Below are 55,946 nucleotides of genomic sequence, written 5' to 3' on the forward strand. Positions count from 1 at the left end.
CAATACAAACCCATGAGCAGATTCATGAGACCACGAAGAATCGTGGGTTTCTGGTCATTTCAACAATAAGACCCGGCATACTCCAAATATGCTGCCTGCCGATCCAATCTTTCTTAAGGTTTAGCAAAAAAAATGTACTTGTTGATCTTTTTGCGCAAACCTACCTGGATACCCCAGTTTTGGTAGCGTTGATCGATGGCGTAATCATTGGCCGTAAACGAACCGGAATGGTGCAATACATAAGGCTCCAGCACCAGCCGCAAACGTGGTGTGATGGGATAACTCGCAGCGATACTGCCATATAAGGCTACGCCCAAACTATTGCGAAAAGCCGGATAAGCATCGGGCGTTTTACTTGAAAAATCCAGCACTCTATTCAGATCAGGCGACAAAAAGTTGCCCTTTTGATTGAAGGCCATATTCAAATACACTCCAGCATTGGCAGAAAGGGTAAACTTGCCCACATTGTTGCGCTCGTAACCTACCACAACTGGAATATCAATGGTTTGAAAACTATTCTGTTGTGCTTGCTGCTGGTAAGTAAATGTTTCCCGGTGGTTGCTGTAGCTCAAACCACTGCGCACTGCAATGCCATCGGTGGAAACCATCGAAAAACGCAGTGCGGCTCGATACCCATTTTGCACTGCTTCACTTTGCTCCCGAGCCTGACGGTACAATTCAAATTCTGGTTCTCGCGCCTCCAGAGTTCTGGCAGGCAAATCCATTCCTGCCATTAACTCGCCGTATACGCGCCAGCCACGAGTTCTGGGCAGGTACAATGGTTTAGAACCATCCAGGCCAAGTTCAGGCTGGTAGGCCACATTGGTGTTGCGTGAATCCAGGAGCTTGAAGTTTTCTACTTTTTCTGTTTCTTCAGTTGCGAATGAAGTTGTGTTTTTTGCCTCAATCTCCCCAGGAATTTGAGCAGCATTAGCTGTATTCAAATTTTGCGAAGCCGAAATAATAGAAGGATTTTCTCTCGGAACCGGGTTTTTCAAATCCTGGTTCAAAATAACCGCAACTGGGGGGGTATGCCCATTGCCTTTGGAGTCCTTATTGAGTTGTGCAGCAGCCCGGCTATCCAGATTGGGCATCAATACGGCCGTTTTATAATTGCCAAAACTTTGTTCCAACAGTTTTTCTTCCATCCGCTGTTCCTCGGAACCAGCAGGATGTTGGCCCTGTGCATCAGGAGCTTCCATTGCAGGATTTATGGCTGCAATCGGCTTATTCGAATTGTTCTGCTTCAGCGGTTTGGACTGTTCTGGCTGATTGTCCATGTGCTCGGCCCACATCCAAATGGCCCCGGTCAAACTGAGCAGCAGCACAGCTGCAGTCAAGTACCAGACCAATAAACGCCGGCGGGATTCTTTCGCTTGAGCTGTTTTTCGGGCGTCCAGTGCGGCCCACAAGTGCATGGGCGTTTCCATGCTGTGGTGGTACAACTTGTCCCGAAAAAGATCATCCAGTGGATTGTGCTCACTCATACCGTAACTTTTTGTACATGCTCTAATTCCATGACCATTGCCTGCAGCATCTTGCGGGCTTTCACCAATTGTGACCGGGAAGTACTCTCTTGAACCCCCAGGGTATCCGCTATTTCGGCGTGACTGTAGCCTTCAATGGCGTACAGGTTGAACACGATGCGGTAGCCCTCGGGTAGGCGGGCAATCAGCCCCAAGAGTTCTGCTTCACTGAGCTGGGAAAAAACACTGGGTTCAGCAGCGGAAAAATCCTCCCTTATTTCCAGGCCGTATTGCTCATGTGTAAAACTTTTGCGGTCAAAGGTTTTTAGTGCCGTATTCACCACCACGCGGCGAATCCAGCCCTCAAAGGAACCTTTGTTCTGAAATTGATGCAAATGATCGAAGATTTTGATGAAAGCGTCTTGTAAAACATCTTCCGCTTCCATCTGATGGCGGGCATAACGCATACATACCGACAACATCTTTCCAGCGTAACGCTTAAAAAGTTCCTGTTGGCATTCTCGTTTTTGCCGCAAACAACCTTCGATGATTTCTTTTTCAGTCACAAGTTTAACAGGTCTGATTGAATAGAGCCGACAGCGTACTGATTCGCTGCCTAAAGCCTGTCACGAAAATACAACAATAGTCCGTTTACGGTATGAGGATGTTGAAAAAAGCCTGCTTTCCAACGTTGAAAGGCTTCCTCAAGCGGCATGAGTTCAACGTCGACATCTTCGCCCGTATCCAAGTCGATGACATGATTGGGTTCGCAATCGGTGGCCAACCAGTGGTAGATGTAAGAATCTATGAAGACGGGATTGGAAGGGATGCTACCCAAAAAGGTCCAATTTTCACTGGCATAACCCGTCTCTTCGCGCAATTCACGCTGAGCCGAAAAATGGTGCTCTTCCCCGGGGTCGACAATCCCACCGGGCAGTTCCAGTGTTTCAAGACGGATGCCCACCCGGAATTGGCGAGCCAAAATCAATTCTTGATTGGGTGTAATCGCAACCACATTAGCAGCATCAGGCGAGTTAAGGATAATCATCCGTTCTGTAATGCCATTGCGAGGGTTGGTCAGATGGTCGAAGCGGGCCTGAAAGAGTTTGAGATCAGGGCCAGGTTCGGAATGTTGGATTTTCCAGGAGTTTGGGTTGGAAGGCATGGGTATGGTTGTAGGGGCGCCCCGTGCGGGCGCCCTTGATAAGGCGAATCGGCACACAAGGGACGCAAATATGGGCACCCGCATAGGGTGCCCCAACGAATCATTTTGCGTCATCAATAATGGCATCATCGATCAGATCATTGCCATCATTGTCCCCATCTTCGAATCCGTGGGTTTTATTCCCTTTGGTTGATTGGAAGTCTGGGTCTTTGCTGAGCCTTGGTTCAGTAGAAAACGCTCCACTATCACCATCGGCCCAACGTTTGGCTTTTTCAAAGAAGTCATCGTGTTTGCCAAGGTCATTCTTTTTGGCGTCGTCCATTACGTCCATAAAAGTGCGGTCTTTGTCCTTGGCTTTTTCCTCAATTTTGTCGCCCATTTCTTTGGCTTTTTGGATGAGGTCGTCCATGCTGTTTTGGTGTTTTTCCGAGGAGGCTTCTTTTTTGGCTTTTTCGTAGAGTTCATCGGTTCTGGTGATGACCTCGCCTTGCATTTCTTTCACCTTTTCCCACACTTCGCCGCCTTTTTCCATCACCTTCTCCCCTACTGTTCCGGCTACTTCTTTCATGGTTTCAAAAACAGAACTACCTACGTCCAGTAGTTTTTCACCCGCCTTGGCGGCTACTTCTTCTACTTTTTTGCCTGCTTCCATGGTAGTATCCAATACTTTGGCACCTATTTTTTCAGCGGTAGTTTTTTCCCGGGGCGTTGCAGGATCTGCGCTGTCCAGGGTATCGAAGTTGAGTGGCCGATCCTCCACAATTGGGTTGGTCACTGGCGGTGGTGGTGTCGTCGTTTGTTTTTGGGTTTCTTCAAAAAGGTCGTTGATGTTTTCTACCGGCGGAGTTGTTGGTGGAGGTGTGGAAGCAACCGGAGGTGTTTCCGGCTCTTTTTTGGTTCCCATCACATCCTGAGCTTTGTCAATCACTTTGGCACCAAGATCTTCTACTTTATCCAGCGCATCATTGAAGAAATCTTCTGCTTTATGGACAAATTCTCCCGAACGCTCTTTTATTTCTTGTCCAGCTTCTTTAGCGGTTTCCACAGCTTTATTGGCTGCTGATTTGCCTAAAGATTGAGCGCCAAACAACACTTTTTTGATTTCATTAAAAAATCCCATAGCAATTTGGATTTTTGAGTTGGTTAATTTTTTGGGAAAGACAGGCTAAATATAGTGGAAAAACAAGGGTATTCCAAAAATTGCATCGACAATTACAGGGTAGTGATCGACCGAAAGCAATGCGCTCAAAAAACGGGTTTATCCTTTATGTTCAAAAAAGTCTCTATCTCCTGCTCCAAATACAACGCATGCCCCGGCTGTGAAAAGCCACCAACCAAACGTTGGCGTTCGGCACTGGTGGTCAGGGCGGTGACTGCGTAAGTATAATCGGGCCGACCATTGGTTTTACTGGGAACGTACTCTTCTACAAACAACTGCTCAATATCCCGCACAGCCATGAAGCGGTTGGGGTTAAAAGGGATGGGAATGGGTCCATTTTTGATGTCGACTCCCTGACTGGTAACAACAATACTGGTTTTATTGAGCATCAAGCCCAGGGTGTACATCAAAAAAGATACACCTACCAAAATGTGTAGGCTAGCAAACAACAAAATGCGCCATTCACCGGTAGCAACACCCATTACAATAAATGGAGTGAGGATGGCATTCCACACAATGGTAAACAATAAAAAAAAGCCCCAGCGCCGCGTATTCCGCCAAGGAATAATGAAACGCAACTCACCAAAATCACGTTCGGTAATTACCCCCTTAGGCATTTCTATTCTCCGGCCATCGTTGGGTCTTGCAAAAGTGCTGCTTTGTTGTCGATTGGCTTCCCTCATCAATTCATGCACTGTTTCTAATATGCTCAAATTGGAGGCATCTGCATTCGCTGGCGCGAAAGAAAAAACAGCATTGCAATTGCGGCATTTGGCCACCATGTTTTGCAAATTGACATCCTCGGCAAGAATGAGTTGCCCGCAGGCGATACAGCTCAATTGGTTGGACATAGGTTTTAGTGTTGGTCAATTGATTCAGACTTTATACAGGTGTCTCTACGAAAAAATATGTTCTAAGTTAATCCTTTTTTCTTGTTGTCGCATTTGAATTGGCTTTTCAAGCCTAAATTTGCTACCAAACCATCCTCAACAATTACTTATGCAATATCGACAACTGGGAAAAACCGAACTCCAGGTAAGTACCATCTGCCTGGGCACCATGACCTTTGGAGAACAAAACACCGAAGCCGAAGGCCACGCACAAATGGATTACGCGTTGGAACAGGGGATCAATTTTTTTGACACTGCTGAAATGTATTCCGTTCCTTCCCGCAAGGAAACCCAAGGCAGTACCGAACGCATCATTGGTACTTGGTTCAAAAAAACGGGCAATCGGGATAAAATCATCCTTGCCTCAAAAGTAACTGGCCCATTCGGCCTGTATCAGTTGGACCGTGGCCCATTTGATTTTTCAAAAGAACAAATCAATGCAGCCTTGGAGGGCAGTTTGCAGCGCCTGCAAACGGATTACATCGACTTGTACCAACTGCATTGGCCGGAGCGCAAAATGAACATGTTTGGCAAACGGGGTTTTGCCTACGACCCCAACGATCCCTGGGTCGACAATTTCAAAGAAGTTTTACATGCGCTGGATGAACTGGTCAAAGCCGGAAAAATTCGCCACGTTGGCCTCTCCAACGAAGTACCCTGGGGCCTGATGCGCTTTTTGCAGGAATCAGAACGACATAATCTGACACGGGTGGTGAGTATTCAAAACCCCTACAATTTGCTAAACCGCCTGTTTGAAGTGGGCTTGGCCGAAATGGCGATTCGGGAAAAGGTGGGCTTATTGGCTTATTCGCCGCTAGGATTTGGGCGTTTGTCGGGTAAGTTCAATCGGCCGGGCGAGGATTTAAGCAAAGCCCGGATCAATCTCTTCAAGCAATATACCCGTTACAATAGCCCACAGTGTTTGGAGGCAGTGGAAAAGTACTTGCAAATTGCTGAGAAGTATGGGCTCAATCCGACGCATCTGGCCTTGAGTTTTGTAAACAGTCGCCCTTTTTTGACTAGCAATATCATTGGGGCAACGACGATGGAGCAGTTGAAAGAGAATATCGATAGTATTGAGGTGAATTTGTCGGAGGAAGTGTTGAGGGAGATTGATGCGGTGCATGCGGCGATACCGGATCCAGCACCTTGATGATTTCGGATTTGGGATTTCGGCTGTGTGCGCTGCCTCTCCGAAATCCCAAATCCCCATCCGAAATGCTCACTTGAGTCGCGCAACCCAACCATCCATAGTGGTGGTCAGAATCTCACCACTGCCCAAAGGGACAACGTTATTGACCAGGGCATTGGACAATTTGTGCGCCCAAATCAGTTGTCGTTTTTCCCGGTCCACTACATAAACTACGCCCTTATCGCTGGCGATGTAAATTTTGCCCTCGTTTTCCACCGTAGGTGAAGGGCCGATTTCGTAACCAAATTTCAGGTTGAGGCTCCAGGCTTTTTCTCCTTTTAGGTCAAAAACCACCAGCGAGTCCTGCATGGTTTTGCTGTATAGTTCCAGGCGGTCGCTAGAGATGCCGATCGATTCGCGGCCTTTGGCGTAATTGCTCCGCCATACTTCCTTGCCAGTAACTGCATCGAGGGCCGTAAAATATCGATCCGGTGCAGCGATGAACACTTTACCATCTGCCACCACCGGCGTACAAGCGGCAGGTGAGTACAAGCGAGAACTTTGCCCATTGCTCCAACGCCAGAGGAATTTGCCCGTTTTTTTATCCAAAGCATAGAAGAAGGTGCCCCAATCACCGAAGTATACCCGTTCTGCATCTACGCAGGGGGTGCTTTCCACAAAATCAACCACCCCATTAAAAGTCCAGCGGGTACTCCCGTCCTTCAGGTTCAGCGCCCGAAACTTGCCTTCGGAGCTTCCCAAATACACCAGTTCACCATCAATTAAAGGGGAGGCGACGATTGATTTCCCGGTTTTGGTTTTCCAAAGCAACTTACCCGTTTTAAGATTCAAGCAATAAACGGAGCTATCTGTAGAAGCCACTACCACCCGATCAGTAGCCAAGGCAGGCGTAGAGAATATTTTTCCACGGGTAGTGTAGTGCCACAGTTTTTTTCCCGTTTTTACATCTAGTGCCACAATTTGCCCAGCACTATTGGGGTAAATGGCGAGTTCGGTATTGGCTACAATCCCTGCGCCCACATCGCTTTTGTCCTGAAACTTCCAAACAGTTTTGACCTGAGGGTATTTTTCATTGATGGAAAAATCGGGTTGAGGCTGGTCGGTATTTTCGTAGCGGTGTTTGTAAAGGAAAACTTTGTGCCACACGGGCAAGGTTTCTCCGTCGGCTTCTACTATCTGAATGCCTTCAGAGGCCTGAGCACGCAGAGGGCGGCGTTCGGCATAATACAGGGTATCAAACTGAATATTGACCAGATTGTACCCACCCACTGGATCCTTGGCGCGCAAATTGGAGCGCCCCATCACATTGGGAATACCGGCTGCGTCCAGGAATTTGTTGCGGTGCCCATGCCCACAAAGGGCAACCTGGGTGTTGCATTTTTTCAATTTTTCCAGCACTTGATACCAATTTGCCAAACCTGAATCCAAGGGATAATGATTGACAAACACGGTGGGCTGAGTCGCTGGGGTAGCATTAAGGATGGAATCCAGCCAAACCAGGTCTTCTCGGGGCACCAAACCTGGAGCCATCCGCATATTGGGTCCACTGCTGCATCCAATGAAGCGGAATCCGGCATGGTCAAAAACAAAACGATCGGCACCAAAAATGGCTCGAAAACTGTTGCAACCACTTTCCGACCACTTGGTATCATGGTTCCCGGGTACGATGTACAAGGGTTTGTTGAGTTGACTCAGGATGTTTTTGGCCTGTTTCAACTCAGCATCTGACCCAAATTCGGTGACATCACCCGAATGGATAACAAACGCAATATCAGCCTGGGCATTGATGTCGCGGACTGTACGCTCCAGATCTTCGGCTGCACTTGCACCACTGCCGATATGGGTATCGCTGATGTGAGCAAATTTGAAGGGCTGAGCCCCCAGGCAAAGGGGCAAAAAAACGGCAAAAATTGCACTGAATTTTAATACTCGTTTCATGGAATGTTGTTTTTATCCAAGTATTTTTACAAAAAGCTTATTTGACGCTTTGTTTATTCAAACACCGCCATTATGCAAAAGCTATTACCGTTGATTGTAGTATGGGCAAGTTTTGTCGGGCTTCAGGGGCAGTCTTGTGGGTTAAAAGTAGTCAATACACTGGATGGTTATCGCCAAAAAGTAGTAGAAAACGCCGATAATGAACTGGTCGAAATCATCAAAGTAATCCCCTCTGTCAAACTTGACATCAAATACGCCACCAAAGACAACCTGGTGCACCAGCGAGTGTACAAGCAGGCCCGGGCTTTTGCGCGGAAGCCAGTAGTTGAGGCCTTGCAAAAAATTCAGGCCGAGCTCAATACCCAGGGCTTGGGGATCAAGGTTTTTGACGGATACCGTCCTTATGCCGTTACTTGCCTGTTCTACGCCGCTATTCGGGACACCACCTTTGTGGCTGCGCCCTGGCGTGGTTCCAGACACAATCGGGGTTGTGCCCTGGATTTAACCCTGATCAATCTCAAAACAGGAAAAGAACTCCCCATGCCCTCCGGCTATGATGAAACCACCGAACGGGCATTTCACGATTATCAAGGGGGTACGGAGGAAGAACGCAAAAACCGGGCAATATTGCGCGAAGTAATGACCAAACATGGTTTTGCCATTTACAAATACGAGTGGTGGCATTACGATTTTATTGGTTTCGAACGATTTGACATTACGGATATTCCTTTTGAAGAACTCAGCAAATAACCCCCAACCCACGAATTTATTCGTGGGCAGGGAATGCCAATCTTAACCCACGAATTTATTCGTGGGCGGGGAATGACCAATCTTAATCCATGAATTTATTCGTGGGCAAACCCTCAACCATGCAGCCTCAACTCCTAAAACGGCTCCTTATTTTGGCTAGTGTCTCCATGTTGGTTTTGCTGGCCTGGTTTGCGCTTTCTTTTTATTTCAAACTTTACCGTCAGGTCAACCTCAACATTTGTGCAGGCCGACAAAATGGGGAAGGATATCATTTTGCGGAAGCTATAAAAAAGGTAGTCAACAAACACTACGCCTACAAAATCAAAAACCTGGAGATCATCGAGACTCCAGGATCGGAAGCCAACTCGGATTCCATCACCCGTGGAAGTGCCGATTTTGCCTTACTCCAGGCCGATGTAGAACATTTCCCCGATAATGGCGGTATCGTTGCCATTTTGTACGCAGATTTGTTCCAATTGGTAGTACGCAGCAACTCTGGTATTCAGCACATGCGTGATCTTAAAGGGAAAAAAGTGGCCTTGCCTGAAAAAGGGAGCGGGCAATACAGTTCATTTTGGGCCTTGGCGCACTATTATGGGATTGAAGAAAAAGACATCCAGGCCTACCATTTGCCTGGCAATGAAATTAGTCAACGAATGTTGGATGATTCTTTGGATGCCACTTTTTCTGTACGGGCATTGGGCAACCATTTTGTCCAGGGTTTATTGAGGACAGGTAAAGCCAAACTGGTTCCCATTGAAGACATCGATGCTTTTCGGATTGATCGGCCCTCCTTGGCGGCAGGAGTTATTCCACGCGGCGCTTATGGAGGGAGTCCTTATATTCCTGGCGAAGCTACCCAAACGATTGCCGTACCCAGGCTATTGGTAGCCCGCGATAAAATCGACAAAGAGGCGGTTCGCTTGGTCACTCAAGTGTTGTTTGAACGCCGCAATGACTTGATCAAAGCACTTGGCCATGAGTACCAACACCTGAGTGGGTCCATTACCCAACCCGATGGTCGACAGGGTACTTTTATCCCCCTGCATCCTGGAGCACAGGCTTTTTACGATCGGGAAAAACCCAATTTTTTTACGGAAAACATCGAATTATTTGGCATTTTGATTTCGATCCTCTTGCCACTTATTTCTGGTGCTTTGGGTTGGTACACCAATCGAATCGAAAAGCAGAAAAATACCGCAGATCAATATGCAAAAGAGGTAATGGCGATTGTGAATGATTTGCAGGAAACCAAAGACCTTGCGGGGCTGGATTTGAAACGGGAAGCGATGCTCAATGTGCTCAATCGCGTCATGGAAGACTTGGACAACGATGTTTTAAACCTGGAAGGCTTCCATTTGTTTTCATTCACCTGGGAAATGGGCTATCAGGCCTTGAAGGAGCGGAGCCGGGCACTAAAGCGGAGTTAAGCCTCGACTAAAAATTACATTGGGTTAATAACGACAACACCTGCAAGGTTTTGAAAGTCGCTTACATTTCTGGTTACAATGGCACAGTTGTGAACGATTGCTGTTGCCGCGATAATCGCATCTGGTAACTTAATTCTGCGCTGTTGCTTGATTTCAACTACTTTTTGTACAATAGATTCTTCTATGGAGAACCGGAACAAAATACCTAGCAGGGCTTCAGTCTCTCGCTTTTCATTTTCATCAGAAAAAGGATAACCGAGCGTCTCCATAAATGAAATATCAGAAATAAAAAGTTGATCCTCGGGCTGAATAAAGCCTCCAGGGTCTAACTGTTTTTTTTGCAACATAAATAATGATATTGGAGTCAAATAAGAGTCTACGACCACTCATTCCGTTGTTGATTTTGCCATTCTACCGGATCAATAATATCTTGAAAAAGAGGAGAAGTCTGTTTTTTGAGCGTTTCTTGCAATAAGAAAAGTTGACTATTAGAGCCAGCTGGTTTCTCCTCTCGCACTAAGTTAGGAGAAGGAACTTCCTCTTCAATTTTTACATAATCCAAAGTTTTTAAAAATTGAAGAATTAGCAAGTATCGACTTTCTTCTATGTTTAGGATGAGTTTTTGCATAAGAAACAATTAAAATGATTGTAAAACTTACAGTAGTGATTTAACAAAAAATCACTACTGTAAGTTTCAAACTACTTTACCAACTCAAACTTATACTGCAATCGCTCAATGATCGGGCTATCCTTCCCCGGCATGGTATTCTCCAGGATGATGTCCACATCGATCGTTTCACTTTCCGTTTTATCGGTGCTGTCGAAAGTCACTTTGATTTTGCCAGATTCACCAGGTTTCACTGCATCAGTGGAATAATCGGTGGTGGTGCAATCACAAGCGGTGATGATGGCGATCTTCAGTTCAGCATCCCCTTTGTTGGTGAATTCAAAGGTAAATTCCCGCTTCTCGCCCTTTTTTACTTTCCCAAAATCCACCTCGCGGATTTTGAACTGCATGATGGGCACTCCCTTGAGCTCTTTCGCATAGTACAGCGTAGAAAAGCGGTGAATCGTATCCTTTACTGGAGTTGGAGCAGGAACGGTGTCAATCATTTTATTGCGGTTGGGCGCAGGTTTGGTTGTGGTTGGCTTTTTGCGCAATTCCGCTTTTTTGATCACAATTTTGGTTGGGCCTTTGATGATTTTGAACTCGGTGCGGCGGTTCAACTGGTGGGCGGCTTCTTGTTGTTCCTTGGTTTCCAGGTTATCAATAAAGGCTTGAGTCAGGGTATCTTTCACGGTCATGAACAGGTACTCTGACGCCATTTTTTCATTCACAGGTTTGGGTTGTGATTCGCCGTAACCTTTGGCCTGTATCCGGGTAGAGGAGATTCCTTTTGCCAACAACCACTTACGTGCGGACTCGGCCCGGCGTTGAGACAGATCCTGGTTGTAGGTATCCCGGCCACGGTAATCCGTGTGCGAGCTCAACTCGATGACCATATCGGGGTATTTTTTCATCAGTTCCAAAACCAGATTGAGGTCGGGTTCGGACTCGGGTGTGATTTTATCGTCGTCGTAGCCATACACGATGTTGTCCAAAAGGATGGGTTGCTCGGTGGTTACAGTATCGTACTCCGGTTCTTCTTTTACCTTGGTTTCGGGCCGGGCTTTCAGGAAGAATCTTTTTTCCAGAACCTTACTTTCCTTCAAACCAATCGTGGAAACCTGCGCACTATCCGGGAAATACCCTGGCACAGTCACTTTAATCTTGTAGGCCTTGTCCAAAGTCAAAGGGAAATCAAAGCGGTTGCCTTCTGTGTTCAATTTTTGATCTACCGGAGTAATTTCGGTGGTTGCAACTATTCCGAGCTTGGTAGTCCCTCCTTTGAGTGGCTTTTTGGCAATGTCGAACACCCCGACCACCAAATCTGCCTTGATGCGTGGTACTTCAAATTCGTAAATATCGTCACAGCAGGTTTTGGCGCGTACCGAGCGGTTGGTGCCGGGGCGATTGGATGTAAAAAAACCTTTGTACCCTTCCCGATCCAATGAGAAGTATTGATCATCGGTGGAAGAGTTGTAACCATTGCCCAGGTTGCGGGGCTCGCTCCACACCTGGCCATTCCATACAGTGAAGAAAATATCCTGTCCACCATAGCCAGGATGACCATTGGAGCTGAAATACAAGGTTCCATCAAAGTAAAATGGTGTAATTTCATCGCCAGGAGTATTGATTTTGGGGCCCAAATTGATTGGATCGCCGTATACACCTTCTCCTTTGTAGGTGGCATAATAGAGGTCCAAACCACCTTGTCCACCATCCATGTTGGAGGTAAAAAAGATGACTTCTTTGCCAAACAACTCGCCAACAACCGGGTGAAGGGACAAATATTCACCATTGATTCCAGTACATTCCTGAGCAGCTCCCCAGGAATCGCCACCACCCTGGCTGTAGAATATTTTACTTTCAGAAACTTCGTTGCCTTGCATTAACGCACGGGTGAAGTACATGCGGCTACCATCAGGAGAGAAGGATACAAAAGAGGTTTGGTAGCCTTCGCGGTTGATTTTTTGATCCAGCACTTCTGGTTTGCCCCAGCCTTTATCCGTTCTGGTTGTTTTGTAAATTTTAGCTCCTTTTTCTTCTGCAGAATCAGAGGCGATCACCACTTCATCCGTCTCAAAGCTGACGTAGTACAAGCTACCATCCCGGTACAAGGAAGGAGAATATTCCGAAAAGGCATTGCTCACGTTTTTGTCCAAAGCCTTGGGCGTCACCTTGGCTTTGGTTTTGGACATGGCCATTTCACAGCCGGTGACTTCATATTGGGCCAGTTCCTTGAGTTTTTCGTCTTTGGTAGCGCCAATGAATTTCTGGAACTCCTCCAAGGCCTCTTCACAATCCCCATTCATTTTAAGCGAACGACCAAATTTGTAACGCAACTCCACAAAGTTGTTTTGTTTGTCCTTGCGCAACAAAGCCCGGTAATAACGAGCTGCTTTGGTATAATCCCGCAGTTGGTAGTTCATATCCGCCAATTGTGGCAACAAGGATTCGTCCTCTACTTCCTCGTAGGCCTTCTCCAGCAGGGTGACTGCCTGATAGTAATTCTTGTCCGTCATAGCGGCCTCCGCAGCTTCCAGGTTTGCTTCCCGGGAAGACTTGCGCAAGGGCTGAGCCTGCAAACTAAGCCCAGCAAAAAGAAGCAACAACAAAATTGAAAAATAACTTTTCATATCAACTAAGGATATTTGGCGTACAATTAGAGTCTAAAGTCTTGGGCACAAAATTGAAGGTGGCACATCGGGCTTTTTGTACAACTTGATGATGTAGTTGGCCGCCAGTTCAAAACCACCTTTGATGCCCCGGTCACTGGACAACTCGCCCAAACGCATGTCCCAGGAAGCACCAATGCGTAAGTCCTTGTGGTCAACCCCCAACAGCAAAATGGCTGCATCTCCCACGCGGTAACCCAAACCAGCATTGAAACGAATGTCTGGATTCCACTTGTAACCTGCCATTACTTCTGGTACAATCTCGGTAGAATTGGCTACCGCTTGAAACAGCAGTGAAGGCGAAATGCTGATTTTATCGGTCAGGTTTTTGGTGTATAAGCCATGAAAAATTGTGCGGCTTGGTTTCTTTACTTTGTTGGCGCGCTTACCTGTTGAGGTAGTATCCCGATTGCCTAAACTAAAGCCGTATTCAGGGCCATTGATGTGGGCTGCCGAAACTCCAAGTTCCAACAAATCACCTTCTTTATTGGTTGTTTTGAACATCAAACCAATAGAGAAAGAGCGCGATGCTTGTGACTCATAATAGGGGTTATCAGGGTCTGGTGAACCTTGTCCGAAGCGTTGGCGATCGGAACTCAATTGTCCGGTACCACCACCACTTGGCCCAAGGATATCTTCTTCAAAAAGCAGACTATCCGCCTGAACCGAGTATTTAGTGCTTCCAGTTGAAAAGCCCAGGGTAAGGTGTTGGTTTCCTTTTTTGCTCAATGCAAAATGGTAGGATGCGTTGATCGCACCTTGCATGGAGGAACCCAAACGGGAAGTACCCGCCCGATCACCATAAAATGAAAAGCCTGCACCGACCCAGTCATTGCGCTTTTTGCGAAAACCTTTGACTACTGGCGCATCTATAAAAAAGGAACGGGTTGAAAAATCTTTAGGAAGGAACAACCACTGATCCCGGTAAATACCACCGATCCTGGCAGTGCCAAAAAAAGCTCCGGCCTGGGCAGGGTTTAAAGTTAGGGGCGACATGTTGTACTGGGAAAAGTGAATGTCTTGGGCTCCCAGATGGACCGTAGTGCAAAGCAAAAAAAAGCAGCTCAGCCGGTAGAAAATTCTCATACGCTGGTTTTTAAACGGTAAGTTAGCGGTTATCTGTTGACCGCACAAACAAATTAACGCAGATTCATTGGAATTATGGATTGTGCAAAGCCCTTTTAGCGTTTTTTTTTATTTATTGTCACCCATCAGCTAATCTCGGCGGGAGTGTTGGGCTCGATTGCTAGAAAAATTTTTTCAAGGTCAATTTGTTCCATACATTTAAAATGCCCCTTAGGACAAGCATCAAAACCAATTTTGGAGCAAGGACGGCAGCTCAGTTGTTTTGCCTCTATGGTGGTATTTTTCTCCATTCCATCTGGATAGAAGGGAGTCATTCCAAACTCTGGAATGGTATTGCCCCACACTGAAATTATCGGCTTGCGCAAAGCCGCAGCAATGTGCATTAGTCCAGTATCATGAGTGATGACTTGTTGGGCCTGACGAACCAGCGATGCCGATTGGTGCAAACTATACTTCCCGCAAGTATTGACTACATGAGGCCCGCTTGCCTGGATAATTTGTTCAGCCGCCGGGCGGTCGTCTGGCCCTCCCAACAAGAGGACTGGCTGCTGAATACCCTGACAAATTTCAATTAGCTTTTTGACTGGCAAACGTTTGGTGGCGTGTGCCGCACCAATGACCAGGGCGATGTAATGGCCATGCAGCAAATCATTGCGTAGCTCAGGCGAAAGGTTTTGCTCGGCAGCTAAATTGCGCAATTGCACTTCCTGTGCTTCTGGGATGAAATAATCCAGGCCTTGGCCATCGTACTGAACACCTAATTTTTTGACGGTATCCAGGTAGCGGTTTACAATGTGGGTGCGGGGCAATACATCCCATTTAAAACGCACCATCAACCATTTTTGAAAGTTGATTTTGTCAAAAGAGCGGTTGGCGGTTCGTAGCAAGAGCTTGGCCTGAAAACTGCGCAGGTTGTGGTGCAAGTCAATCACCCAATCGTATTGTTCACTTTTTAGGTCCTCTCCGATTTCGCTGATTTTCGACTTAATGGCATAAACCTTGTCGACATATGGATTGGCGTCCAGGATGTTTCTGAATGGTTTTTTGGTCAAAAAATGTACCTCTGCCTGCAATTGTTGTTTCAGGCAACGCACCACAGGTGTTGTCAGCACGATATCCCCAATCGATGAAAAACGGATGATCAAAATTTTTACAGGCACAGTTTACAGTTTTATGGGTGATCAATCAAACTGATCCTACAAATTGATGCAGTGGAATAGATTGAGGCGAAACTACTGAACTGCTGAAAATTAAACAGTAAATAAAGATTAAATGATCTGTATCAATTCGTAAACTGGCAATAAACTTTCACCCTGGAAGTGTTTGCCTTCTTCGAGTCGTTCCCGATGAGCGGCCATCAATTCTTCATCTTTTTGCATAAAGCCCCACAGTGTTTTCACCACTTTGCAAAATCGATCAAAATCGTGCGTTGCAGGAATATCCGGGGTTCCCAAAGCAATGAGTAAGCGTTTGAAGCGGTCAAAATGGTACAGGCTGTATTGATTAGGATAGCGAAAAGCCAGGTAGAGAGACACGATTTGATAGCCATCCTGATGAAAATGTTTGCTTTCCCGGCTACGTGGGTGTTTTTCCAAAAATTCGGTCAACAATTCATCACAATAAAAAACAAAGCGCCCTACCCTGCCGTCAACTTTTTTATTTTCATCAAAAAGATCCAGAAACATCTGTTTGACAAAGTCGGGCTGCATGCGCCAGAATTCCAGCATCATCCGTTTGGGTTCGTAGTGCTCGCGGTTCCACAATCGCCGGGTTTGGGTATTGTTGAGGCTGCGGTTGTACATCGACGCCAGATCGCTAGACTCCAGATTCCAGTTTTCTTGAAAGATTTTTTGCGACTCGTATATGTAGAGATGTTCCTCTTTGGCATCCGAGGCCAGGTGGGTTTTGAATTGATCTAGTGCTTCTTGAATTTTTTTCAGTTGCATGGGAAAAAATTGAACCCACAAATTTGGAAAAATTTTGAAAAAGAAGCAGAAAAGATTTAAAATGAATTGATGCGTGGTGCCTCAATTCATGGAATAGGTGCGTAAAAAACGCCAAAGTCGATCGTAACGATCGAGTACCAGATCAGTTACCCCTGATTTCTTAAGCTGTTGGCAATAAGCATTTGCTAATCTTTCAAAGTCAGGACGCAGGCTCAGGCGGGCAATGGCAATGGCGCGCATGCAGCGGTGTAAGTGATTGTGTAGGTAAAGAGTGGGTGTTTCCGGATCGGTATTATAAAGGTTGTCGACGTTTTCGAGGCGGGTATAACGCTCCAGGAAACTGATCCCTCTTGATAAAATCCCTTTTTGAATGGCATTTACTGCTGGCAGAATATCTTCTTCACAGCAAATGGAAAACCGCTCGAATGGTTGTTCAAACAGTTTGCCTAGTGGTGTAAACAGCGTAAAATTATTGGACTGCAACTCGGGCAAACCTTGGGTAAATGGCTGAGCCAAATCCTCCACAGCATCGTGCCGAACGCCCAGATAAACTTCCAATATTTGAACATTATCTCCTGGAATCCAATTCAATACAACGCATTGAAAGCCCGTGGGTGTAACCCGTCGGAATTGGTTGAGCTGGGGCATAAAGAAAAAATCCCGCTCAGCCAGTCGCTTTTTCAAGGCTTCCTGAATCTGATTTTTTAGCAAATTGGACTGTTGTACATGGAGGCTACTCATGGAGTAAGTTTAAATCCAAAACGAAGGTAAGTCAAATTTTCGAAAGCTATGTTAATTGAATGTAAAGTTTGTGCTGAATGGCTCAAAAATTGCTACAACAAGCATGTTTTCACGCATTTGCAGGCAAAAAAAAGCCAGGAGCATGCCCCTGGCCACCTAAAAAACCCGACTGTTATAAAATGCAAAAACTAAAAACAGGAAAAAAGACGACTGTAGTTCGAATAGAAGATTCTTTATTGAAATAAGCCTGTATCCTAGGATTTGTACTCACTTTATCAAAACTTTAACTGGACAAAATCGTTGCAATTGTCAATTTTGCGCGTCTAAATGGCGTTATTAACATCCACAAGAGCATGTAATCAATCAAAAAATGAAAAAAATAATCTTGTTGAGCCTTTTGGCCATAAATGTAAGTCTGTTGAGTGCCCAAACCAAAACCAAAGCGGTCACTCCTCCTAAAGAAACTTCGGACCCAGCAACCAAAGTGGTACTGGATAAAATGCGGGCCAAATACGAGGGCTACAAAACCCTTGAAGCTGATTTTTCACTCATTCTGGAAATGCCCGAACAACCTAAAGAAATTCAAAAAGGAAAATTGCTGCAAAAAGGAAGCAAGTACCGGGTGAGTTTCAACCAACAAACGGTCATTTCAGACGGTAAAGCGGTTTGGATCATCTTGCCCAAAAACAAAGAGGTGCAAATCAACAACATGCCTGATCCCAATGACGATGAGAGTATCTTGTCTCCACAGGCCTTGTTTCGCATTTACCTGCGTAAAGATTTCCTCTATTCCATTACCAACGAATATGCCCAAGGCAAACGGGTGATCCAGGAAATTGAATTCAAACCCACCGACAAATATTCCGAATACTCCAAACTTCGCCTGAGCCTGGATAAAAAGACTCAGGAGTTCATCGAATTGAAGGCTTTTGGCAAGGATGGCTCGCGCTATACCTTGGTGATGAACAATGTCATCCCCAACAAACCTTTGGTAGATAGCAATTTTGGGTTCAACAAAGCCAACTACCCGGGATACCACATCGAGGATCTCCGGAACTAGAAAGATGTGAATCAATTTTGTCCAGTGTTTAAAAAAACGTAAAGTCTGGTGCATTCCTTAAAAACTCTTTACCTGTTAAAGCGTTTTTAAAGTACCTTTCGGACGCAATTTTTAACCCATCAAAAAATCAAGCAAACATGGCTTTTGAACTTCCAGCGTTGCCTTATGCGTTTGACGCACTCGAACCCAATATTGATGCACGCACCATGGAAATCCACCACGGTAAGCACCACGCTGCCTATACCAATAACCTGAATGCTGCACTGGCAGGTACTGAACACGAAGGCAAATCGATTGAGTCCATTCTGGCCAATATCTCCCAGTTTTCTCCTGCTGTACGCAACAATGGAGGCGGATATTTCAACCACAATCTGTTTTGGACCATTATGTCTCCTAATGGCAGCCCTACTCCAGCAGAAGGCACCGAAATTCATGCGGCCATTACTGCGGATTTGGGTGGCTTTGACAATTTCAAAAAAGACTTCTCTGCCGCTGGCGCTACCCGTTTCGGCTCTGGCTGGGCCTGGTTGAGTGTGGGTGCTGATGGTAAATTGTTTGTCAGCTCTAGCCCTAATCAGGACAACCCGCTGATGGACGTAGCTGAGAAACAAGGTACCCCCATCCTCGGCCTCGATGTTTGGGAACATGCCTACTATCTGAACTATCAGAACCGTCGTCCTGATTACATCGAGTCTTTCTTTAACGTGATCAATTGGGAGGAAGTGAATCGTCGCTACCTCGCTGCCAAATAAAAAAAATTTAGAGGTTGAGGAGTTTAGAAGTTGAGACTACCGCGTGCGTCATTGACAAGGACTTTGTCTAAGTCTCTCGCAGTAGCCTAGACGTCTCAACTCCTCAACTTTCTTCAGCCTCCTCCAACTTTTTTCCCTCCCTCATATACTAATTTTTTTTTTCGTCTCGTTTCTTCCCTTATACGCTCATATCAACAGCGTGTCCATTCAGGTGTACTTACACTTGCAACGTTGCATTTTGACTTAATTACCGCGAGCACTGACGTTTCCCTACATTGTATTTTCCAGCTTAAACCGTTCATTTTTTACCCAAAACCGTTTCCCATGATCATCGCAGCTTTTTGCCTGATTTTAGTGCTTATTTTTGGTTCGAAATTAGTGGAAAGAACCTAAAACACACCATTTAAAGATACAAAAGGCCGCGTTCTCTGGTGAAGAGCGCGGTCTTTCTATTTGTACCTTAATTTTTTGCATCAATCAATTCCCAAATCCTTACGCAGAGGGAGATCTTTCAGGTTGTTTTTTTGCCAATAGGCCTCCATCAAGGTATGGGTTCTTTTGGCGATGGTTTGGCGCATTTGTTTGTCCAACAAAGCCGGATGGCTGTCTGTCCAGCCTTCAATCAGGTAGGGTTCTTTATCCTGAAAAACGATTTCCAATTTGCGTTCCAGTTCCGGGTAATTGAGTTGGTAAACTTTTAAATTGTTTCCCTTAAATTCATTGCCTGCATATTTTTCCAGCTTTGCTTCGACGGTATATGCTTTAAAAGGCTTGTGCATCAAGCGGATGTACATGGCACTTGGATAAACCTGCACCGTGCCCAGGGGCAAGGCATCCGGCCCCATCCGCAGGCGGGTCCATACTTCGTCTTCCAGCAAGGCTTGCGGTAAACTCAGGTTTTGATCCCCTTCATTTTCAAAGTAAGAGCGCAATTCTACCTTATAGTTTTCTTTCTCTTGATTGATTTGCATGAAGGTTTGCCCACACCAATCCTGGCTGCTGCTGCTCACTTTGAGTGAATGAGGGAAACGTTTCAATTCCTCAGGAGTGAACACTGAAGTCATCACCGAATAGTCGTAAATCCCCGTAGTAAACCGTTGAATGTTGTTGAGTTTCAGTACCGTGGTGGAGTTCTTTTTTTGCCCTTGGTCATTTTTGACTTGTTTATCGGTCAAAAAGGGCTCGGTCACAAAGACCAGAACAGCCTCTCCCGGATGCAGATCGCGGTAACGGTTTTGGGATAAGGTGTAATGGTTGATTTCAGCCTTACCCTCGAACCAGTAAGGCCCCAAACCAATTTTTCCTTCTTTTTTGACCGTACTGGCTTTGGCTGACAAGTCCTGCCGCCCCAATTGGGGCATACAGGTAAAAAACAAGGCCATAAGCACTAACATCCATTTCATCCCTTTCATAATGGTTATTTTGTATAGAAACAGCGGAATTCAGGTTTTGCTTAAAAATATGGAGCTGAACTGCTATTTTACACTACGAATTGGCCAGGGCAACAAAAAATAAGTGTTCATTTTGCCAAAGGATTAGATAAGTAAACGGTTCATTTTAAGTTTCTTATCTAATTCTTTGGCTCAGGAAAAATGAACACTTATTTTTGCCCACTACCATAGCCAAATGGTTTCACCCAAAATATACTCCAATGAAATTGATGTTTTCTCTCTGCATCCTCCTCAGTCTGGGGGCATTTTCCTGGTTTAACCCCAATTCCATGAGTAATCAAAGCCTGGAAGGTGCCTGGGATACCGGGCAAGGGGTAGTAATTTGTACCCCCACATATCTGGCTTGCACCGATTTTTCGGTGCCCAACAAAAAATTCAAGGGAAGTTGGGGCGGCACTTACACCTGGGTCAAAGACAGCCTCAAAATCCACCTGGAATTTTCGACCTACGACAAGGCTTCGGTAGGTAAAGACAAGGTGTTTCTGGCCAAATTGAAAAAGGAGCTGACGCTCAAAGATCCTACCTCAAAAACCGAACAAAGCTGGAAAGCCATCCCCGAAGATGGCCCCGCTGCCCTCGCTGGCCTCTGGCGCATCACTGGCCGTATGAACAACGGTCAATTGAACGCTATGCCCCTCGCAGCACGCAAAACCATCAAAATTTTCAGCAAAACCCGCTTCCAATGGGCCGCCATCAATACCCAAACGGGCGACTTCTCCGGCACTGGCGGAGGTACCTATACGCTGAAAGATGGCAAATACACCGAAAACATCGAGTTCTTCTCTCGCGATAGCTCACGGGTAGGTGCGTCCCTAGGTTTTGACGCCTTGGTGGAGGGCAACAAGTGGACGCATACGGGTAAAAGTTCGACGGGGAATCCGGTGCATGAGATTTGGGAAAAACAGTAAAAAATGACGAATGATTCGAATGACGATTGACGAATTTTCGCTATGCGCTGGCCATTATTCGTCATTCGAATCATTCGTCAATCCCTTTTGCCTTACTTACCCACGGATTCTCAGCAATGCTAAAACGCCAGGGCCAAAAAGCGCATTCTTCAGCGAAAGCAATGCCGACCCGGGTACCTGTTTTGATTTGAAAGCTGGAGGATCCCAGGGGTTCTTCGATCCAGACTGGAGAAGACTCATCCGTAAAAGCGAGGCCAGTATGGTGGGTACGCAAACCTAGTGCCTGACTGGAACTGCCCGGACCTGCGCCCAAGGTGGTTTTGACTTGACTCATTTTGCGGCGCTCCAGCATGATTTCAATGCCGTAAATGGGCTCAATGGCCCGCACCAGAACAGCATGAGCCATGCCTGCTGGTGCGGTCACTACATTGAACAAGTGATGAATGCCATAGCACAAATAGACGTAAGCGTGTCCGCCGGGTTCAAACATGATTTGAGTACGCGGTGTCAAGCGTTGGCCGTAAGCGTGACAGGCTTTATCATCGGAGTCCCGATAAGCTTCGGTTTCTACAATGCGGCCTACGGTGAGTTGCCCATCGAAGCAAGTCACAAGATGTTTCCCCAGGAGGTCTTTACTGATTTGCACAACGTCCTCCCGCAGGTAAAAGGATTCAGGTAATCTTACTCCTGGCGAATAAGTTTGCACTGCAATTAAGGCAATTGAGTTAACCGGAATTTTTTCCAACGCACCTTAATCCCGCCACCATCGTGGATTTGCAGGGCGATGAAGCCTTCACCCTTGCCAATTTTTTCATCTTTGAGGTAGATCATCTGCTGGCCATTCAGCCAGGTGGTAACCTCATCACCGATGACCTGGATTTTCATCTGGTTCCATTCGCCAGTTTTGAGGGCTTTTTCGGCTTCGGCAGTAGGTTGGATAAGCCAGCCGCGGCCATAAGATTCATACACGCCGCCGCTGTGGCTATTCAGTGGTGCCACTTCGACCTGCCAACCGCTAATCTTCACGCCTTCGATGCTGGAGCGGAAAAAGACCCCGCTGTTGCCATTGGCTTCTTGTTTGAATTGCAAGGTGAGTACGAAGTTTTTATACTTGCCCGCTGTGGACAGGTAGCCATAGGCTTTATCGGGGCCACTTTCGCAGATCAGTTCACCTTTTTCAACGTACCATTTTTCAGTGCCGTGGATGTTCCAGCCGCTGAGGTCTTTGCCGTTGAAAAGGGATACTTTTTTTTGTGCGGTAGCCAATAGTGGCAAGCAAGCGATGCAAACGAGTAGGTAAGTAAATTTCATGAATAAAAGAGGTTGTGAGGTAATGAATTGGATAGGGCAAGCCTATTCACGGGTGAATATAAGCGGGAATGGGGGAAAAAGCAATTTTAGATTTGCCCTTTCGATTCTGCTTTAAGTTAACTTAAGCACCTTTCCTCCAATTCCTCAAACCACCCCCGATAAAACCGATCACTATACTTGACCAAATTCCCCGGCAATGCCGCCAACCCCGCCTCAATCGCAGCTTTAGCCTCATCCAGATTCCCTTCGGAAGAAAACAAAGCTGCTTTCGCCAGGTGCGTATGGGCATCTTTCCCAGTCTGCCCCAATTTCCCCATTTTTTCCCAAATGCTCCGCGCCTGAACCGGGTCATTTGCCAAAAAGGCATAGGCAAATACCAGGTCTTTTTGCAGCTCCACTCGAAAGGTCAAAGGTTGTTCCTCCAGCAGAGGTTCCATTTCTTTAGCTGCTGATAATGCCAGATCTTTTTCGCCTCGATCCAAGTGGTAATAATAGTTCAATGAATGCGCAAAAGCTTTCATCAAATCCGAATCATCCGATTGGATCAATTCAATTTGGGTGGGATCGACAGTGGCATAGGGTTGATTGGAATGACTGTGCGCCAATACCTCCAATACCGCCTGTTCAATAGCGGCAGTTTTACCCCCACCAATCAAACGAAAGAAGCGCGCCCGATCAGTGAAAAAAGCCCCGGTCCGGCCAGGAATGGTGGTGGCCAGAAACAGAAATAATGAGGTGAGAGCGAAGATGAGCGAAAAAACGAGCAGGACCCTTAAGGCAGCATTAGACCCAGTCACACTCAAATTCATGGTCGCCCAGAATGCAGGTACGCCTACGAATAGTGCACCTCCGATACTTGTGAGCGGGCCAGCAGCTACTACCGCCGCCAATTTTTTGGCCAAATCCGGTGATTTTTGAGTGGGTAAAGTAGCGGCTACTCCACCAAAAAGATTGGCATCGCGATTCAAATACCATTCAATCTTGTCATCCAATGAATTACGGCGAACACCCAAAAAACCAGCTACGTACAAGTGGAAAGTAAATCCCTGATACAAGCCTGTCAAGAGGTGACCTAGCTCATGCGCAGCCAAGGCCGCCCAAATGGCTAAAAAGGCCAGGATGAGTTTTAGCGGGTTTTCCCACCAAATGCCCCCGCTGCCCTTTAAATTCTGGAAGATAAAGTCCGGCGTCCATATGATAATTCCATAGGTGAGAAAGAAACCCACCGCAGCGCCTACCGCGGCACCAATAAGCAGTTGTACCGTTTTATTCTGTTTCTTTTTAGTCATACACTAGCAAATGCCAGTTTTTGGGAAAAAGTTCATATCCTGTTGGTCAATTTATTGCCAAGCCCTGAAAGTGCGGCATTTCTTAAGAATGGACAGCGCCCATTTTCTGAATGACTTATTTAAGAAGAATTGCCTCCCCTTTGTAAGATTGAAAAACCTGATCCGCAGTTTCCAGTTCAGCAATCCACACATACGACCCTGGAGGCACCAATTTGCCACCATAGGTGCCATCCCAACCAATTGCTTCATCGTTGAGCGTACCATTGCTGGTTTCATACACCAGATTACCCCAGCGGTCAAAAATGCGGAACTGGATAATTTTCAGGTTCTTTTTACCCAATAAATAAAAGCGGTCATTTTTGCTATCACCGTTGGGTGAAAAAGCGGTTGGAGCATAAACCTGATCTTTTTTGACCACAAAAACATTAAATACGGCCTGTGAGCGACAACCGTTGGTGCTAAGCACCTGAACCTGATAAACCGTACTGCGCGTAGGGTTTACCAAGATACTGTTGCAGCCATTACAAGGAGCAAGATCCGTACCCACCCATTGAAGCGATGCCAAACCAGTAGAGTCCCCTAACACCGCAGTCAAATGCAGGGAATCGCCTGGAGCGACCTCATTCGTAGGCGCAGTGATGCTCACCTCGATGGGGATAGAAGCCAAAATGGTCAAACTTGTGTCCCCTTCACAGCCTGCAGCATCCTGCACCCTGATACGGTAAGTGCCGGGCGTAAGGTTATTGAAATTGCGTTGGCTGGCAAAGGTGTTATCCTGTAGGGAAAAAGTATAGGGTGCTACTCCCCCACTCACCAATTCGATGCCAATGCTCCCCCGGCCATCGGTCGCACAAGGTGGTTGTTTCAAATTGATGCGATCAAATTTAGGGCCGTCGGTGTTGCCTCCCAACTGAAATGAATCACTAAAGGTGCAACCATTATTGGCGTTGCTAAGTACCACACTGTACGGCCCGGGACTATTGGCTTGTACTAACGCAGCTGTATTGGTGGCGCTTATTCCTGGTCCAGACCAGACATAATTCACATTCGGCAACACATCTACAGCTAGGGTCGCTATTGGATTGGCACATGAAAAGGGCGTTTGCACCTGAATCAAGCTGAAAGGCCGAATGGTATCTGATTCTACGGTAGTCGTCAATCGGAGGCTACATCCGTTGACCGTATCCAGCACCAAAAAAGTGTATCGCCCCCCGCTGAATACCGTCGTACTGGCGCTGCGCGAAATGGTATCCAATAAAGAAGGTGAAATCCAGAAGGTTTCCACCCGACTAGAGTTGATTGTAGCCCGTAAGGGAGTGCTGCGGTTGATACAGGTAATTTTGCCCGTAGCATCCAGTGTTGCCGAAGGCCGCAGGGTATCGGCAGTGATGCTGGTATCTTTGCTGGACTGACAGGCATTGCGGGTATTGCGTACAATGAGTTGGTAAGAGCCCGCTGCATTGATGCGCAGGAATGAATCCTGGCTTACAGTTCCACCGCTGCCATTGCGCCAGGTATAACTCAGGTTTTTACTCATGCTGCTCGCATTCAAGAGTACCGACTGGGAGCGGCAATCCAATTGCCCTTGTCCGCTTAATCGAATACTGGGGGCTAATGTGTCGACCCCGACGGTAAGGTCGGCGGTGTTTTGGCAGCCATTGCTGGGTTGTACCACCAGCAAGCGGTAGGATCCCCCAACATTGGTGGGAGCCAAAGGGTGAGGCAATGTATCGTTCTGGGGAGTAATCCAATAATATTCCAAGGTGTTGTTGACCGGAGAAAATTGCAGTTGCACTTGTCGACGCAAACAATTGAGACTATCTCCTTGTAGCGTAGGAGCTACAGGTTGGGTTTGGTCAAAACCGATCACAATATCCAGGGGAACGGAAGCACACAGAGAATCAGTGGTGGCAACCACCTGGTAACGCCCGGGTATAAAAGCAGTATCTCTGGCCAGGGTTGAAGTATAACCATTGGGGCCTGTCCAGGCAAAAGTAGCCGAGGAGTCGGACGATTGTGCAGCCAAAAATACAAAGGGATCTCTACAGGTAATGGTATCGGGTGTAGCCTGAACGCTGGGGATGGCAATGATCTGAATGGTATTGCCAATCAGGGCCGGGGGAAATTCTCTGATGTTATTACCAAGCTGGTTGTATTGTGCTACTACGGGCGCAGTTTGGTCTCGAGGGTTGGTCACAAAACCCAAAGTGGCGGGGTTACCCGGCTGTAGGGCGACCACACGAAGTATAAAAATTCTGGTTGAATCTGATAAGGTAGAAGAAGTGCCATCCGCTTTAAACCAGGCGAAATTCACCCGAGTACCGGATGGCGGAGCTTCAAAATCGAATTCACTTCCGGGAAATATACTATTGGTGACGCTTAGAAACCGAAACTGCCCTCGTGCCCAACTGATCGCAAATTGAAAACCCGCCACCCTTCGGAAATGAACGGCGCGAACGGGTATGTCAATCGTATCTCCCACACAGACTTTGCGGGAAGTCAGGATAAAGGTTGTAGAATCAGCCGCTCCTTGAGCGTAGCCCGCACTGTTGTTGAGGAATGTTGCCAGTACCAGCAGTGCCAAAATGTATAATTTTCCCATACTTCCTTGAGGATTTCAAGGATCGACCAAAATCTCAAAGCTAAACTTTACCAAAGCGACATTTTATAGCACAAAGAACACAAAGAGAGGCACAAAGAACACAAAGCTAGACGTTGACAATCGCTTTACTTTTGTCCTTTGTGAAACCTTTGTGTTCTTTGTGCTAAAAAAATGTCGCTTTAGCTTTTTAAAGCTTCGAGATTCTGACCGAACCCCGAAATGCACTATGATTATTTTGTCAAAATCACCTTATCCGTCAATACGCCGTAAGCGGTCAGGATTCGATAATGGTAAACGCCATTTTGGCCCAAGGTGTTGCCATTGATTGTCCATTCCTGAACACCTGCTGACAAATTGCGGGCTTCGCGGTAAACTTCACGGCCAGCAGCATCGATAATCGACAAGGTGGTACGGGAATCCGTTGGCAGTTTGAACCGAATCAAAGCCTGATCACTGAATGGGTTGGGTTGTACGCCCAATGCCTTGATGGCATTGCGTTTGCCTAAATCCACTTTCAGCGCAGCATCGGTGAAACGAGCCTTCAATTGTTTTACCTGACCAGCCTGATTGATGGCCATGCCTGCCAATCCTTGTTGGTTGAGCCAGATTGCTTCTGCTACTTCACCTGCCCGGCGGGTGTTGAAGGTCAGTCTGAACAATACTGGGTTTTCGGAACTGCGCAAAGTTGCTCCGGTTTGGTACCACAGCGTTGGGATTCGGCCCTCTGCCACCGCATTCAAATTGAAGGAGTTGCGGTCAACACCAGGTACGTCACCTGCTTCCACGCCGACAAATTCAAGGGTTTCGCGGTCGAAGCCCAGGTCAAACTGGTAGCCAGCAAATTTGCTCAGGTCGTTGGCCCGTACATCAAGCACTAGCTTTTCGCCGGAGTCAAATGCGCGGTTGGCCATGGTGATTTCCATCGGGCCTTCGGCACGCAGCTGGGCATCTTTGCTCAAGTTAACGTCACCCACCTTGATGCCAATGAAGTCATTGTTCAGCGTGTCCATTTTCAAACCTGTGAAACCGATGGTGTCCGGGAATTTCACGGTCAATGGATTGGCCACACTGTCGGGGAACTTGAAGCTCACGGGCACAAATCGCCAGGAAGTGTTATTGGGAAACGAATCAATTGCCCCCAAAATCAAACGGCGGATGTCCAGAATGTCTGCTACAGTAACAGTACCCGACTTGTTTACGTCGGCTGCAATCCACTTGTAAGGGCTGTCCAGGGTATCCTTGGCCAAAATATGCCGCTGGATCAATACCACATCGAGGATGTTCACCCCACCAGAATAATTGGAATCCAAAGAAGGGCGAATGGTATGATTTTTATTATAGGACAAAGAGTCGAAGGCATATTCTCCGCTGACCCCGGTAATCACTGAAGCAACACTGTCAGGACTGATGTCAACCGTCACAAATTTGACCGGAGTTTTGTCCTCGCGGTAAATTTTTCCGGCAATTTTAACTGGCCCTGTGGTATCAACTGGTGGAACCTTTGTGGTGTCCGGACAAACTACTCCATCGATCGTGGTTGGAATAATTTCGGTCAGTGAAGATTTAGTGGCAATGATCTTCGATGGTGCGTTTTTGAACTGAACCGGGATACACTCCTTACTGGCTGAATCTCGGCTAATTTGTAAAGTAAAGATGGTGGTACTATCCTTGAGCGTTACCCCGTTGGACTGCGCATCAAACCAGTTGACCGTTCGAACAGTCGAAGAGAAAGCAAAATTCTCCACTCCTTTGAGCGCTGCAGTGTCCGCAACGAATCCAACAAATGTAGCGGCACTATCAGGTATGGCCAGTGTGAACTGGAATCCTTGAACAGCATCAAAGTTGAGTACTTTCACGGGTACACTCATCGTACTGTCCGTAAGTTTGACTCCACTTGTATCAATATAGAAAGTGAGTGAATCAACCTTGGTCGGAGGAGGCAGGATCGTATCGGTACCCAAAATGACTTTGAATACGCAGGAGTCAATTATCTTTTTGGAAGTTGTATCCGTGAGGATGTACCTGACTCGGGTAGTACCCACCGCGAGGGTATCACCAGGCTTATGGTTGCTGCTTAGCACCGCTACTGTGCTGTCACATCCACTGCTAAAGGTGGGTGCTTTCCAGCTTACTGGTGCCTTGGTTTTGCCAGCAGGAGCAACTGCAATGACGTCTTTAGGGCACTCAGTGAAGCCAGCAGTCTGGGTACTGTCGATAAGCACCACAATGGCAGTTCGTTCCTTGCTGGCGCATTTTTTACCCGAGGAATCAATGGCTTCAACGTACAAAGTATCGGCTTTGGTAGGTTTAAAGCTCAAGGTGTCCTTGGCCAGGGGTGTTCCTCCGGTAGGCACATCATACCAGTTGACAGTAAAGGCAGAGTCTGCTTTTACTTTGATTACTGGCAAGGTGCTTACTGAACATGCTTTGATAAGGTCAGTTTCAATTTGTGGTTTAGGGGAAGCTGATCCAATCACAACGGTAAGGATTCCTTCACAACCACCTGTAGTGTCTTTCACGGATACAGTGTATTTACCTGGACCAAGCCATACCGAATCGGTAGTTGCTCCAGTACTCCAGGTATAGCCAGCACCCCCTGAGATCCTCACTAAGGTTGAGTCACCGTCACAAATACTGGTATCAGCACCCGTAATGGTGAGGCCCACCATTGGCTTCACTGCCAAGGCAAGTTGTACCAAACTATCACAACCTCCTTCGGTAAGCAAATTGACGACGTAAGTACCAGCCTGGCGGAATACATTTTCACCCACTGTGTAGCTTTGCCCTTCACAAATGGTGGTGAAGATCAACGTATCGCGTGGGGCAGTGGAAGTAGCTCTTACTCTGTTTATGATGATGGTACTATCACATCCACCAGCAGTAATCAGTTTGGTTGTATCCATACCAATCGGACCAAGGCAAACGGCAATGGTACGGGTAATTACGGTATCTCTACAAGTAGAAGGTGGAGGTGGTGCGATGGTATCAGTAGTTACCTCAACCGATCCTGCCTCACCTTTAAATGCTCGTTTGGAACGTTTGGGGCCCAGCACTTCTGTATTTACACTATCGGTAAAACTGATTGCAGATTTACCTTCTTTCAAGGGTTTAAAACAGAGTTGATACAATTTGGTGCTATCTGGGATATTTAAGCCAGCAGCACTTTCGGATTTGGAATAGACCAACGAAATCAAGCCTCCCGGTTTCACACTAAAATCATCACGCGTGAGTTTTTTCAAGGCACTGTTGGTATCGACCTTGATCTCCTTAAACTGCAAAATGGTAGTGTCAAATTTTACCGTGTATTGTAGCGCTGCAATGGTGTCAAAGTTGACCGCTACTACGTTCACACATACCAGTGTGTCCTTTAAGCGGGCTTTGACATTTGCGATACAAACAGGAAAAGCCGTACTGTCGTACAAGGGCATAAAAAAGCTCAAGTAGGTTGGTGGCTTTACAATTTGGTTTTTGGGGCCATCCAGGGCAGATAACTGCCAGCAAAGCAAGCTGGATAGCAGGAAAAATAGAACTTTTCGCATATTTCAATGGTTTTTTGCAAGGTTATGGGGGCTATGCCAATGACAATGGGACATAGCATGATTGTTTTTGTTCTTGCTTATGTTTCGTGGAATTTTTTTGGCTGGAAAAAACAGGTAAAATGTCAGGTAGGCTGGATTGAATGAAATGTTAACGTTGCCATTTGAATGAAAAGTATCTGCCTAGGGGCGAAAAAAAATAAGTGCTTCATTTTGCCAAAGGAGTAAATAAGTAAACGGTTCATTTTAAGTTTCTTATTTAATCCTTTGGCTCAGGAAAAATGAACACTTATTTTTGCCCACTACTTGTAACAATTTTCACAAAATCATCGAAACTTCTCTTTCCGCCAATCATTAGGTCTTTGGCCAGTAACCCGTTTGAAAGTGCGGTTAAAATGTGGAATGTTGTTAAAACCCGTTGAATATGCGATTTCTGCAACAGATATCGACTGCTCTTCTTTCAGGAATCGGCAAGCGGCATTGATGCGGATTTCATTGAGGAAAACGGTGAAGGTTTTACGGGTATGTTTTTTGAAATACCGGCAGAAGGCTGGTGGTGTAAGGTGAACCTGTGCAGCTACTTTTTCCAGATTCAGTTCATCGGCATAATGTTTGAGCAAATATTGAAATACCGTGCTCATTCTTTGACCTTCACTCTCTGAAATGGCAAATGGGGTTTGTTGGCTTAAATAGAAAGTGTCTTGCCCAGATGTCAAACACTCCAATAAATCCAGGAAAAAAGCTACTCTTTTAAGCGAATGTGCAGTTTGAATTTTTAGCATCAATTCGATGATTCGGGCTTTGGTAGCTGATCCTATCTTGATCCCCCGATCAAAATCTTTTAACCATGCACCCATCCCGCTCAACTCAGGAATCGATCCTAAGGTTTGCCTCATCTGGTGCGGGTCAAAAAATAAGGTAAGCGCGTGAATGGACAAACTCGAATCAGCAGAAAAATAAGCCGGATCACTATTGAACAAATGGGGTTGATTGGCACCGATCAAAAAAACATCATCCGTCTGAAAACGATGCACCTGCTCCCCAACCAAAAGGTTGCCATTCCCCTCAATCACCCAGGTGAGCTGTATTTCTGGATGCTGGTGCAAATGGGGGTAAAAATGAGGTTCCCGGTCTTCCTGAATGATGATCGATTGTTCTCCACTCACGGGAATGGTAAAAGGGATAACTTTCAAGTTAAACGTTTTTTACCAGCAAAATAACACAAGCAGAACATTAATGGTTAAAAAAAGTTAGTTTTTAGCCAATCCAAATCAATTCGAATAATCTTCAAGCCATTACCTTTACCAAAAATTACGACATGAACGCATTTGAATGGAAGGGCGTATTTCCGGCGCTAACCACCAAATTCAATAGTCAGGATGAATTGGATTTGCCGCTCTTTGCCAAAAACCTGCAAGCACAGGTGGATGGTGGGGTAAACGGAATTATTTTGGGTGGCTCCCTGGGTGAAGCCAGCACCATCACCGAGGATGAAAAAGAAACCTTGGTCAAATTTTCTCAGGAAAAACTGGAAGGGAAAACACCAGTAGTGCTCAACATCGCCGAAGGCTCTACCCGGCAGGCAGTACGTCAGGCCCAGTTGGCCGAAAAATGGGGTGCTGATGGCCTCATGTTGCTCCCTCCAATGCGCTACAAAGCCGATGATCGCGAAACCACTGCGTTTTTCCGCACTGTGGCCCAGTCTACCGAGCTCCCCATCATGCTGTACAACAATCCGGTTGATTACAAAATTGAAATCACCCTGGACATGTTTGCTGCTTTGATTGAAGAAAAAAACATTACCGCCGTCAAAGAGTCGACTCGTGATGTTTCTAATGTGACGCGTTTGGTCAATCGTTTTGGCGATCGCCTCAAAATCCTGTGCGGAGTAGATACTTTGGCGCTTGAAGAATTGGTGTTGGGTGCCGATGGTTGGGTAGCTGGCTTGGTTTGTGCCTTCCCAGCCGAAACTTGTACCATTTATCGCTTGGTGAAAGCAGGAAAGTTAGCTGAGGCCTTGACCATTTACCGCTGGTTCTTACCTTTGTTGGAATTGGACCTTCACCCCAAACTGGTACAGTACATCAAATTGGCTGAACAAGAAGTGGGGATTGGCTCCGAATACGTACGCGCCCCCCGTTTGACCCTCGAAGGTGCGGAAAGAGACCGCATTTTGAAGGTGATTCGGGATGGAATCGCAGCAAGACCATAGGTAGAGACGCAAGATCTTGCGTCTCGGATGCGTAAAATCTTGGATATTAGAGACGCAAGATCTTGCGTCTCTACCTCAACCATACCACTATGAACAAACAAACCATGCAACAAGCCGCCACGGCTTTCCCTGTTTACCGCAAAAAAAGCAAGGCTGAGCGTGCTGAATTCCTGGAGCGCATTGCCAGCGAAATTGAAGCGCTGGGCGACACCCTGATCCAAACTGCCATGGCCGAATCCAACCTGCCAGAAGCACGTTTGTTGGGCGAACGCGGCCGTACCGCCAATCAGCTGCGGCTGTTTGCCAACCTGGTGCGTGAAGGCTCCTGGGTAGAAGCTGTGATCGACACTGCTCAACCCGAAAGGATTCCACCCCGCCCCGATTTGCGCAAAATGCTCAACCCACTAGGCCCAGTAGTCGTTTTTGGTGCCAGCAATTTCCCTTTGGCCTTCTCTACCGCTGGTGGTGATACCGCATCGGCTTTGGCCGCTGGTTGTACCGTGGTAATCAAAGGGCATCCTGGACACCCCAAAACTTCGGCTTTGGTCTTTGGTGCCATACAGGCAGCTATTGCGGCTTGTGGAATGCCTGAGCATACCGTACAACATGTGGATAGCACCGATTTTGCCACAGGCAAAGCCCTGGTGCAAGACCCACACACCCAAGCGGTTGGTTTCACAGGTTCTCTAGCTGGCGGCACTGCCCTTGTTGAATACGCCCGGGAACGCAAACAACCCATTCCGGTTTTTGCTGAAATGAGTAGCATCAACCCTGTGATTTTGTTGCCAGAAATTCTTTCCACCCAACCCGAAACATTGGCCAAACAACTGGCCGCCTCTTTCACCCTGGGGATGGGACAGTTTTGTACCAAACCTGGTCTGATCCTGGCTCAAGACTGTGAAGCCCTCGACGTTTTTCTCCGCGCCATAGGTCATGAAGTGCCTGCACTGCCTACTATGCCGATGTTGCACGGTGGTATTCATGCAGCCTATGAGAAAAACCTGAATGCTGCGCTGGAACAGCCCGGCCTGGGTGTTTTGGGCAAAACAGAAAAAGAAGTTTCTGGCATTGAGCCAAGGGCAGCAGTCGCCCTGGTGGATGGCGAGACTTTTTTGGCCAACCCCAAACTGCACGAAGAAGTATTTGGCCCTTATGCCCTGGTGGTGAAGTGCCAGTCAAAACAACAAATTGCCCAAATCCTGGAGCATTTAGAAGGCCAACTCACCCTGACCTTCATGGCCACCGAGGAGGATGCATTGGCGAACTCCGATCTGGTTGAGCTCGGCCAAGCCAAGGCAGGCCGGGTGATTTTTAATGGTGTACCTACAGGAGTTGAGGTAGTGGCTTCCATGCAACACGGCGGCCCTTATCCCGCTACCACCGATAGCCGCTTCACCTCGGTAGGTTCCGACGCCATCAAGCGTTGGGCTCGCCCGATTTGTTATCAAAATTATCCAGCTGCCTTATTGCCCATGGAATTGCAAGACAACAATCCGTTGGGGATTTGGAGATGGGTGGACGGAGTGTTTGCTAAATGACGAATAACTCGAATGACGAATGACGAATTTGGCGCCACCCCCGAAACTTGTGGGCAGCCCTTTATTCGTCATTCGTCATTCGAATTATTCGTAATTCATAACCAATGAAGACTTTTTTCTGCATTGACGCCCACACCTGCGGCAACCCGGTTCGCCTGGTAGCTGGCGGTGGCCCCCAACTGGAGGGCAAAGACATGAGTGAAAAACGCCAGCACTTTCTTGCCGAATACGACTGGATTCGCAAGGGGCTGATGTTTGAGCCGAGGGGGCACGACATGATGAGTGGCAGCATCCTGTACCCACCACACGATCCCAAAAACGACGTGGCGGTGCTCTTCATCGAAACCAGTGGGTGCTTGCCCATGTGTGGTCACGGCACCATTGGCACCATTACGGCTGCGTTGGAACATGGCTTGATCAATCCCAAAACGCCGGGAAAAATCCGCATGGAGGCTCCGGCTGGCTTGGTAGAAATCACTTATGTGCAGGAGGGCAAAAAAGTCAAAAGTGTACGGTTGACTAACGTAAAGTCTTTCCTGGCTGCTGAAAATCTTCCGGTGGAGTGCCCAGGTTTGGGGTCTATCACCGTAGATGTGGCCTACGGAGGCAACTACTACGCCATTGTGGACGTGCAGGAAAACTTCCCTGGACTGGAGCATTACCCTGCCGAACAGTTGGTGGCCTGGGCCCGGGAGTTGCGCAAACGCATCAACGCGCAATACAGCTTTGTACACCCCGAAGACCCTACCATCAACGGTTGTAGTCACATCCAATGGACGGGTAAAACGATTCACCCCAATGCTACTGCCCGCAATGCGGTTTTTTATGGCGACAAAGCGATCGACCGCTCGCCCTGCGGCACGGGTACTTCGGCGCGGATGGCGCAGTGGTACACCCAAGGCAAATTGCAGAAAGGGAATGAATTTGTCCACGAAAGCATCATCGGTTCCCAGTTCATCGGGCGCATCGAAGAAGAAACCAGTCTGGCGGGCAAATCCGCTATTCGCCCCAGCATCGAAGGTTGGGCACGAATTTATGGCTACAATACCATTAGCATCGATCCAGAAGATGATCCGTATGCGCATGGGTTTCAAGTAATTTAATGGTTGAGAAGTTGAGAAGTTGAGGCTACCGCGAGCGACTTAGACGTGCCATTGGCACACGCACACTATCACACACAAACACACACCCATTCTTGCGGTAGCCTCAACTTCTCAACTCCTCAACTCTTTCAAGCTATCCATGAAAACAGCAATAGTCATCGGCGGCGGCATCATCGGCCTTAGTTCCGCTTATTACCTGAGCCGTGCAGGCTGGCAAGTGACCGTAATCGACAAGGGGAACCGCCGCAACAATTGCTCAACGGGCAACGCTGGCTACATCTGTCCCAGCCACTTCGTGCCCCTGGCTACGCCGGGGATTGTATCGCAGGGTTTGAAATGGATGCTCAATTCGCGCAGCCCTTTTTATGTGCAACCGCGTCTGAGTTGGCCGCTGATTCAATGGGGCATCCAGTTCATGCGCAGCGCGACGGCTCAACACGTGCAGGCTTCGGCGCGGCCCTTAAGGGACATTGCTATGTTCAGCATGGCCTGTTATGAGGAATTGAAAAAAGAACCTGGATTCGACTTTTTTTATGCCCACGACGGCATGTTGGAAGCGGTACAAACGGCTGAAAATGCCCACCACGCCCAGGAAACCGCCAAGATCGCCCGCGACTTGGGGCTGGATGCCGAATGGCTGGACAAAGATGGAGTAAAAGCCATCGAACCAGATGTGGAGATGAACATCCGGGGCGCCACCTGGTTCCGCTGCGACGCGCATTGTAATCCCGAACAATTGGTGCAAAATCTGGAGCAATACTTGTTGAAAAATGGAGCCGTGCTACACGTGGATACGGAGGTGACCGGCTTTAGCAAACAGAATGGCGCAATCACTCAAGTACAAACCGATAAAGGAACCCACAACGCCGATTTGGTGGTGCTGGCCACTGGCTCCTGGAGCCGGGAAATGGCGGCTAAACTGGATTTGAGCTTGCCACTGGTCGCTGGCCGGGGCTATTCCTTTTTGGCCAATTCCTCCGATTTCCCGCTGCGTCGCCCGGTGATCCTTACCGAAGGGCGGGTGGCGGTGAGCCCATTTGAAGAACAGATTCGTTTTGGCGGCACTATGGAAATTACGCCCATCAATACCCCGCCGCGGTACAAACGGGTGGAAGGCATTGTACAATCCGCTCGGGAATTTTTCCCACAGTTGAAGTTGGAACAACCCAAAGCGGAGGACATCTGGTACGGCTACCGGCCTTGTTCGGCTGATGGGCTGCCTTACATTGGGCGACTCCAAAAAACGCCGAATGTGATCGTGGCGACCGGGCATTCGATGTTGGGCCTGAGCTTGGGGGCAGGTACGGGTAAGTTGGTGGCGGAATTGGCGGAAGAGGAAAAGGTGAGTGTGGATTTGGGGATGTTTGGGCCGGAGCGGTTTGGGTAGAATCAAAGGCGTGATTGATAGTTTGAAAATTCGTGATAGATTATGACTTCGCCTTCGGCGAAGCTCAAACAACATTTTTCAGACACAAATTTTCACAAATTGAGGCATGAACTTCGTTCGTGTTGGAAGCACAAATAATATTCATTCTAACCAAACCATACAACATACCCATTGCGAATGCAAATTTCCGACAACAAACAAAAATTACTTGACGACATTACAGCCGAATTAAAACTCATTGATGGGGTTAAGGCAATTGTTCTTGGTGGTTCGTACGCGGTCGGAGCTGCAACAGAGAGTTCTGACCTCGATATTGGAATCTACTATTGTGAGCAAAATCCTTTTGACATTGAAAAAGTGAAGATTGTTGCCAACAAATATGCACACAACGAGAAACCAACTGTCACTGCCTTTTACGAATGGGGGCCCTGGGTAAATGGCGGCGCATGGATAAACACTGAATATGGCGAAGTGGATTTTCTCTACAAAAACATTGACCAAATTGCAAAAACCATTGACAATGCAAAAAACGGTGTTTGGGAAAATCACTATGAACAACAGCCACCTTATGGTTTTTCGTCAGTCATTTTTCTTTCGGAAACGCATTACAGCCTTCCGCTATTTGATCCTGATGATGTTGTTATGCACCTGAAAGAAAACGTAAAGCAATATCCACAGAAATTAAAACAATCTATTATTCAACAATCGTTATGGTCAGCGGAATTTACGATTTGGCAAGCCGAAAAGCTTGCCTTAAAAGCTGATATTTATAGCACTGTTGGTTGTTTGGCAAGAGCTATGAACAATATTGTTTCAGCACTTTTTGCTTTAAATGAAATTTACCCAATGGGCGACAAAAGGGCGATAGATATTATAGAAACCGCAAAAAATAAGCCCACTAACCTCACAAATAAAATCAATTCAATTTTAAGTTGCGACAAAAACTCATTGAAAGATAACGTTGAACATTTAAAGTTTTTATTCAACGAGGTAGTTGAACTTGCAAGTGGGCAATACAAACCATACTATAAATTACAATAATGAATGACCACCCAAAGATTCTCAACTCAACATCGTATTGGCAATAGATGGAATTACTCTTTTAAAATCAACATTTGTAATTTCATCGAGCAGTAGTGAAAGTTTTGGGTTGACTTATTTCAAATGCCCCTCCATCGCAAATAGGGAAACCATGCCTTGCAAGCACCTCCTCCTACACCAGAACAAATCCTATCCACAGGCCGCCAACTTCCTTCGGGGATGCCTTGCATGGAACAGATATTTTTACTTATATTGCTATCGAAACAGCGTCAAGATTTGGTCATTGGCTGTTATTGCAATGAACATTACCAGTAATTGAACGCCAAAAAACAACCACAAATGAGCCAAGAAGAACTATCTCGATTAAGCGACGAAGAGCTACTAGAAGCAGCAAAAGCAAACAAGCCATCGCCTATGATCGATGCATTTTTTATTGGATTTTTAGCCGGAATAATAGTTTTCAGTATCATTGCAAGCGCTTGGGGTTTTTTCACATTGATTCCTTTGTTTTTGATTTATCTTTTTTTGAAAAAACCGAAGCAATATGAAACACTGAAGAAAGAATTGAAAGAACGAAATTTACAATAAATGCATGGCTGAGGTTTGAGGGGCAACATTTACCAGAATTGAAAAAACAGTACTTAAAGCTTTAAATTACTACCTATGTACAAAGCAATTTGGAATGATCAAATCATCGCACAAAGTGATAAAACAGTAGTGGTCGAAGGGAACCATTACTTTCCAATGGAATCCGTTAGACAAGAATATTTAAAAGCGAGTAGTCATCAATCACATTGCCATTGGAAGGGTCTTGCCAATTATTACTCGTTGGAAGTCGATGGCAAAATAAATGAAAATGCAGTTTGGTATTACGCCGAACCATCAGAAGCGGCAAAAGAAATTAAAAATCGGGTTGCTTTTTGGAAAGGTGTGCAAATCATTACTGAGGTAGAATGATAAGCAATCAATCACAAGATTAAAATAAGTTGAATCCAGTTTTAGCTAAAATCTATGCAAAAACATAGGTTTTAGTAAAAACTCAAAATTGAGTTTTAGCTAAAATCTTACCAAATGATCAAGTTTTAGAAAAAATTGGATCAGCAATGCCGTTAAACGCACTACTTATAACTTTCTTGAGGCATATCTGCCTTGGGGTGGCTATACGCGAATCCTGAAAATATCACAACTTGTTTTACTCCACCCAATACGCATCCAGCAGTTCAAAACCAGCATCAGGGTTTAAAGCTTCATTTAACCAGAGTAAAAAATAGAACAGTTTTCCATTGCGGTCTTTTAACGCTGTCCATTTGCCATTTTTGAAGGTAAGTGCGGTGATTTTATAACATTGATCATTTGAGCAATCTAACCCTGCCTTCATTTCTCCTCTGTAGGCTAATTTTTTAAAATCTTCCCTCGAAAAACCGTTCCCAACCACCAAAAAATCCAGGCATTTATCCTGGTTGAAATCACCATATCTGAGACCAGTTACATCTTCAACATTCGTAAATACCTGCAAACTGGTGTCTTGCCCATTGATTGCAAAAACGGGATAATAAAGCACCCGGCACATCCTACCTGTACAATTATTCATGGGTACACCCATCCGGTAGATAAACTTGCTGTGATTAAAAGTAAACTCAGTTTTTTGCGGGCACACCATATGAAGCTGACAATGCCCCGCCCATTTATGACTACCCAATTGTAAAACACTATTGCAACTATCCGCTGTATTTTCAAAAGGGCTCCTTTTTTCCCAATCATAATAATGGTAGTATTGCCTGATGTCGCCTAGCGTTTGAACAATGCGAAAATTATTGTTACTCAACGCAAAGGTATCCGCACTGCAGCTTGGCTCAGTTTGCGCATAGGTGATGCCGGGAGTTTGAACTAGGCTATCGAGGAACTTTTCAAGTGATTTGTGCCTGGTAAAGATTAGTGGAGCTAAAGGTAAATCAGCAATCGGTTTCGGTTTTTTGGGATTCCCACAAGCAGTAAGGAAAATGAGCATGAACAGGAAAAAATTCTTTGCCATGGCATTAGTTGAGATTCGGTAACTGTATCATAAACTCCGCTTCCTTTTTTATGTCTTCAATATCTTCACAATGGGAATGATAGCCGTACTTAGCACACACGCTCAATTGCTCTTTTACCAGCTCACCTTCAAATTGAGTGGAATCATAATCCAGCTCATGGCAAAAAGTGCCCTCCAATTCATTTTCTAAAACCAAAAAAGCTGGCCAGATTTTAATTTCCTCTTTTTCAAAAGTAAGCAATTTGAAATAAACCCGTTCCCGGTTGGCATAAGTTACGATGATTGCCTTCGATTTATCCACACCAGCTAGCTCAAAAAAATCATGAAATGCTACATAGCCAATTGAATCTACCTTAAGGGTTCTCCAACAATACCAAAATCCCCACAGCACGGCTGGAGCATGATCGTTTAATTTTACCAATGACAAACACTCATAATTAGGGTTGTATTTTTGAGGTTGTTCTTCCAATTTTAACGAATCAAGGAAAGGATAGAATTCAACATTCTGCCTTTTTAACTTGGTCAACATTTGCTGTTCATTGCAGATTTTTTTGCATTGATTGAGCAACAGACCGCTTAAAATAAACAGCGAAACTGTAACAACTGAAATTCGGTAAGCTGGCTTCGATTGTGGCATAGTAATTTATTTGCCCCCTAGTTCAGAAACAGCATTAAGGCAATATTATCTAACCGCAGAGTTTCTCAGAGTAGACGCAGAGTTTCTCAGAGTTTAAGCCACCTTCGGTGGTGAAGAGTACGCAGAGGCGCGTTGAATGAACATTAATGCCAAACTATCAAATATTAATCCTACTCGACTTCTAGCCACCAAAGGTGGCAAAACTCTTAACAACTAATAAAACTCTGAGAAACTCTGCGTCTACTCTGTGAAACTCTGCGGTAAATAAATCAATTCAAAACTCACGTAAAATCATGTACAAATCCTTGATTTTCAAATCTCATTTCTATTGATTGATTCCTCGCCCTCTCACATCCCCACCCAAGTCAACACCGCCGATACCACCCCCACAACCACAATAAAAGTCCGCACCGTTTTTTCCGACAAGCGATACATCACCCTAGCCCCGGCGTATCCACCCAACACACTTGCCCCGATCATCGACAGCACCGTTGGCCAGGGTAGATCCACCTGGATGATGAAAATCGTGGCCGCCACCAGGTTGATCGAAAAACCCAGAACAGATTTCAACGCATTGATTTGCAAAAAATCTTTCATGCCGTACAAGCTGAACACCGCAATCATCATGATGCCCATTCCCCCGCCGAAATATCCGCCATAGATGCCCACCAGAAACTGCAAGGGGTAGACGATGTAAGGATTGGGTTTGGTTTGCAGACCCTTGATCCGGTCTTTGAAGTAGATCAAAACGGTTGCAAAAAGGATGAGCCCCGGGATCAGTTTTTTCAATTGTGCTTCGTCGGTCCACAAGAACAAGTAAGTTCCGGCAATACTGCCCAGGCAGCTTAAAATGGCAAAAATGATCAACTTACTTACCGTTTCATTCAAACTATTCCGAAAACCCCAGGCACTGGAAAGCGCCCCGGGAAATAATGCAACCGTACTAATGGCATTGGCTGCCGTAAGGGAATAACCACTGTACACCAGGGCTGGAAAGGTAATAAAACTTCCTCCTCCGGCTCCTGCATTCAACATGCTGGCGAAAAAGGCGGCGAGACAAAGAACGGTGGTCTGCATGATTATTTTTTTTGCGCAGAATGTTTATTGAAGCGTTTTCAAGCTGCGCTCAAATTTTCAAAAGTTTATGGACACAAAGAAAACACAAACTTTCGTCATCACGAATGTTTTAGAAAATCACTAAAGCGACATTTCTAAGCACAAAGGACACAAAGGCAGCACAAAGGACACAAAGTTAGACGTTGATGACGCTTCACTTTGTGTCCTTTGTGCTGCCTTTGTGTCCTTTGTGTTTAAATAAATGTTTTGGTGTAGTCATTTGTGATAACCTATCCCCTACCTCACCAGCGTCACGCTCCCCTTCAATTTTTCCAACTTCCCATCCGCCATTTCCACCTCCGCATACCAGGTGAACACGGCACTGTTCAAGGTCTGGCCTCCAAATTTACCATCCCAACCCAACAACACATCGTTCGGACGGAACTCCTGGAGCCCGTACACCTGATTGCCCCAGCGGTCGTAAATTCGGAAAAAGTTGATTTTATTGACCTGCGAGCCGGAATAAATGTTCAGCAAATCATTGATTCCATCGCCATTGGGTGAAAAAACATTGGGGACAAACAAAGGCAGGTTGCGGACCACCAAAATGTTGAGCAAATCCGAAGCCGTGCAGCCATTGGCCGCCTGGATGGTGATTTGAGCAGTGGTGCTCGTGCTCGGTTTCAGCAATTGATTCCGCGCATTGGGGTTGTTCAGGGTAGCTCCGGTCGACCAAGTGATCGATACGATACTATCCGTACTGATGATCGGTACGATGTTCACGCTGTCGCCCAATTTGATTTCCCGATCCGGACCCAATTCCACTGAAGGCGCGCTGGGAGCTTGCAATACCACTGAGCTGGTCCAGAGGCAACCGCCCGCATCTTTTACATTGAGGGTATAAGTACCAGGACGCAGGTTGCGGAAAGTATTGTTGGCTTCGGGCAGGGAATTGTTCAACAAAACCAGGTAAGGCGCGGTGCCCCCCGTAATGTTCGTCACCACAACTTGCCCGGCTTGGTTGCTGCCACAGCCTGGTTGACGCACATCGAAGGCAACCGAATCGATCGCACTGGCAGCTTCCTGTACCACCAAACTATCCCGGCTGCTACAGCCATTCAATCCATCGGTCAACACCAGGCGGTATAAACCAGGAGCATTCACCCGAATCAGGGCCGTATTGGGATTGCTGACGATGCCTGCTTGTGGGGCCGACCAGCTGAAACTCAAATTGCGCCCTTGTGAAGTACCTGCCTCCAACTCGATCACCGAAGTGGCACAATCCAGGACATCCAGAGCCCGCATGCGGATGCGTGGCACCACATAATCTTCGGTCACTAACACAGAATCCACCGCGATACAACCACTTTGGGTATTGAGCACCCTTATGCGGTAAACACCTGGTAAGTTGACCAATGGCGTTTTACTCGAATCAGCCAGCGCCTGTCCATTTGGCCCAAGCCAAGAATAACGGTAAATCACCCCAGTTGCGCTGCCACTGGCGTCGATCCGCACTTGGCTCCGCGAGCAACTTAGCGTCGCAGGTGGAGCAATATCGATACGAGGCCGATTGGTATCGGCTTCCAGCGCAAAATCAGTAGAATCCTGGCAGCCACTCAAACCATCCGTGACAATCAGGCGATACAAACCAGCCTGGGCGGTACGCATGCTGTCGTCGGCAGGGCTGCCGATGATACGGCCTGTTCCTACCGGTGTCCAGAAATAGCGTAAGCCGCGGTTGAATGGGTTCGTCGAAGCGGCACCCGACAAGGTGATTTGTGCAACGTTGCAGGAAATCAAGGCAGGCCCGTTGATCTGGGCATTCGGCTTTAAGGCTTGATTGCTGACCAGCACCTCATCAGCCGCCACACAACTGTTGATAGTATTGCGCACCGTGAGCCGGTAAATGCCGGGTTGATCGACTTGGGCGTTGGCAGTATTTTGCCCACTGATGATTCGTCCACCGTTGGCGGTCCAACGGGCTTCCAGTGTTTCTCCCCCAGTGGAACTAAAGCGCCCTTGCAAGTTGATTTGCAGGGGTACACAATTTAAGAATGTATCCCTGCCCGCTGACACCTGAGGCTTACCCAGATCACTGGCTATAAATACACTATCGATACTGGAACAGAAATTGTCACGGTTTTGAACTTGCAGGCGATACCAGCCGCCGCTGATGACGATTGGAGTTAGGGTAGTATCGGATTGTATCGAAGGATTGTTGCGGCCCGACCAAGAATAGCTGAGGCGGTTACTGGGGTTTTGAACCTCCCCTTTCAAACGCAAACTCAACTCATTACAACGTAGAGTGTCAGTATTTCCGGCATCTATGACGGGCCCTTGATTGTTTTCGCTGACCTGTACAAAAATTCGATTACGGCAATTGTTACGCATATCAGTGAGTTCGTAACTGTATAAACCTGCCTGGGTGATCCGCAAATTCGTTTGAGAAAAACAAGCCAAGGTATCTCGATTAGGCCCCAAAGCACACCAATTCCCCGCGTAATTTCCACCAGCAGGCATACTTCCTGACAAGGTTAAGACCGTATCCCGACAATTGAGCACCTGGTCGGCAATTGGCGCAATTGGTGGTAAGGAAGCATCGGGAGTAATGCGCAAGGTATCCCTATCCGTGCACTGATTTCGGCCATCTTCCACCTGGATGAGGTACCGTCCTGGGGCATCGATGATGGGGTTTAAAGAATTTTCCCCCGCTAAAATCCGTCCATTGTCCAAGGCAGTCCAAAGGTAACTGATGCCTGGGCCTACTGATGAATTGCTACCATTGAGGGTGAGGCGTTGATTGCTGCAATCCAACACCGCATCGGAGCCTGCAACAGCACGTGGTGCCAGGGTGTCCAGGCCGATCCGCACCAGGCTGAAATTTTCGCAATTGGTGATTACATTTCGTCCAGTCAAGCGATAAGTACCCAATCTTGCTGCCCGAAAGGCCCCAGGGATGGAATCATCAGCTACCAATAAACCATCAGCAGTAGCCCAATTCCAGGTGATCGGGTTAGTGGCCGATGAATCGGGTTCTGGCAAGGCAATCTGTTGTATCCCACAAGTCAAATTTGCATCAAACCCTGCTGGTAAAATGGGCAATTGCTGGTCTGTACGCACGATAATACTCAGGTTAATACTACGATTGTTGGAGTCAATTACGGTAAGATTATACGTTCCGGCGCGGTTCACGCGGGGAGCAATGGTATCAGCTCGGGAAAGGAAGTTGCCATTATTGCTTGTCCAGGTCACCGTACAGCCTATGCAAGGACGACAAAATGCAGCAGGCAATGTCAGTTCGGTTTGGGTACAGGTCAGCAACGGATCTGGATTTGTTGCACGCACACAAGGGGCACAATTTTCCTGATCCTGGATGCTTATGGTATCCGTTACGGTACAATTGCTGCCTAAATCGGTAGCAGAAAAGATGTATTGCCCCCCCCCGGTAATGTTGACCAGGAGGGTATCATTTTTCCCGGCAATGTTTGGTCCAGTCCAACGGAATTGATAGTTGCGATCTTGCGGCAATACAGTAGCTCCGCGATAGCTGAAGGTATCCCGATTGCAGGGAAATAAGGCCGAATTAAGGATGATTTGAGGAAAATTGGTGTCTTTGGGAACCAGGATTTCAGTTTGTCCAAAACAACCATTCGTAGTATTCAACACCTCCAGGGCATAAAGTCCAGGTGTGCTGACCTGGGTTTGGGAAGTTCGGCTCACTACCTGCCCCTGATTGTTCAACCAGGTGTACTGAATATTCGCTCCCTGAGTGGAGTTTCTGCCATCCAGCGTAACATTAGCCAATGTGCAGGTAATCGTATCCGGTTGTGCCACCACTGCTACAGGCAAAATTTGATCAGCCCTGACCAGCACCGTGGCCGTATCCCGCTCATTGGCCGCAACGTTTTCAATGATCAATTGATAAGTACCCGGGCAAATCACATCGACCTGACGAAGGGTAGAATCACTGACGATACATCTTCCACCCGGACCGATCCAGCGATAGCGGATGGAGGCATTGAAGGAAGACCCAGTGCCATCCAGCGTGACCACCGCCTGCCGACAGGTCAGGGTTGCCGGAGTAGCAATGATGGCCGTAGGGCGGCAATCTTTACTCACGATCACCGTTACACTGTCTGCGCAACCTAAAGTTGTATTATCTATCACCAATAAATAAGCCCCGGGGTCACGCACCAACAACTGGGTATCGCGCCCAATTTCATTGTTTTGGAAAAACCAGCGGATTTGCCCTCCCGAAGAGCCCCGTGCAGATAAAATAGCCTCTCCAGCGGTACAATTGATGTTGGCAGTGGTGGATTCAACCCTTGCGTTAGGAATCAAGGGGTTACGGTTCACCAGGACAGTATCCATAGCGATACAGCCATTGATCGAGTTGGAAACCCTTAGTACATATTGGCCTTCACAACTGATGTTGATGGATGCGGCAGTAGAATCAGGAATGGTACAGGGACCCCTCCAAATGTATTGGATGTTGCTACCTGTTGCGGAGCCCTGGTTATTGAGGGTTACGCTGGGTCTGCTACAAGTTAAATCCTGATCAGCTCCGGCTTTAGCCAGCGGAAGAATCCGGTCATTGTTGACAAGCACACTATCCGCAGCAAAACAACCATTAAAAGTGTCCCGCACCGTAAAATGATAGACACCAGGCTCCAACGCAGATGCGGTAAGGCTATCCACTCGGGTGCCAATCACCCCATTGCGGGTCGACCAGGTGTAGGTCATTCGGGGGCCGGTAGTCACGTTTTGTGCTTGCAGGGTTCCCTGGGGTGTTTTACAGTCCAGTGCAAATGCGGCACCTGCATCCGCCCGCAAAGTCATGGTATCTATAAATACGTTGGCAGGAGCTTCTGATACACAACCATTCTGGCGGTTGGTGGCGCGCAGGATGTACTGACCAGGTTTGTTTACAGTGACTTTTAAGATCGTGTCTGAAGAAACAATTCCTCCCCCAACAGGACCAGTCCATTTTAGGCCGATGACCTCAGCACCCAAAGAATCCAATTCTGCAGGAATTACTAAAGATGGATTGGCGCAAGTCAGGGTTTGATTAGGGCTGACTGTAGCCTTTGGCTTAATCTGATTGCTAAATACCTCAACACTGTCTTCCGCAGTACAACCGTTGATTTTGTTGCGAACAGTGATTTTGTAAACCCCTGCACAACTCACTGTGACCAAGGGCTGTCGGTTACTGCCAATGATACAAGTGCCCGACCATTCGTATTCAAAATCTGCCCCTCCAGAGGAATTTAAGCCATTCAAGCGCAAGCGGGGGTTTTGACAGGTTAACAAATCAATAGCCACCCCTGCATCAGCCACTGGTGCCGCGCTATCATTCCTTACCATTACCTCTGCAGAATCACTACATTGCGTGATGCTGTCCCGGACGACAAGTTTGTAAGTCCCTGGGCCCAAAATGTTAAGTCGATTTCGATTGGCCGCACCCACTATTTTACCATTGCTGGTGCTCCAATTAAAGACTAGGGTACTCCCCCCCAAAGATCCAGTGCCATCCAATTCTGCTTCCGGCTGGGTGCAGGAAAGTGTAGCGGGTGTAGCAATGACAGCTCGGACAGTTGCACTACTGTCTTTGACTGTAACAAATGCACCGCTCGTACAGCCATTGGCCTGATCAGTAACTTCCAGGGCATAGGATCCAGCCCGGTTCACGGTAATACTGGGTATGGTATTTGAGCCAGTAATGTTGCCACCACTCAAGGTTGTCCAATTGTACAACAAGGTACGATTGTTGGGATTAACCCGTGAATTGAGGTTTACCGAACGATTGATACAGTTTAGTTCCCGAGGGGAATCAATCGACACCTGGACTGGGGTAGTATCCGCTGCTACTATAATGGTATCCAAGCTAAAACAATGGTTGACCAGGTTGGTTACGGCTAGTTCATAGGCTCCAGCACGCCGCACCTGAGTCGATAAGGCTCCAGGGCTTGTTACAGGTTGGCCACTCAAACCCCTCCAGCGGTATTGAAAATTGGGCCCTTGGCTTGACCCGGCTCCACTCAAGGTGACGTTGGTATTGGTACAGGTTATAGTGCCGCCGCCGCCGGCGATGGCAATAGGGGGTATGGTATCTTGGAAGACCTGAATATTTGCATTGGCCGAACAGCCGTTGCGGGAATTGTCAATTTGCAGATTGTATAAACCAGGGCCGCTGACTAGAGCTGAGTCCCTATCGGTAGCACCTTGGATGCGCCCGGTGCCGCTGGTTGACCAGCGAAAAATGAAGTTGACTTTTGCTTTACTGGTATCTGGTGCATGAAGCGTTAATCCGAGGGTACGACAGTCAAGTGTGTCCAGTCCGCTGATATTGATAACGGGTTTGAGGGTATCTGCAGTAATGATGATGCGCTGACGGCGACTGCACAAACTTTTATTGGTCGTTACCTGCAAATAATACGTATCAGGCCTGGTCACAACATAATGACTGCTATCACTGATTGGGTTACCCATGTTGTCTTCCCAGCGGTACATTACCCCACCCACTGGAATCGAACGAGTACCATCCAATACAATTTGTCTGCGGGTACAGGTAAGGAAGGTATCGGAAGCAGTAATGATGGAGGTAGGGCTAATAAAGTTTATGGTCAGGCGAATCAAACTATCACAGCCCTGACTGGACACCAATGGAATGATGTAAACACCGGACGTACTAAAGCGTTGCCCTGCTACTACCACTGAACGGCCCGAGCAGGTTTCAATCGCCGTATCCCGAACCGGAATCGCAGGCAATACGCGTAAGTTTAATGCAACGATGCTATCACAGTTACTGCGCGACTGGAGGGTATCTACATAATTGCCAGTCGTTTTGTACAAGGACGTTCCAACGCGCACCGAATCGCCTGCACAAATGGTACTGTCCAGATTTACCTTCAATACTTTCTGGACTTGCACGGGAACAACGACCAAACTGTCACAACGCCCAGCTTGATTAAAGTTGATATAATACCGGCCAGTTTCTTTAAAACTTCGGCCATTGACGACTACCGAATCACCTTCACAAATGACCTTGAGGGGCAATACCGTTGAGTCAGTACGTGGAGCGATGATCACATTGACACAGTTGTTGGTCATTTCTCCACAAAAAGGCGCAGCATCCCCCAGTAAACGATTGCGCAGGGTGTCCAAACGCAAGAGATTATCCGGTGCGGGAAATAAACTGGAATCTTTACGCGCATAAGAAATCCCGCAGACTTGATAATTGCCTGGCGCCAATCGACGCAAATCCGGGATTGAGTCATAGCGTTGCAGGATCATGTCCCGTCCGATCGCATAGATGTAGCCAAACTTGCTGGAATCTGGCTTTACTCCGCTATAGGTTGGGGCAAGTGCCAGGTTTAAGTCGTTATCGTACTGGCAGGCCGAAACGTTGGTGAGGTTATTCAACACACCGGCATCGGCAAAACAACAACGTTGCCCTCTTTTGTCACAAAACTGGATGTCCAATTCAAAAAGCCTGCTCGATATCTGTGTGCTGGTAAGGGTTTTAAGTTTCAATTTCCAGGTGCCATTCACCGGGCCGGTCTTGAATTCTTCCAAACAGCCCAGGTATGGAAAATAGGAGCCAGTAACTCCCCCCGAGCCAAAGGGATTTGTGCTGTTGTTCCAACGAGATCCATAAGGCAACTGGGGCATGGCGGTTCCCAGGCAAGGTACAAAGTTTACGTTCCAGGTACCACCCAGGGTAGCTGGTGAAACAGTGGCATTGGGGCCTATCAGTTGCACAGTAGTGCCTGCAGGCGAGGTAAGCCACACTTCAAAATCGGTAATTGAATTGTGGCTAAAACGCATTTTCACTCCACAAACACCTTGGCCAGCTGCTGCCAGATTGTTATTTAGGACATCGAAAACTTCAAAGGAATATTCCACAGAATCATTGGCAGGAATACGCAAAGGCGCTTCAATCGGGCAGTTTTGACCCCACAGCCAGCCATTCAGCATAATTGTAAATAGTGTAAGCCAATGCTTCATTGTAGCACACAGTTAGTACACATAAATTAAGGTAATGTAAAGGGCCTCGGAGGAAACAAATCAATTGTCCATTGTCAATAGGTGGACCAACTTCAACACATTGAACGAAGCTTTACAGTGCTGCGGTATTTGGATACTCAAAGTTAGTATAATTCAGTAAGGGCGCTACCAAAAAAATGAATATCTCTGTCAAGTGTAACGAGAGCATGTATCTTTGTTGGGCATTATTTAAAAATCAAACCATTTCCAATGTTTTCAGCCATGCGTAACATCGTTATTGTCCTTTGTTGTTTGGGGTTCATGAGCCTGGATATAAAAGCCCAAAGCCTGACCAGAAGTACAGACAAAGATAAGAAAGTCAGCAGCAGCAATCGCCGCATCTGGTATGGAGGTAATGTACCCCTTGGCTTGGGTTTTGGTTCCTCTACCTTGATTCAGTTTGGCCTTAGTCCAATGTTGGGTTATAAATTAACGCCGGATTTTTCGGTGGGGCCCCGGGCAGGTTTTTTGTACAGTTATTACAGCCAACGTTTGATAAACGGCCAGGTGGAACGAGTACAACCACTGTCCTGGTCAGCTGGAATTTTCAGCCGATACAAGTTTGTAGATCGTTTCTTTGTACACGCAGAATACGAATACGCCAACGAGGCCGTGCCCTACTACACCTCTAACGGATTTGAAGTACAACGGTACAACGCCAACAATATGCACCTAGGCTTGGGTTTGTTGCAAGGAGGAGGTGGAGCAATGCGGAGTGAGATCCTGTTGCTGTACAATGTTAATCCGAGTCCGCTCTCTTCAAAATCACCACTATCCCTACGCTTTGGTCTCAATTGGCATTTCTAATTGACCTGGATACTTTTGCCCAAAACAAAACGGAAATTGATCTCACGCAAGGTAGCGATTAGGGTCAGGCTGGTATCGTTTAAGGTTTCAATCTGATAATCAGCATCCATTTCGCCACCCCGCTGCAACAACATTTGTTTTTTCAACTCATATTGCGCCTCAGCAGTAGATCCTGACATGTTGGTGATCATTTTTCCGTCGCCAAAAAATTCGAAGAACAAACCAGCCAGGTCTTCTGATTTTTGTTCGTTTCGAAATCCTTCCCGTAGTTCCCAACGGCCCAACAAATCGGCTTGTTCTATTTTGGGTTCATTTTTACAAGCATTAATGCCAATGGAAACCAAAGAGAGAAGTAATGTAGATGCTATCAATCGTTTCATGGAGTGTGTATTAAATAAACTGGGGCAAAAATAAAAAGAATAAACCATTTCGGATGTCGGATTTGGGATTTCGGCCCTGGCTCCGGCGCTTCGGCTTACTTCGACTTCGCTCAGCGACCGGAGACGGATCCGAAATCCCACATCCGAAATTACTTGGCTTCTTTTACTGCAAAAGCAATTTGAACATTTTCCCAGGCAATGCTGACTTCACCTTTATCGGACACATCAATGGCCAGTTGTTCTACCAGAAGTTTGGTTTTGCCAGGTTTTACAGTAACCCGCAATGCATCTGAGTCTTTTTTATAGCTATAGGCTCCCCACTGCTCAGCTTCTTTGTTAAAAACGACCACCCATTCTTTTTCACCCGGAATGGTAAACAAAGAATATTTGCCCGCTGCCAATTTCTGGCCTTCAATCAGAACAGGTTTATTCACCTCAAAAGTGGTGGCTTCATTGGCACCAGTACGCCAAACTTTTCCGTAAGGTACCAGCGCGCCCCAAATGGTACGCCCTTTCACCGAAGGTGCATTGTATACAATGTTGATGCTGAGTGAGTCCAACATCCGCGTAACAGTTTTAGGTGGGCTAGGGCGCTGGGCTTTGTTGTCTTGAGCCTGTAGCGCAATGGATGCAAAAATGGCCAACCCCATTGTCAGGGCCATTGTGATTTGGTTGAAACGCATACTGATTTGTTTTTTTAAGTAGTAGACTTTATTAACAGAACATGCCAATACTTGGTTGATTATTCCACGGCGGCGGCTCGTCTTAGCCGGTCGTTGATGGCGCGCCCCAAATGTTCCTCTGGCAATAATTCCGTCAGAATGAAATCGATAGGCAAACGATCCAAATACCGCATGGCGGAAAAAAGGTTACGTGCTGCCTCGGTATAATCCCCTGACGAAGATAATGCAAACTGCCGTTCGGAGGGTATCTCGGGAAATCTTTCTCGAAAACTGAGCACACCTACTGCCTTTCCACTATAGACAGGAATTAATTCGGATAAGTTGCCTAGCACCATTGGTACTCGTGGCGCATAATGGCTTTTGAGCATGCCCGGCGCCTGGGGGTTGGAACTGGAATGGGCTTTCACTTGCACTGGGCCGATCAGCGCTTCAATGGCTTCCACGGAGATACCTCCTTTGCGATAAACGGTAGCACGCCCCTCGGGAAAACCAACGATGGTACTTTCCAGTCCAATGCTGCAAGGACCGCCGTCCAAAATGTAGGGAATTTGATCACCTAGTTGGTGCGCCACATGCTCGGCGCGGGTGGGGCTGATGTAGCCAAAGGGATTGGCGCTGGGAGCAGCCAGAGGAAATGGTAAACTTTGCAAAAGTTGTTGAGCCAGGGGGTGCGCCGGAATCCGCATGGCCACCAGGGGCGAACCAGCCGTGACCAAATCGGAAATCTGGTCTCTTTTTTCCAACAATAAAGTCAAAGCTCCAGGCATAAACTGCTCGGCGAGTTTACGGGCCAACGGCGGAATGGCCTTCACCCAGTTTTCCAACTGCCGCAAATCGGGCACATGTACAATTAGTGGGTCAAAAGAAGGGCGTTGTTTGATGGCAAAAATTCTGGCCACCGCTTGTTCATCCAAAGCATTGCCTGCCAGTCCATAAACCGTTTCAGTCGGAATGGCGATCACTTCTCCTCGTTGTAATAAAGCAGCTGCTTGGGCAATGTTTTGGCCGATCATTCAGTAGTGGACTTGTTTTGAGGTGCAAAGAAAAGGTTTTTGGGGGAGATTTTTTGAATGAGGAATGGTTCGAATGACGAATGACAAATTGGGGCATTGCCCTCACGTGCTTTGGGAATTGCATACAAATGGAACTCCAATCTTGAGTTTCTAAAAGTTCCAGACGCTTCCGTCCTATTCGTCATTCGAAAAATTCGTCATTCGAAGAACTCCTCAACTTTTCCTTACCTTTACCCCATGTCACCGCTCTTCACCCAGCCCAATGCCGAGCAACTCGATTCGGCCACCTTTTCCCGCCTGCGTCGTTTGTACGTCTTGGCCTTGGGTGCCATTGCCCTGGCCATTGTGAGTGGGCAGTTGTTGATCCAGGATCATTTGCGCAAACAAACCGACGACTCGCGGGTGGTCAATGTAGCCGGGCGGCAACGCATGCTCAGCCAGCGCATTACCAAGCAGGTATTATTGCTCAATGCGGATGGCACTCCTGATTCACTCCGGAATGTACGCCAGCAGTTAAGGAAAGACCTTTGGGTGTGGCAGCAGGCACATTTGGGCCTGCAAGGAGGCAATAGCAAACTGGGCTTGCCGGGGCAAAATAGTACAGCCATTCGGGGCATGTTTCAGCAGGTAAACCCTCATTTTGAAGCCATTTATCGCGCCGCTTTACAGATTGCCAACGCATCGGCTAATGGAGTGGTACAGCCCGATTCACAATTGCTGACCCAAATCATGCGCAACGAAAAACGTTTTGTGGCCGAGATGGATCAAATCGTTTTTCAGTACGACGCCGAATCCAAAGCCAAGGTCAACGAGATCAAGCGCATCGAATGGATTTTGCTCGTCATCGCACTGACTATTTTGCTGATTGAATTTTGGTTCATTTTTCGCCCCGCCGCCATTCATGTGCGCAACACCTTACAACGCCTGATGCACTCGGAACAGGAAGCCAAACGAATGGCCAAAGAAATGGAGCAACTTTACCGCGCCAAAGAAAGTTCTTTGCAGGAATTAAAGGCACTCACTTTTGCGGTGGATCAGGCAGCTTTATTTGCCAACTGTACCACCAATGGGCAAGTGCGTTACCTGAGTGAAAAATTCCGGGAACTGCTGGGCCACGACAACAAACCTCTACGAGGACGCCTGGCTGAAATCATCTGTGCGGATGAGCCCGGCCAACGCAGCATCGAAGAAACCATGCAAAAAGCCAGGTCGCGCATCAGCACCAATGAAATCCAGATCAGCACCCCGGATGGACGAAAACTGTGGCTGGAAATGTCGGTGATTCCCGTCAGCGGCGGTGGCCTGGCCCAGGATTTGCTCATTTTGTGTGCGGACATTACCTACCGCAAAGAAGCCCAACTGGAAATTGAGCGCCTGAATCAGGAGCGTTTTGACGAGCAAATGCGGCAGCAGGTGTTGCGCTCGGCCCAAATTGTGGAGGCCCAGGAGGAAGAACGCAAACGAATTGCCCGCGATATCCACGACGGGATTGGCCAAATGCTCACCGCCCTCAAGTTCAACCTCGACTCTCTGGACCCCGGGCAACCCGACAAGGTCCAGGCCAAACTCGAAAAGCTCCAGGGGCTTACCACCAAACTCATTCAGGGCGTACGAATGGTAACCTTCAACCTTACGCCCCCCGAACTCAGCGATTACGGCATTGCCACAGGCCTGGCACGGATGGCTGCCGAACTGAGCAAACTTACCAACAGCAATATTCTTTTTGAAAACCGCAGTAATTTCAACGAACGGCTGGACACTGTAGTGGAGACCAACCTGTACCGCATTACTCAGGAAGCAGTCAACAATGCGGTTAAATACGCCCAGTCTAATTTCATTCTGATCCGTATTTCACATTCTGAAAAAATGTTGAGTATTGTGATCGATGACGACGGTGTGGGATTTGATCCTGAAGAAGTATCGGATAAACAGGATGGCAGTGGGATGGGTTTGTCCTTCATGCGGGAGCGGATGCAGTTCATTGAAGGACGCATGTTTATTCATTCCGAAATCGGGGAAGGGACCCGGATAACCTTGAACGTGCCTTTGACAACTTAGCAGCGGGGCCAAAATAAGTGTTCATTTTTCTGAGCCAAAAATTAGGCAAGGCACTCAAAATATCGTTTACCTAGCTAATCCATTGGCAAAATGAACCCTTATTTTTGTAGCCCTTAACTGGGGTTTAATTCTTTACAGTGTCCTACTTAAGGCTTGTTCAAAAAAGACCACAGGAAACCTTATCATTCAATGTACCTATTTTATTTCGAGGGCACCCTGAGCCATTAAACCACAAATAGAAATGGCAACATGGTAAAATAGCTCAAAGGCACCCCATAATTTATTGTCCATTTTAAACAGGTTTCCCGTCAGCCCACTTCATTTTTTAACATTACTTTTTAAAATACTCCAGATCGTTCTTGAACTGAGGTTGAACCGATCTGCTAAAGCTTCTACTGTTTGTGTTTTTTGCCCACGATCCGATGGGCACCGAGCAGTAAATTCTTTCAACACCGTATATTTTTGGATCACACTCGGGTGGATTAATTCCTGATCGATGATGTACGTGATTAGGCCTTTGTAATCAGGCCTTATTTCGTGTTTTTTACAGTAGTCCTCATAACTTACAAAGAGCTGATCTTCAAATAAATCGAGGATTTGTTTGCGGTTTAATTCATTTCCCATAATTTAGTACTCTGTTTTGGTATGAACGTATAGTGTTTTTTTGTAAACAAAAAAGTGGAAGAGCTGCTATAATTGTTATACCTAATTTAGTCAGGGGTTCCGGGAATGTTATGAATAATAAATGCTAGCGTGCTTAAGAGGAATAATTGGTTGTTTCTCATAAGATTTGGAGCACAGCTCTCCACCAAATTTCGAAATGACAAAACTTTCAATGAGCTTGAACTGGGGTTTAGTTTTGCCCCTCCGTGATTTCGCTTCCGCTTCATCACTGAAACAAAGATAAAGTATCTGCTTCCCCAAATTCTGGACATAATACTTGAATATCTCGTCCGGATTTGCCGATTTTTTTTTCAGAGAAGCACACCAAACAAATCACAAATCACAGTAAATCAAGTTTTTATTTCACAAATTCAACCTATCACTTCACTTCAGTTTTCCCTCTCATTTTTAGATCTGCTTTTATCCTATTTTTTTAAAAAAAATGGCTTACTGCAAAATCTCTACCATTTTTCAGTTTTTCAGTAAGCAATAGAGGAGTGATACCTTATCATTTCACTATTTTTGGAATTCCATGAATCCTGACTCACTTCTTCAAACTTTTGGGCGATGTTTAATAATGCTTGTGTGCAGATCTTACAAAAAATGGACAAGTCTGAATTAAAGGCCTTAAAAACTTTCATTAGTCAACGAGGAGCACAAAAAAAACAGGAAAACAGTTTATTCAATTACTTGTACAAGTGTTATCCCGAGTTTAAGGAAAAAGACCTCGATCAGGCCAAAATCATCTCCCTTTTTAAAGGCAATACCTGGTCCAACCCCGCCAAAAGAATCAGTAGTATAGTCAACAATTTAGTCAGGATTATAGAGGATTTTCTGGTAGAACAAGCCATAAAAAAAAACTGGGCGGAGTATGAGTTCCTCTTGGCTTTTGAATACAGTCGACTAGGGCTCCCTGAGTTATTGGATCGAAAAATCGAGAACTATAAAGAAGCACCTGAAAAACTCACGCTTAAAGAGGATGTAGAAGACGAGGATTTAGAAATCAACAAGCTGGATTCCGAGAAAAAAAAGGACTTCGGCCGAGGAAGCATCGATGTTTGGTACCACCTAAACCTTTATCGGATGTACCACTTGCGCTACTATTCTCGTGACACCATAAAAACTGCTTCTGGTGAATCCAACCTGGCCCTGAGTTTAGAACAATTGGAATTGGCCAACCTGGCAGCCAAGCTTCGAATTGCCCTTGAAATGGCCTCATTAAAAATGATCAACGGCAAAGCTGGACTTTATCCCTTTTAGGCAGAAGCGCCAATAAGGACATTCCAAAGATACCTGATGTTATGAATATAATTATCAACAAGGGTGTTTTTGGAGGAGGTTAAAAATTGATTATGCCTCCAGATAGCGGTTTTTACAG

The 55,946-nt window shown here is 46.7% G+C and carries 44 protein-coding genes; 16 read left to right on the forward strand and 28 right to left on the reverse strand.

The genetic code is table 11. The annotated features are described in order from the left end of the window. Positions 1–113: 113 nt before the first annotated feature. From SFV55_RS25215 to SFV55_RS25235, 5 genes are all read right to left on the reverse strand, one after another. Positions 114–1,487 (reverse strand): hypothetical protein, encoded by a 1,374-nt coding sequence (locus SFV55_RS25215; RefSeq protein WP_320032349.1) that lies wholly within the window; start codon positions 1,485–1,487, stop codon positions 114–116. Next, positions 1,484–2,032 (reverse strand): sigma-70 family RNA polymerase sigma factor, encoded by a 549-nt coding sequence (locus SFV55_RS25220; protein WP_320032350.1) that lies wholly within the window; start codon positions 2,030–2,032, stop codon positions 1,484–1,486. Before SFV55_RS25220 ends, SFV55_RS25215 begins: the two co-directional genes overlap by 4 nt. 50 nt (positions 2,033–2,082) lie before the next feature. Then, on the reverse strand, positions 2,083–2,631 hold the full coding sequence (locus tag SFV55_RS25225) for an NUDIX hydrolase (protein WP_320032351.1): 549 nt from the start codon (positions 2,629–2,631) through the stop codon (positions 2,083–2,085). Between the two features lie 100 nt (positions 2,632–2,731). Then, positions 2,732–3,751: a hypothetical protein gene (locus tag SFV55_RS25230; RefSeq protein ID WP_320032352.1), complete on the reverse strand. Its 1,020-nt coding sequence runs from the start codon at positions 3,749–3,751 to the stop codon at positions 2,732–2,734. Between the two features lie 125 nt (positions 3,752–3,876). Continuing rightward, positions 3,877–4,641 carry a hypothetical protein gene (locus SFV55_RS25235; protein ID WP_320032353.1) on the reverse strand — a complete coding sequence of 255 codons (765 nt, stop codon included), beginning with the start codon at positions 4,639–4,641 and terminating at the stop codon, positions 3,877–3,879. Positions 4,642–4,789: 148 nt separating this feature from the next. Here SFV55_RS25235 and SFV55_RS25240 point away from each other — a divergent pair, with 148 nt between their 5' ends. After that, positions 4,790–5,833, forward strand: a complete 1,044-nt coding sequence (locus tag SFV55_RS25240) for an NADP(H)-dependent aldo-keto reductase (RefSeq protein ID WP_320032354.1) — start codon at positions 4,790–4,792, stop codon at positions 5,831–5,833. A 69-nt stretch (positions 5,834–5,902) separates the two neighbouring features. Here the strand turns inward: SFV55_RS25240 and SFV55_RS25245 are convergent, their stop codons facing one another. Then, positions 5,903–7,771, reverse strand: coding sequence for a PQQ-binding-like beta-propeller repeat protein (locus SFV55_RS25245; RefSeq protein WP_320032355.1), 1,869 nt, complete (start codon positions 7,769–7,771; stop codon positions 5,903–5,905). A gap of 72 nt (positions 7,772–7,843) precedes the next feature. Between SFV55_RS25245 and SFV55_RS25250 the strand changes: the two genes are divergently transcribed. After that, the gene (locus SFV55_RS25250; RefSeq protein ID WP_320032356.1) at positions 7,844–8,521 is read left to right on the forward strand and encodes a M15 family metallopeptidase; all 678 of its coding nucleotides are present in this window, start codon (positions 7,844–7,846) and stop codon (positions 8,519–8,521) included. Between the two features lie 89 nt (positions 8,522–8,610). Further along, positions 8,611–9,951 (forward strand): TAXI family TRAP transporter solute-binding subunit, encoded by a 1,341-nt coding sequence (locus SFV55_RS25255; RefSeq protein ID WP_320032357.1) that lies wholly within the window; start codon positions 8,611–8,613, stop codon positions 9,949–9,951. Positions 9,952–9,965: 14 nt separating this feature from the next. On the opposite strand, the gene SFV55_RS25260 is transcribed toward SFV55_RS25255, so the two are convergent. The 7 genes from SFV55_RS25260 to SFV55_RS25290 form a co-directional block, all read right to left on the reverse strand. Beyond that, positions 9,966–10,298 (reverse strand): type II toxin-antitoxin system VapC family toxin, encoded by a 333-nt coding sequence (locus SFV55_RS25260; protein WP_320032358.1) that lies wholly within the window; start codon positions 10,296–10,298, stop codon positions 9,966–9,968. A 29-nt stretch (positions 10,299–10,327) separates the two neighbouring features. After that, positions 10,328–10,579: a hypothetical protein gene (locus SFV55_RS25265; RefSeq protein ID WP_320032359.1), complete on the reverse strand. Its 252-nt coding sequence runs from the start codon at positions 10,577–10,579 to the stop codon at positions 10,328–10,330. Positions 10,580–10,650: 71 nt separating this feature from the next. Next, the gene (locus tag SFV55_RS25270) at positions 10,651–13,191 is read right to left on the reverse strand and encodes a DUF1573 domain-containing protein (protein ID WP_320032360.1); all 2,541 of its coding nucleotides are present in this window, start codon (positions 13,189–13,191) and stop codon (positions 10,651–10,653) included. 33 nt (positions 13,192–13,224) lie between these two features. Further along, positions 13,225–14,316, reverse strand: a complete 1,092-nt coding sequence (locus tag SFV55_RS25275) for a PorP/SprF family type IX secretion system membrane protein (protein WP_320032361.1) — start codon at positions 14,314–14,316, stop codon at positions 13,225–13,227. A 125-nt stretch (positions 14,317–14,441) separates the two neighbouring features. After that, positions 14,442–15,476, reverse strand: coding sequence for a glycosyltransferase family 9 protein (locus tag SFV55_RS25280; protein ID WP_320032362.1), 1,035 nt, complete (start codon positions 15,474–15,476; stop codon positions 14,442–14,444). A gap of 108 nt (positions 15,477–15,584) precedes the next feature. Next, on the reverse strand, positions 15,585–16,262 hold the full coding sequence (locus tag SFV55_RS25285; RefSeq protein WP_320032363.1) for a hypothetical protein: 678 nt from the start codon (positions 16,260–16,262) through the stop codon (positions 15,585–15,587). An 81-nt stretch (positions 16,263–16,343) separates the two neighbouring features. Then, positions 16,344–17,003 carry a hypothetical protein gene (locus tag SFV55_RS25290; protein WP_320032364.1) on the reverse strand — a complete coding sequence of 220 codons (660 nt, stop codon included), beginning with the start codon at positions 17,001–17,003 and terminating at the stop codon, positions 16,344–16,346. A 370-nt stretch (positions 17,004–17,373) separates the two neighbouring features. Between SFV55_RS25290 and SFV55_RS25295 the strand changes: the two genes are divergently transcribed. Further along, positions 17,374–18,063: an outer membrane lipoprotein carrier protein LolA gene (locus SFV55_RS25295; RefSeq protein WP_320032365.1), complete on the forward strand. Its 690-nt coding sequence runs from the start codon at positions 17,374–17,376 to the stop codon at positions 18,061–18,063. A gap of 137 nt (positions 18,064–18,200) precedes the next feature. Continuing rightward, a complete protein-coding gene (locus tag SFV55_RS25300; RefSeq protein WP_320032366.1) occupies positions 18,201–18,815 on the forward strand; it encodes a superoxide dismutase in 615 nt (204 codons plus the stop codon). Between the two features lie 473 nt (positions 18,816–19,288). Here the strand turns inward: SFV55_RS25300 and SFV55_RS25305 are convergent, their stop codons facing one another. Further along, positions 19,289–20,227, reverse strand: a complete 939-nt coding sequence (locus SFV55_RS25305; protein ID WP_320032367.1) for a hypothetical protein — start codon at positions 20,225–20,227, stop codon at positions 19,289–19,291. A 239-nt stretch (positions 20,228–20,466) separates the two neighbouring features. Here SFV55_RS25305 and SFV55_RS25310 point away from each other — a divergent pair, with 239 nt between their 5' ends. Next, entirely contained in the window at positions 20,467–21,174 is a 708-nt protein-coding gene (locus tag SFV55_RS25310) for a hypothetical protein (protein WP_320032368.1), read from the forward strand. Between the two features lie 70 nt (positions 21,175–21,244). Here the strand turns inward: SFV55_RS25310 and SFV55_RS25315 are convergent, their stop codons facing one another. From SFV55_RS25315 to SFV55_RS25340, 6 genes are all read right to left on the reverse strand, one after another. After that, positions 21,245–21,880 (reverse strand): DNA-3-methyladenine glycosylase, encoded by a 636-nt coding sequence (locus SFV55_RS25315; RefSeq protein ID WP_320032369.1) that lies wholly within the window; start codon positions 21,878–21,880, stop codon positions 21,245–21,247. A 5-nt stretch (positions 21,881–21,885) separates the two neighbouring features. Further along, positions 21,886–22,485, reverse strand: a complete 600-nt coding sequence (locus SFV55_RS25320; protein ID WP_320032370.1) for a DUF1080 domain-containing protein — start codon at positions 22,483–22,485, stop codon at positions 21,886–21,888. A 116-nt stretch (positions 22,486–22,601) separates the two neighbouring features. Next, positions 22,602–23,774 (reverse strand): hypothetical protein, encoded by a 1,173-nt coding sequence (locus SFV55_RS25325; RefSeq protein ID WP_320032371.1) that lies wholly within the window; start codon positions 23,772–23,774, stop codon positions 22,602–22,604. Positions 23,775–23,889: 115 nt separating this feature from the next. Next, complete coding sequence (locus tag SFV55_RS25330) at positions 23,890–26,376, reverse strand: gliding motility-associated C-terminal domain-containing protein (RefSeq protein WP_320032372.1); 2,487 nt, start codon at positions 26,374–26,376, stop codon at positions 23,890–23,892. 230 nt (positions 26,377–26,606) lie between these two features. After that, on the reverse strand, positions 26,607–29,915 hold the full coding sequence (locus SFV55_RS25335) for a cohesin domain-containing protein (RefSeq protein ID WP_320032373.1): 3,309 nt from the start codon (positions 29,913–29,915) through the stop codon (positions 26,607–26,609). A gap of 323 nt (positions 29,916–30,238) precedes the next feature. Further along, positions 30,239–31,105, reverse strand: a complete 867-nt coding sequence (locus SFV55_RS25340) for an AraC family transcriptional regulator (RefSeq protein ID WP_320032374.1) — start codon at positions 31,103–31,105, stop codon at positions 30,239–30,241. A gap of 125 nt (positions 31,106–31,230) precedes the next feature. Between SFV55_RS25340 and SFV55_RS25345 the strand changes: the two genes are divergently transcribed. The 7 genes from SFV55_RS25345 (at position 31,231) to SFV55_RS25375 (ending at position 38,150) form a co-directional block, all read left to right on the forward strand. Next, entirely contained in the window at positions 31,231–32,124 is an 894-nt protein-coding gene (locus tag SFV55_RS25345) for a dihydrodipicolinate synthase family protein (protein ID WP_320032375.1), read from the forward strand. A gap of 89 nt (positions 32,125–32,213) precedes the next feature. Next, the gene (locus tag SFV55_RS25350; protein ID WP_320032376.1) at positions 32,214–33,662 is read left to right on the forward strand and encodes an aldehyde dehydrogenase (NADP(+)); all 1,449 of its coding nucleotides are present in this window, start codon (positions 32,214–32,216) and stop codon (positions 33,660–33,662) included. 104 nt (positions 33,663–33,766) lie between these two features. Next, on the forward strand, positions 33,767–34,765 hold the full coding sequence (locus SFV55_RS25355; protein ID WP_320032377.1) for a 4-hydroxyproline epimerase: 999 nt from the start codon (positions 33,767–33,769) through the stop codon (positions 34,763–34,765). A 139-nt stretch (positions 34,766–34,904) separates the two neighbouring features. After that, a complete protein-coding gene (locus SFV55_RS25360) occupies positions 34,905–36,152 on the forward strand; it encodes an NAD(P)/FAD-dependent oxidoreductase (RefSeq protein WP_320032378.1) in 1,248 nt (415 codons plus the stop codon). A 177-nt stretch (positions 36,153–36,329) separates the two neighbouring features. Continuing rightward, entirely contained in the window at positions 36,330–37,193 is an 864-nt protein-coding gene (locus SFV55_RS25365) for a nucleotidyltransferase domain-containing protein (RefSeq protein ID WP_320032379.1), read from the forward strand. A gap of 339 nt (positions 37,194–37,532) precedes the next feature. Further along, the gene (locus tag SFV55_RS25370) at positions 37,533–37,781 is read left to right on the forward strand and encodes an FUSC family protein (RefSeq protein WP_320032380.1); all 249 of its coding nucleotides are present in this window, start codon (positions 37,533–37,535) and stop codon (positions 37,779–37,781) included. A 75-nt stretch (positions 37,782–37,856) separates the two neighbouring features. After that, entirely contained in the window at positions 37,857–38,150 is a 294-nt protein-coding gene (locus SFV55_RS25375) for a DUF427 domain-containing protein (RefSeq protein WP_320032381.1), read from the forward strand. A gap of 235 nt (positions 38,151–38,385) precedes the next feature. Here SFV55_RS25375 and SFV55_RS25380 read toward each other — a convergent pair whose 3' ends face one another. From SFV55_RS25380 to SFV55_RS25395, 4 genes are all read right to left on the reverse strand, one after another. After that, positions 38,386–39,225 carry a hypothetical protein gene (locus SFV55_RS25380; RefSeq protein ID WP_320032382.1) on the reverse strand — a complete coding sequence of 280 codons (840 nt, stop codon included), beginning with the start codon at positions 39,223–39,225 and terminating at the stop codon, positions 38,386–38,388. Positions 39,226–39,229: 4 nt separating this feature from the next. Then, positions 39,230–39,754 carry a hypothetical protein gene (locus SFV55_RS25385; RefSeq protein WP_320032383.1) on the reverse strand — a complete coding sequence of 175 codons (525 nt, stop codon included), beginning with the start codon at positions 39,752–39,754 and terminating at the stop codon, positions 39,230–39,232. 456 nt (positions 39,755–40,210) lie between these two features. Continuing rightward, positions 40,211–40,939, reverse strand: a complete 729-nt coding sequence (locus tag SFV55_RS25390) for a sulfite exporter TauE/SafE family protein (protein ID WP_320032384.1) — start codon at positions 40,937–40,939, stop codon at positions 40,211–40,213. A gap of 276 nt (positions 40,940–41,215) precedes the next feature. Further along, positions 41,216–48,925, reverse strand: coding sequence for a gliding motility-associated C-terminal domain-containing protein (locus SFV55_RS25395; protein ID WP_320032385.1), 7,710 nt, complete (start codon positions 48,923–48,925; stop codon positions 41,216–41,218). Between the two features lie 261 nt (positions 48,926–49,186). Here SFV55_RS25395 and SFV55_RS25400 point away from each other — a divergent pair, with 261 nt between their 5' ends. Next, entirely contained in the window at positions 49,187–49,771 is a 585-nt protein-coding gene (locus tag SFV55_RS25400) for a hypothetical protein (protein ID WP_320032386.1), read from the forward strand. Here SFV55_RS25400 and SFV55_RS25405 read toward each other — a convergent pair. From SFV55_RS25405 to SFV55_RS25415, 3 genes are all read right to left on the reverse strand, one after another. Then, on the reverse strand, positions 49,768–50,151 hold the full coding sequence (locus tag SFV55_RS25405; RefSeq protein WP_320032387.1) for a hypothetical protein: 384 nt from the start codon (positions 50,149–50,151) through the stop codon (positions 49,768–49,770). The genes SFV55_RS25400 and SFV55_RS25405 overlap by 4 nt on opposite strands. 149 nt (positions 50,152–50,300) lie before the next feature. Continuing rightward, a complete protein-coding gene (locus tag SFV55_RS25410) occupies positions 50,301–50,834 on the reverse strand; it encodes a DUF2911 domain-containing protein (RefSeq protein WP_320032388.1) in 534 nt (177 codons plus the stop codon). A 59-nt stretch (positions 50,835–50,893) separates the two neighbouring features. Continuing rightward, positions 50,894–51,847 (reverse strand): L-threonylcarbamoyladenylate synthase, encoded by a 954-nt coding sequence (locus SFV55_RS25415; protein WP_320032389.1) that lies wholly within the window; start codon positions 51,845–51,847, stop codon positions 50,894–50,896. A gap of 237 nt (positions 51,848–52,084) precedes the next feature. On the opposite strand from SFV55_RS25415, the gene SFV55_RS25420 reads away from it, so the two are divergent. Continuing rightward, positions 52,085–53,905 (forward strand): ATP-binding protein, encoded by a 1,821-nt coding sequence (locus SFV55_RS25420; RefSeq protein ID WP_320032390.1) that lies wholly within the window; start codon positions 52,085–52,087, stop codon positions 53,903–53,905. Positions 53,906–54,223: 318 nt separating this feature from the next. Here the strand turns inward: SFV55_RS25420 and SFV55_RS25425 are convergent, their stop codons facing one another. Further along, positions 54,224–54,529 (reverse strand): hypothetical protein, encoded by a 306-nt coding sequence (locus SFV55_RS25425; RefSeq protein WP_320032391.1) that lies wholly within the window; start codon positions 54,527–54,529, stop codon positions 54,224–54,226. 642 nt (positions 54,530–55,171) lie between these two features. Here SFV55_RS25425 and SFV55_RS25430 point away from each other — a divergent pair. Then, positions 55,172–55,828, forward strand: a complete 657-nt coding sequence (locus SFV55_RS25430) for a hypothetical protein (protein WP_320032392.1) — start codon at positions 55,172–55,174, stop codon at positions 55,826–55,828. Positions 55,829–55,946: the final 118 nt, after the last annotated feature.

It is taken from the genome of Haliscomenobacter sp., from assembly GCF_033763495.1.
GTDB lineage: Bacteria > Bacteroidota > Bacteroidia > Chitinophagales > Saprospiraceae > Haliscomenobacter.

What these genes read in the sequence shown, in the direction of transcription:
- SFV55_RS25215 (WP_320032349.1), bottom strand. Translation starts at nt 1,487, where the DNA reads ATGAGTGAGCACAATCCACTGGATGATCTTTTTCGGGACAAGTTGTAC.
- SFV55_RS25355 (WP_320032377.1), top strand. Translation starts at nt 33,767, where the DNA reads ATGAAGACTTTTTTCTGCATTGACGCCCACACCTGCGGCAACCCGGTT.
- SFV55_RS25290 (WP_320032364.1), bottom strand. Translation starts at nt 17,003, where the DNA reads ATGAGTAGCCTCCATGTACAACAGTCCAATTTGCTAAAAAATCAGATT.
- SFV55_RS25250 (WP_320032356.1), top strand. Translation starts at nt 7,844, where the DNA reads ATGCAAAAGCTATTACCGTTGATTGTAGTATGGGCAAGTTTTGTCGGG.
- SFV55_RS25385 (WP_320032383.1), bottom strand. Translation starts at nt 39,754, where the DNA reads ATGTTGACCAAGTTAAAAAGGCAGAATGTTGAATTCTATCCTTTCCTT.
- SFV55_RS25420 (WP_320032390.1), top strand. Translation starts at nt 52,085, where the DNA reads ATGTCACCGCTCTTCACCCAGCCCAATGCCGAGCAACTCGATTCGGCC.
- SFV55_RS25310 (WP_320032368.1), top strand. Translation starts at nt 20,467, where the DNA reads ATGAAATTGATGTTTTCTCTCTGCATCCTCCTCAGTCTGGGGGCATTT.
- SFV55_RS25415 (WP_320032389.1), bottom strand. Translation starts at nt 51,847, where the DNA reads ATGATCGGCCAAAACATTGCCCAAGCAGCTGCTTTATTACAACGAGGA.
- SFV55_RS25405 (WP_320032387.1), bottom strand. Translation starts at nt 50,151, where the DNA reads ATGAAACGATTGATAGCATCTACATTACTTCTCTCTTTGGTTTCCATT.
- SFV55_RS25350 (WP_320032376.1), top strand. Translation starts at nt 32,214, where the DNA reads ATGAACAAACAAACCATGCAACAAGCCGCCACGGCTTTCCCTGTTTAC.
- SFV55_RS25395 (WP_320032385.1), bottom strand. Translation starts at nt 48,925, where the DNA reads ATGAAGCATTGGCTTACACTATTTACAATTATGCTGAATGGCTGGCTG.
- SFV55_RS25360 (WP_320032378.1), top strand. Translation starts at nt 34,905, where the DNA reads ATGAAAACAGCAATAGTCATCGGCGGCGGCATCATCGGCCTTAGTTCC.
- SFV55_RS25325 (WP_320032371.1), bottom strand. Translation starts at nt 23,774, where the DNA reads ATGACTAAAAAGAAACAGAATAAAACGGTACAACTGCTTATTGGTGCC.
- SFV55_RS25345 (WP_320032375.1), top strand. Translation starts at nt 31,231, where the DNA reads ATGAACGCATTTGAATGGAAGGGCGTATTTCCGGCGCTAACCACCAAA.
- SFV55_RS25380 (WP_320032382.1), bottom strand. Translation starts at nt 39,225, where the DNA reads ATGGCAAAGAATTTTTTCCTGTTCATGCTCATTTTCCTTACTGCTTGT.
- SFV55_RS25285 (WP_320032363.1), bottom strand. Translation starts at nt 16,262, where the DNA reads ATGCAACTGAAAAAAATTCAAGAAGCACTAGATCAATTCAAAACCCAC.
- SFV55_RS25410 (WP_320032388.1), bottom strand. Translation starts at nt 50,834, where the DNA reads ATGCGTTTCAACCAAATCACAATGGCCCTGACAATGGGGTTGGCCATT.
- SFV55_RS25270 (WP_320032360.1), bottom strand. Translation starts at nt 13,191, where the DNA reads ATGAAAAGTTATTTTTCAATTTTGTTGTTGCTTCTTTTTGCTGGGCTT.
- SFV55_RS25225 (WP_320032351.1), bottom strand. Translation starts at nt 2,631, where the DNA reads ATGCCTTCCAACCCAAACTCCTGGAAAATCCAACATTCCGAACCTGGC.
- SFV55_RS25265 (WP_320032359.1), bottom strand. Translation starts at nt 10,579, where the DNA reads ATGCAAAAACTCATCCTAAACATAGAAGAAAGTCGATACTTGCTAATT.
- SFV55_RS25375 (WP_320032381.1), top strand. Translation starts at nt 37,857, where the DNA reads ATGTACAAAGCAATTTGGAATGATCAAATCATCGCACAAAGTGATAAA.
- SFV55_RS25425 (WP_320032391.1), bottom strand. Translation starts at nt 54,529, where the DNA reads ATGGGAAATGAATTAAACCGCAAACAAATCCTCGATTTATTTGAAGAT.
- SFV55_RS25230 (WP_320032352.1), bottom strand. Translation starts at nt 3,751, where the DNA reads ATGGGATTTTTTAATGAAATCAAAAAAGTGTTGTTTGGCGCTCAATCT.
- SFV55_RS25260 (WP_320032358.1), bottom strand. Translation starts at nt 10,298, where the DNA reads ATGTTGCAAAAAAAACAGTTAGACCCTGGAGGCTTTATTCAGCCCGAG.
- SFV55_RS25295 (WP_320032365.1), top strand. Translation starts at nt 17,374, where the DNA reads ATGAAAAAAATAATCTTGTTGAGCCTTTTGGCCATAAATGTAAGTCTG.
- SFV55_RS25430 (WP_320032392.1), top strand. Translation starts at nt 55,172, where the DNA reads ATGGACAAGTCTGAATTAAAGGCCTTAAAAACTTTCATTAGTCAACGA.
- SFV55_RS25305 (WP_320032367.1), bottom strand. Translation starts at nt 20,227, where the DNA reads ATGAAAGGGATGAAATGGATGTTAGTGCTTATGGCCTTGTTTTTTACC.
- SFV55_RS25365 (WP_320032379.1), top strand. Translation starts at nt 36,330, where the DNA reads ATGCAAATTTCCGACAACAAACAAAAATTACTTGACGACATTACAGCC.
- SFV55_RS25275 (WP_320032361.1), bottom strand. Translation starts at nt 14,316, where the DNA reads ATGAGAATTTTCTACCGGCTGAGCTGCTTTTTTTTGCTTTGCACTACG.
- SFV55_RS25335 (WP_320032373.1), bottom strand. Translation starts at nt 29,915, where the DNA reads ATGCGAAAAGTTCTATTTTTCCTGCTATCCAGCTTGCTTTGCTGGCAG.
- SFV55_RS25320 (WP_320032370.1), bottom strand. Translation starts at nt 22,485, where the DNA reads ATGAAATTTACTTACCTACTCGTTTGCATCGCTTGCTTGCCACTATTG.
- SFV55_RS25235 (WP_320032353.1), bottom strand. Translation starts at nt 4,641, where the DNA reads ATGTCCAACCAATTGAGCTGTATCGCCTGCGGGCAACTCATTCTTGCC.
- SFV55_RS25255 (WP_320032357.1), top strand. Translation starts at nt 8,611, where the DNA reads ATGAATTTATTCGTGGGCAAACCCTCAACCATGCAGCCTCAACTCCTA.
- SFV55_RS25245 (WP_320032355.1), bottom strand. Translation starts at nt 7,771, where the DNA reads ATGAAACGAGTATTAAAATTCAGTGCAATTTTTGCCGTTTTTTTGCCC.
- SFV55_RS25370 (WP_320032380.1), top strand. Translation starts at nt 37,533, where the DNA reads ATGAGCCAAGAAGAACTATCTCGATTAAGCGACGAAGAGCTACTAGAA.
- SFV55_RS25330 (WP_320032372.1), bottom strand. Translation starts at nt 26,376, where the DNA reads ATGGGAAAATTATACATTTTGGCACTGCTGGTACTGGCAACATTCCTC.
- SFV55_RS25390 (WP_320032384.1), bottom strand. Translation starts at nt 40,939, where the DNA reads ATGCAGACCACCGTTCTTTGTCTCGCCGCCTTTTTCGCCAGCATGTTG.
- SFV55_RS25400 (WP_320032386.1), top strand. Translation starts at nt 49,187, where the DNA reads ATGCGTAACATCGTTATTGTCCTTTGTTGTTTGGGGTTCATGAGCCTG.
- SFV55_RS25300 (WP_320032366.1), top strand. Translation starts at nt 18,201, where the DNA reads ATGGCTTTTGAACTTCCAGCGTTGCCTTATGCGTTTGACGCACTCGAA.
- SFV55_RS25240 (WP_320032354.1), top strand. Translation starts at nt 4,790, where the DNA reads ATGCAATATCGACAACTGGGAAAAACCGAACTCCAGGTAAGTACCATC.